The 57,671-nt window shown below is 40.8% G+C and carries 51 protein-coding genes (2 of these 51 running past the window's edge); 35 read left to right on the forward strand and 16 right to left on the reverse strand.

All coding sequences use genetic code 11. The features are described 5' to 3' along the window. The 12 genes from ACPPVU_RS09690 to ACPPVU_RS09745 form a co-directional block, all read left to right on the forward strand. Positions 1-3,015, forward strand: partial view of a glycosyltransferase family 117 protein gene (locus ACPPVU_RS09690; RefSeq protein WP_426671497.1) — the 3' portion only. It extends 12 nt beyond the left edge of the window; only the last 3,015 of its 3,027 coding nucleotides appear in the window; its start codon lies off the left edge, out of view; it ends in the stop codon at positions 3,013-3,015. Between the two features lie 1,033 nt (positions 3,016-4,048). Further along, positions 4,049-7,114: a protein O-mannosyl-transferase family gene (locus ACPPVU_RS09695; RefSeq protein ID WP_426671498.1), complete on the forward strand. Its 3,066-nt coding sequence runs from the start codon at positions 4,049-4,051 to the stop codon at positions 7,112-7,114. A 110-nt stretch (positions 7,115-7,224) separates the two neighbouring features. Then, on the forward strand, positions 7,225-7,686 hold the full coding sequence (locus tag ACPPVU_RS09700) for a GNAT family N-acetyltransferase (RefSeq protein ID WP_426671499.1): 462 nt from the start codon (positions 7,225-7,227) through the stop codon (positions 7,684-7,686). Positions 7,687-7,827: 141 nt separating this feature from the next. Next, a complete protein-coding gene (locus tag ACPPVU_RS09705; RefSeq protein ID WP_426671500.1) occupies positions 7,828-9,555 on the forward strand; it encodes a tetratricopeptide repeat-containing sensor histidine kinase in 1,728 nt (575 codons plus the stop codon). 60 nt (positions 9,556-9,615) lie between these two features. After that, positions 9,616-10,251, forward strand: a complete 636-nt coding sequence (locus ACPPVU_RS09710) for a response regulator (protein WP_426671501.1) — start codon at positions 9,616-9,618, stop codon at positions 10,249-10,251. A gap of 95 nt (positions 10,252-10,346) precedes the next feature. Further along, positions 10,347-10,508 (forward strand): hypothetical protein, encoded by a 162-nt coding sequence (locus ACPPVU_RS09715; protein ID WP_426671502.1) that lies wholly within the window; start codon positions 10,347-10,349, stop codon positions 10,506-10,508. A 25-nt stretch (positions 10,509-10,533) separates the two neighbouring features. After that, complete coding sequence (locus tag ACPPVU_RS09720; RefSeq protein ID WP_426671503.1) at positions 10,534-11,229, forward strand: DUF1579 family protein; 696 nt, start codon at positions 10,534-10,536, stop codon at positions 11,227-11,229. Positions 11,230-11,265: 36 nt separating this feature from the next. After that, on the forward strand, positions 11,266-12,321 hold the full coding sequence (locus tag ACPPVU_RS09725) for a hypothetical protein (protein ID WP_426671504.1): 1,056 nt from the start codon (positions 11,266-11,268) through the stop codon (positions 12,319-12,321). Between the two features lie 16 nt (positions 12,322-12,337). Next, positions 12,338-12,904, forward strand: a complete 567-nt coding sequence (locus tag ACPPVU_RS09730; protein ID WP_426671505.1) for a hypothetical protein — start codon at positions 12,338-12,340, stop codon at positions 12,902-12,904. A 23-nt stretch (positions 12,905-12,927) separates the two neighbouring features. Beyond that, positions 12,928-13,500 (forward strand): hypothetical protein, encoded by a 573-nt coding sequence (locus ACPPVU_RS09735; protein WP_426671506.1) that lies wholly within the window; start codon positions 12,928-12,930, stop codon positions 13,498-13,500. Positions 13,501-13,506: 6 nt separating this feature from the next. Further along, positions 13,507-14,202 (forward strand): hypothetical protein, encoded by a 696-nt coding sequence (locus ACPPVU_RS09740; protein ID WP_426671507.1) that lies wholly within the window; start codon positions 13,507-13,509, stop codon positions 14,200-14,202. 10 nt (positions 14,203-14,212) lie between these two features. Beyond that, on the forward strand, positions 14,213-14,890 hold the full coding sequence (locus ACPPVU_RS09745; protein ID WP_426671508.1) for a hypothetical protein: 678 nt from the start codon (positions 14,213-14,215) through the stop codon (positions 14,888-14,890). Positions 14,891-14,923: 33 nt separating this feature from the next. Here ACPPVU_RS09745 and ACPPVU_RS09750 read toward each other — a convergent pair whose 3' ends face one another. Both ACPPVU_RS09750 and ACPPVU_RS09755 read right to left on the reverse strand, forming a co-directional pair. Beyond that, the gene (locus ACPPVU_RS09750) at positions 14,924-15,352 is read right to left on the reverse strand and encodes a DUF983 domain-containing protein (RefSeq protein ID WP_426671509.1); all 429 of its coding nucleotides are present in this window, start codon (positions 15,350-15,352) and stop codon (positions 14,924-14,926) included. Then, a complete protein-coding gene (locus ACPPVU_RS09755; RefSeq protein ID WP_426671510.1) occupies positions 15,339-16,232 on the reverse strand; it encodes an AraC family transcriptional regulator in 894 nt (297 codons plus the stop codon). The genes ACPPVU_RS09750 and ACPPVU_RS09755 overlap by 14 nt, the downstream gene beginning before the upstream one ends. A 295-nt stretch (positions 16,233-16,527) precedes the next feature. On the opposite strand from ACPPVU_RS09755, the gene ACPPVU_RS09760 reads away from it, so the two are divergent. Further along, positions 16,528-17,160: an HAD family hydrolase gene (locus ACPPVU_RS09760; RefSeq protein ID WP_426671511.1), complete on the forward strand. Its 633-nt coding sequence runs from the start codon at positions 16,528-16,530 to the stop codon at positions 17,158-17,160. A gap of 101 nt (positions 17,161-17,261) precedes the next feature. Here ACPPVU_RS09760 and ACPPVU_RS09765 read toward each other — a convergent pair whose 3' ends face one another. Both ACPPVU_RS09765 and ACPPVU_RS09770 read right to left on the reverse strand, forming a co-directional pair. Further along, positions 17,262-18,770 carry an ATP-binding protein gene (locus ACPPVU_RS09765; RefSeq protein WP_426671512.1) on the reverse strand — a complete coding sequence of 503 codons (1,509 nt, stop codon included), beginning with the start codon at positions 18,768-18,770 and terminating at the stop codon, positions 17,262-17,264. A 155-nt stretch (positions 18,771-18,925) separates the two neighbouring features. Continuing rightward, a complete protein-coding gene (locus ACPPVU_RS09770; RefSeq protein ID WP_426671513.1) occupies positions 18,926-20,416 on the reverse strand; it encodes an ATP-binding protein in 1,491 nt (496 codons plus the stop codon). 372 nt (positions 20,417-20,788) lie between these two features. On the opposite strand from ACPPVU_RS09770, the gene kaiC reads away from it, so the two are divergent. From kaiC to ACPPVU_RS09800, 6 genes are all read left to right on the forward strand, one after another. Next, positions 20,789-22,531 (forward strand): circadian clock protein KaiC, encoded by a 1,743-nt coding sequence (gene kaiC, locus ACPPVU_RS09775; RefSeq protein ID WP_426671514.1) that lies wholly within the window; start codon positions 20,789-20,791, stop codon positions 22,529-22,531. A 9-nt stretch (positions 22,532-22,540) separates the two neighbouring features. Then, positions 22,541-22,825 (forward strand): circadian clock KaiB family protein, encoded by a 285-nt coding sequence (locus tag ACPPVU_RS09780; protein WP_426671515.1) that lies wholly within the window; start codon positions 22,541-22,543, stop codon positions 22,823-22,825. Positions 22,826-22,827: 2 nt separating this feature from the next. Then, on the forward strand, positions 22,828-23,157 hold the full coding sequence (locus ACPPVU_RS09785; RefSeq protein WP_426671516.1) for a circadian clock KaiB family protein: 330 nt from the start codon (positions 22,828-22,830) through the stop codon (positions 23,155-23,157). A gap of 2 nt (positions 23,158-23,159) precedes the next feature. After that, positions 23,160-24,824 carry a PAS domain-containing sensor histidine kinase gene (locus tag ACPPVU_RS09790; protein ID WP_426671517.1) on the forward strand — a complete coding sequence of 555 codons (1,665 nt, stop codon included), beginning with the start codon at positions 23,160-23,162 and terminating at the stop codon, positions 24,822-24,824. A gap of 104 nt (positions 24,825-24,928) precedes the next feature. Further along, positions 24,929-26,341: an FAD-binding protein gene (locus tag ACPPVU_RS09795; RefSeq protein ID WP_426671518.1), complete on the forward strand. Its 1,413-nt coding sequence runs from the start codon at positions 24,929-24,931 to the stop codon at positions 26,339-26,341. A 63-nt stretch (positions 26,342-26,404) separates the two neighbouring features. Then, positions 26,405-27,955 carry a serine hydrolase domain-containing protein gene (locus ACPPVU_RS09800; protein WP_426671519.1) on the forward strand — a complete coding sequence of 517 codons (1,551 nt, stop codon included), beginning with the start codon at positions 26,405-26,407 and terminating at the stop codon, positions 27,953-27,955. Positions 27,956-28,035: 80 nt separating this feature from the next. Here the strand turns inward: ACPPVU_RS09800 and ACPPVU_RS09805 are convergent, their stop codons facing one another. Next, positions 28,036-30,813 (reverse strand): TonB-dependent receptor, encoded by a 2,778-nt coding sequence (locus ACPPVU_RS09805; RefSeq protein WP_426671520.1) that lies wholly within the window; start codon positions 30,811-30,813, stop codon positions 28,036-28,038. Between the two features lie 244 nt (positions 30,814-31,057). On the opposite strand from ACPPVU_RS09805, the gene ACPPVU_RS09810 reads away from it, so the two are divergent. Next, positions 31,058-31,957, forward strand: a complete 900-nt coding sequence (locus tag ACPPVU_RS09810) for a DUF3078 domain-containing protein (protein ID WP_426671521.1) — start codon at positions 31,058-31,060, stop codon at positions 31,955-31,957. 252 nt (positions 31,958-32,209) lie between these two features. After that, positions 32,210-33,130 carry a glycoside hydrolase family 16 protein gene (locus ACPPVU_RS09815; RefSeq protein ID WP_426671522.1) on the forward strand — a complete coding sequence of 307 codons (921 nt, stop codon included), beginning with the start codon at positions 32,210-32,212 and terminating at the stop codon, positions 33,128-33,130. 85 nt (positions 33,131-33,215) lie between these two features. Here the strand turns inward: ACPPVU_RS09815 and ACPPVU_RS09820 are convergent, their stop codons facing one another. After that, positions 33,216-33,857 (reverse strand): DUF2306 domain-containing protein, encoded by a 642-nt coding sequence (locus ACPPVU_RS09820; RefSeq protein WP_426671523.1) that lies wholly within the window; start codon positions 33,855-33,857, stop codon positions 33,216-33,218. Between the two features lie 183 nt (positions 33,858-34,040). On the opposite strand from ACPPVU_RS09820, the gene ACPPVU_RS09825 reads away from it, so the two are divergent. Genes ACPPVU_RS09825 through ACPPVU_RS09835 form a run of 3 tightly spaced genes read left to right on the forward strand, consistent with a single transcriptional unit; the run spans position 34,041 to position 37,016 of the window. Then, positions 34,041-35,267 (forward strand): acyltransferase family protein, encoded by a 1,227-nt coding sequence (locus ACPPVU_RS09825; RefSeq protein ID WP_426671524.1) that lies wholly within the window; start codon positions 34,041-34,043, stop codon positions 35,265-35,267. 17 nt (positions 35,268-35,284) lie between these two features. Beyond that, positions 35,285-36,331, forward strand: coding sequence for a sensor histidine kinase (locus ACPPVU_RS09830; RefSeq protein ID WP_426671525.1), 1,047 nt, complete (start codon positions 35,285-35,287; stop codon positions 36,329-36,331). Beyond that, complete coding sequence (locus ACPPVU_RS09835) at positions 36,321-37,016, forward strand: LytR/AlgR family response regulator transcription factor (RefSeq protein ID WP_426671526.1); 696 nt, start codon at positions 36,321-36,323, stop codon at positions 37,014-37,016. Before ACPPVU_RS09830 ends, ACPPVU_RS09835 begins: the two co-directional genes overlap by 11 nt. Before the next feature lie 259 nt (positions 37,017-37,275). On the opposite strand, the gene ACPPVU_RS09840 is transcribed toward ACPPVU_RS09835, so the two are convergent. Both ACPPVU_RS09840 and ACPPVU_RS09845 read right to left on the reverse strand, forming a co-directional pair. Further along, complete coding sequence (locus ACPPVU_RS09840) at positions 37,276-37,605, reverse strand: MmcQ/YjbR family DNA-binding protein (protein ID WP_426671527.1); 330 nt, start codon at positions 37,603-37,605, stop codon at positions 37,276-37,278. A 72-nt stretch (positions 37,606-37,677) separates the two neighbouring features. Beyond that, positions 37,678-38,028: a response regulator gene (locus ACPPVU_RS09845; protein ID WP_426671528.1), complete on the reverse strand. Its 351-nt coding sequence runs from the start codon at positions 38,026-38,028 to the stop codon at positions 37,678-37,680. A 182-nt stretch (positions 38,029-38,210) separates the two neighbouring features. Here ACPPVU_RS09845 and ACPPVU_RS09850 point away from each other — a divergent pair, with 182 nt between their 5' ends. Both ACPPVU_RS09850 and ACPPVU_RS09855 read left to right on the forward strand, forming a co-directional pair. After that, positions 38,211-38,984, forward strand: a complete 774-nt coding sequence (locus tag ACPPVU_RS09850; protein ID WP_426671529.1) for an enoyl-CoA hydratase/isomerase family protein — start codon at positions 38,211-38,213, stop codon at positions 38,982-38,984. Positions 38,985-39,150: 166 nt separating this feature from the next. Beyond that, the gene (locus ACPPVU_RS09855; RefSeq protein ID WP_426671530.1) at positions 39,151-41,796 is read left to right on the forward strand and encodes a PAS domain S-box protein; all 2,646 of its coding nucleotides are present in this window, start codon (positions 39,151-39,153) and stop codon (positions 41,794-41,796) included. Between the two features lie 100 nt (positions 41,797-41,896). Here ACPPVU_RS09855 and ACPPVU_RS09860 read toward each other — a convergent pair whose 3' ends face one another. From ACPPVU_RS09860 to ACPPVU_RS09870, 3 genes are all read right to left on the reverse strand, one after another. After that, positions 41,897-42,979, reverse strand: a complete 1,083-nt coding sequence (locus ACPPVU_RS09860) for a winged helix DNA-binding domain-containing protein (protein ID WP_426671531.1) — start codon at positions 42,977-42,979, stop codon at positions 41,897-41,899. A 6-nt stretch (positions 42,980-42,985) separates the two neighbouring features. Continuing rightward, the gene (locus tag ACPPVU_RS09865) at positions 42,986-43,282 is read right to left on the reverse strand and encodes a chaperone modulator CbpM (RefSeq protein ID WP_426671532.1); all 297 of its coding nucleotides are present in this window, start codon (positions 43,280-43,282) and stop codon (positions 42,986-42,988) included. 155 nt (positions 43,283-43,437) lie between these two features. Beyond that, entirely contained in the window at positions 43,438-44,358 is a 921-nt protein-coding gene (locus ACPPVU_RS09870; protein WP_426671533.1) for a DnaJ C-terminal domain-containing protein, read from the reverse strand. 181 nt (positions 44,359-44,539) lie between these two features. On the opposite strand from ACPPVU_RS09870, the gene ACPPVU_RS09875 reads away from it, so the two are divergent. Further along, positions 44,540-44,734 (forward strand): hypothetical protein, encoded by a 195-nt coding sequence (locus ACPPVU_RS09875; RefSeq protein WP_426671534.1) that lies wholly within the window; start codon positions 44,540-44,542, stop codon positions 44,732-44,734. 20 nt (positions 44,735-44,754) lie between these two features. Continuing rightward, a complete protein-coding gene (locus ACPPVU_RS09880; protein ID WP_426671535.1) occupies positions 44,755-45,309 on the forward strand; it encodes a PRC-barrel domain-containing protein in 555 nt (184 codons plus the stop codon). Positions 45,310-45,681: 372 nt separating this feature from the next. Here ACPPVU_RS09880 and ACPPVU_RS09885 read toward each other — a convergent pair whose 3' ends face one another. Beyond that, positions 45,682-46,596 (reverse strand): helix-turn-helix domain-containing protein, encoded by a 915-nt coding sequence (locus tag ACPPVU_RS09885; RefSeq protein WP_426671536.1) that lies wholly within the window; start codon positions 46,594-46,596, stop codon positions 45,682-45,684. Between the two features lie 140 nt (positions 46,597-46,736). On the opposite strand from ACPPVU_RS09885, the gene ACPPVU_RS09890 reads away from it, so the two are divergent. The 5 genes from ACPPVU_RS09890 (at position 46,737) to ACPPVU_RS09910 (ending at position 50,039) form a co-directional block, all read left to right on the forward strand. After that, complete coding sequence (locus ACPPVU_RS09890; protein WP_426671537.1) at positions 46,737-48,296, forward strand: DHA2 family efflux MFS transporter permease subunit; 1,560 nt, start codon at positions 46,737-46,739, stop codon at positions 48,294-48,296. A gap of 13 nt (positions 48,297-48,309) precedes the next feature. Beyond that, positions 48,310-48,657: a YciI family protein gene (locus ACPPVU_RS09895; RefSeq protein WP_426671538.1), complete on the forward strand. Its 348-nt coding sequence runs from the start codon at positions 48,310-48,312 to the stop codon at positions 48,655-48,657. A 134-nt stretch (positions 48,658-48,791) separates the two neighbouring features. Then, positions 48,792-48,995: a hypothetical protein gene (locus ACPPVU_RS09900; protein WP_426671539.1), complete on the forward strand. Its 204-nt coding sequence runs from the start codon at positions 48,792-48,794 to the stop codon at positions 48,993-48,995. Continuing rightward, positions 48,992-49,426: a PIN domain-containing protein gene (locus tag ACPPVU_RS09905; protein ID WP_426671540.1), complete on the forward strand. Its 435-nt coding sequence runs from the start codon at positions 48,992-48,994 to the stop codon at positions 49,424-49,426. The genes ACPPVU_RS09900 and ACPPVU_RS09905 overlap by 4 nt, the downstream gene beginning before the upstream one ends. Before the next feature lie 244 nt (positions 49,427-49,670). Continuing rightward, positions 49,671-50,039, forward strand: a complete 369-nt coding sequence (locus ACPPVU_RS09910) for a hypothetical protein (protein WP_426671541.1) — start codon at positions 49,671-49,673, stop codon at positions 50,037-50,039. Between the two features lie 46 nt (positions 50,040-50,085). On the opposite strand, the gene ACPPVU_RS09915 is transcribed toward ACPPVU_RS09910, so the two are convergent. Beyond that, positions 50,086-50,862 (reverse strand): NUDIX hydrolase, encoded by a 777-nt coding sequence (locus ACPPVU_RS09915; RefSeq protein ID WP_426671542.1) that lies wholly within the window; start codon positions 50,860-50,862, stop codon positions 50,086-50,088. Between the two features lie 175 nt (positions 50,863-51,037). Between ACPPVU_RS09915 and ACPPVU_RS09920 the strand changes: the two genes are divergently transcribed. Both ACPPVU_RS09920 and ACPPVU_RS09925 read left to right on the forward strand, forming a co-directional pair. Then, positions 51,038-53,008: a glycoside hydrolase family 3 protein gene (locus tag ACPPVU_RS09920; protein WP_426671543.1), complete on the forward strand. Its 1,971-nt coding sequence runs from the start codon at positions 51,038-51,040 to the stop codon at positions 53,006-53,008. A gap of 19 nt (positions 53,009-53,027) precedes the next feature. After that, complete coding sequence (locus ACPPVU_RS09925; RefSeq protein ID WP_426671544.1) at positions 53,028-53,402, forward strand: hypothetical protein; 375 nt, start codon at positions 53,028-53,030, stop codon at positions 53,400-53,402. Between the two features lie 68 nt (positions 53,403-53,470). On the opposite strand, the gene ACPPVU_RS09930 is transcribed toward ACPPVU_RS09925, so the two are convergent. The 3 genes in view from ACPPVU_RS09930 to ACPPVU_RS09940 are tightly spaced (at most 57 nt apart) and all read right to left on the reverse strand, a layout consistent with a single transcriptional unit that may run on beyond the window. Beyond that, positions 53,471-54,394, reverse strand: coding sequence for an NADP-dependent oxidoreductase (locus ACPPVU_RS09930; protein ID WP_426671545.1), 924 nt, complete (start codon positions 54,392-54,394; stop codon positions 53,471-53,473). Between the two features lie 48 nt (positions 54,395-54,442). Next, positions 54,443-54,943 (reverse strand): cupin domain-containing protein, encoded by a 501-nt coding sequence (locus ACPPVU_RS09935; RefSeq protein ID WP_426671546.1) that lies wholly within the window; start codon positions 54,941-54,943, stop codon positions 54,443-54,445. 57 nt (positions 54,944-55,000) lie between these two features. Continuing rightward, positions 55,001-57,671: the 3' portion of a hypothetical protein gene (locus tag ACPPVU_RS09940; protein ID WP_426671547.1), read on the reverse strand. It continues 1,058 nt past the right edge of the window; only the last 2,671 of its 3,729 coding nucleotides appear in the window; its start codon lies beyond the right edge, outside the window; the stop codon is at positions 55,001-55,003.

Below are 57,671 nucleotides of genomic sequence, written 5' to 3' on the forward strand. Positions count from 1 at the left end.
AAGATCAATAACCTTTTGGGTTGGCTCTGCTTCGTCATAGCCGCTACCACTTACATTTTAACGTTAGAACCTTCAGTAAGCTTTTGGGACTGTGGCGAATTCATTGCCTGTGCTTATCGATTGCAGGTATCGCACCAGCCTGGGTATCCGCTGTTTGCCATGATCTGCAAGGTGTTTTCCCTGTTATCCATGGGCGATGTTACCAAAGTGGCCTATTTTACCAATGTGGCCTGTGCGCTGGCCAGCGGGGCAACTATCATGTTCCTTTTCTGGACGATCACACTGGTGGCCCGTAAAATGATGTTCAAGAATGGGGGAGATGCTGATCGCACAAAACAAATTCTTATACTGGGAGCCGGTTTTGTAGGTGCGATGGCTTTCGCATTTACAGATACCTTCTGGTTTTCGGCTGTGGAGACCATCGTATTTGCCATGGCGGCACTTTGTACAGCAATTGTATTTTGGGCGATATTAAAATGGGATGCTCATTCAGAAGAGCCCGGTGCGGATAAATGGATCATTTTTATTGCTTATGTGATCGGTTTATCAATAGGTATACACCTGCTTAATTTATTGACCATCCCGGCTATTGTACTGGTATATTATTTCCGCAGGTATAAAAATATCAATCTAAAAAGTGGCATCATTGCCTTTATGCTAAGCATAGCAATACTGGCACTGGTTCAATTTGCTATAAGGGGATATACTGTAATGTTTGCTGCCTATTTTGATCTGTTCTTTGTTAATACGTTGGGTATGGGCTTTGGCAGCGGTGCATTGGTTTTCTTTGTGCTGCTCATCGGGGCGTTAGTTTGGGGCATACGGTACAGCATCCGCAAAAGTAAACCCGCTTTAAATCTGGCGTTATTGTGTGTGGCCTTTATCTATTTTGGCTATTGCTCCTTTGCTTATATACCTATTCGCGCGACAGCAAACACCAATCTGAACAACTCGCACCCTGATAATGCCTTTACCATGTATTGGTATCTTAACCGGGGCCAGTATGGGGATACCCCTTTATTAACCGGCCCATATTACGATGCCAAAGTAACTGACCAAACAGATGGCAGCACCAACTATGCAAAAGGGAAAACCAAATACGAACCATCAGGAAAAAATCCGATCACTACCTACGACCATACCACTATTTTACCAAGGATATTTAGTCAGCAACCTCTGGACCCTCAATTTTATAAGCAATGGCTCAATTTATCGGATACCGATGTACCCAGCTTTAATGATAATTTAAAATACATGTTCAGTTGGCAGATATACCAGATGTATGCACGCTATTTTCTTTGGAATTTTGCCGGTAGATATAACCAGCAGGACGGCCAGCAGCAAATGGGCGGATTTCATGGTTATGTTGATGGCGACTGGACAACCGGTATCTTCGATGGCAGCAAGCACCTCCCTAATTCTGTTATCAATAGCAATACTTATACACCATTATATGCACTGCCTTTAATTTTAGGGTTGATAGGCTTGATCTACCATTATAGCCACAGCAAAAGAGATGCTTTGATAGTTGGCCTGCTTTGGTTTTTTACCAGCATCGCTATTGTGATGTATGTGAACCAGGCATTGCAGCCACGTGAGCGTGATTACTCTTATGTTGGCTCATTCTATGCTTTTGCCATTTGGATAGGCTTGGGGGTAATTGGTCTGGCCGAATTGATACGGATGAAAATGAATGCACGTACCGCTGGGTATGTATCCATTGGTTTGTGTTTGCTGATAGCTCCAGTACTGCTGGTAAAACAAGAGTGGAAATCACATGACCGTTCAACAAAACGGACGGCGCATGATATGGCTTATAATTACCTGATGTCATGCCCTAAAAATGCCATACTGTTTACCGGGGCTGATAATGATACCTATTCGCTTTGGTACAACCAGGAGGTAGAAGGTGTAAGGCCGGATGTGCGCCTGGTAATTAATACGCTGTTTGGCAGCGATTGGTACATCCACCAGATGCAGGGAAAAATGAACCAATCGGCCCCATTGCCGATAACGATGGCTTACGATAAATATAAGACCGGCACACGCGATTACATCCCTTACAGCGATTCTAAAATACCTGATTCGGTAGAGCTGAAAGAGATATTTGATTTTGTGACTTCGGATGATCCGCAGACTAAGGTTGACATGCAGGATGGTTCAAAACTGAATTATCTGCCTACAAAAAACTTTAAGCTGACAGTGAATGCTGATGAAGTGGTTAAAAATGGTGTGATCACCCCAGATCAGAAAAATAGAATTGCTGACAGTATGCAATGGAAGTTCCCCGGTAATTTTTTGATGAAGGATAACCTGGCGCTGATAGATATTTTGGTGCACAATGATTGGAAGCGGCCGATATGCTTTACCACCACTATGGGTACCAGTGATCTGAACGGCCTGGAGCCTTATTTATATAAGGAAGGATTTGTTTATCACCTGATACCCTTTAAAAGGGACGAAACAGTAAACAATCAGCCCAAAACAAATACCATGGTGATGTATAATAACATCATGAACAAGTTTAAATGGGGCAATTATAAAACTGCGAAATATCTGGATGAGCAATCGACCTTTTTGTTTTATCCTTTGCTGACGGACACGATTCTTGAACTGACCCAAAACTTAATGCAGGAAGGGCATAATGACCTCGCCCTGAAAGCCCTGCAAAAGTACGATAGCGAAATGCCGGATATTTATCCAAACATGAATATAGCCCGCGGTAAATATTATGTTATTGATACGGCATACAAACTGCATGCTACTGCAATGGGCAATAAGTATGTATCCAGCATGGATAATTATATCACCGACCAGCTGAACTATAATTATAACCTGCTGCAAAGCAGTCCCGCGGATGTAAATACGCAGAGTGTACAACTTGGGGTATCGGTATTAAATGCAATGGCACAGCTGACAAAAGAGAATGCTCAGCTTGCATTGAACACCAAATTGGAAGAACAATTAAATGATTATACGAATAAGTTTTCGGGCATAATTGGCCGCCAGCAATAATCTGACCTGAACGTTTTATAATAAGTAAACATGCATCCGCCGGGATATTTTCCGGCGGATGTTTTTTTTGTGCTATATTATGTCGGTTTCGGAGATTTCATATCCCCCGGTAATTTATTCCGGGGTTGTAAATCTGGACTAACAAGGTAAAGATTATGAAAAAGACAAAAAACTACAGTGAAAAAACATTCGCAAGTCTGATTTTATTTCTATACTTCACGAATGTCTGTCCCCGCCCTTGTTGTGTTGTCAGGAGACTATATACGTGTTAGACCACTCGAACTTACATTTTTTTTCCACGCGACTCGAAGCTTTTTATCTTTTTCAGAAACCAAAATTTGGATAACCGTTTTTAGGCATTCTATTTTGAAATCCCTACAACAGCAATCTATAGAAAAATCATTATTTACAACTCTAACTCGAGGGTGTTGATTGTGAACTTCGCAGACCTGTGATTCCACCACAGATTTTGCATAGGCATACATATCCATGATTTAATGAAATTTTATTACCCATAACAACGAAAGTATTTTTGAGGTTTTATTTTTTTTATCACTAAAACCACCGCCTTGTTGGTGTTGTCACCATAGATGTTCGGAAGATGGCCAAAAGAGAAGATTGTCATTCTGAGCGATAGCGAAGAATCTTCTTCACTAGGACTTCACGGTGGAAAGTATAGCGCATACTTAGTAAACGCAGAAGATTCTTCACTACGTTCAGAATGACAAAATGAATAGTGTTGTATGTTTTTTCGATCTTCCGAACACTTTTAGTGTTGTCACCAACAAAACTACTTATTACATCATGAACCTAAATAAATCCCTGCCGCACAGGCGGGAAACAAAGGCGGGATTAATATAACTCCTTGTGCCACCCGCCACCCCTCATTTCCCAAACCCTCTTTTTATTTCCTTATTTTTTATAATTTCGGTGGCGTTTTGTTAAAAGATGTTAAGGGGCTTGTGATTTATCTGAAAAGATTTATAAAAATACGGATATTAGCCCCCGCGAAAAAAAATACTAATTATAGTCCATGCAATACAATAAGATCAATAATCTTTTAGGCTGGCTTTGTTTTGTCATAGCCTCTGCAACTTATATTTCAACATTAGAGCCCTCAGTAAGCTTTTGGGACTGCGGCGAGTTTATCTCCTGCGCCTATCGTTTACAGGTAGCGCACCAGCCGGGTTACCCGCTTTTTGCTATGCTGGGCAAGTTCTTTTCGCTGTTTTCTATGGGCGACAAAACCAAAGTGCCTTATTTTACCAATATGGGTTCGGCACTGGCCAGCGGCGCAACAATCATGTTCCTGTTCTGGACTATTACCGCCATCGCCAAAAAGATGCTGGTTAAAAAAGGCGAACAGGCTGATAGCAATACCCAATGGATGATATTCGGTGGTGCTTTGGTAGGTGCATTAACCTTTACCTTCACTGATACCTTTTGGTTCTCGGCTGTTGAAACCATCGTATTTGCATTATCATCGCTATGTACTGCTACTGTATTCTGGGCTATACTGAAATGGGATGCCCATTCTGAAGAACCCGGCGCTGATAAATGGATCGTTTTTATCGCTTATATCATCGGTTTATCTATCGGTATCCACCTGTTGAACTTGCTGACTATCCCTGCTATTGTACTGGTATACTATTTCCGCAGGTATAAAAATATTAATAATAAAAGCGCTGTTATTGCCTTCTTCATCAGCATCGTGATACTTGGTTTGGTGCAATACGGCATCAGGGGATACACAGTAATGTTTGCTGCCTATTTCGACCTTTTCTTCGTGAATAACTTAGGTATGGGTTTTGGCAGCGGCGCACTGATATTCTTTGTTATATTGATCGGCCTTATCGTATTTGGTATATGGTGGAGCATCAAGAATAACAAGCCGGCTTTAAACCTGGCATTGTTATGTGTGGCCTTTATTTATTTTGGTTACAGCTCGTTTGCTTATATCCCTATCCGCGCTACCGCTAACACGGACCTGAATAACTCTCATCCTGATAACGCCTTTACTTTATATGGATACCTTAACCGTATTCAGTATGGCGAAACACCATTGCTTAGCGGCCCGTACTTTGACGCCAAGGTTACCGATCAGACAGAAGGCAGTATCATCTACCGTAAAGGAGAAAAAAAATATGAGCAGGCAGGTAAGAAACTAAATACAGTTTATGACCATACTACCATGTTCCCGCGTATGTACAATACCGAAAATTCGGATGGCTCTTATGCACAGGATGCACAGTTTTACAGGCAATGGCTGCACATGGGCGAGAATGATGCACCCACTTTCTCAGATAACATGAGGTGGATGCTTAGCTGGCAGATGTACCAGATGTATTTCAGGTATTTTCTGTGGAACTACGCTGGCAGATACAATCAGCTCGACGGGCAGCAAAGCACCGAAGCTATTGACGGCAACTGGACGACCGGCATATTTGATTCGGGTAAACCACTGCCAAAAACTTTGACGCACCGTGATGCAAATACACCTATTTATGCTACTAATGCCTATACGCCACTATATGCACTGCCTTTGATACTAGGATTGATTGGATTGATCTATCATTTCCAGCGTAATCAAAGGGATGCCCTGATTGTGGCATTGCTGTGGTTCTTTACCGGTTTGGCTATTGTGTTTTATGTAAACCAGCCGAGCGTACAGCCGCGCGAACGAGATTACTCCTACGTGGGTTCGTTCTATGCATTTGCCATATGGATCGGAATTGGTGTGATTGCCATAGCTGATCTTGGTAAGAAATGGTTGAGTCCAAAAACGGCAGCAGCAGGCGCTACTATCATTTGTCTTTTAGTGCCATTTTTGGTGGCCAGTAAAGAATGGGGCACGCATGACCGCTCGACGAAAATGACACCGCATGATATGGCTTACAACTACCTGATATCGTGCCCGCCAAATGCTATTTTATTTACTTATGGCGATAATGATACCTATTCGTTATGGTACGACCAGGAAGTAGAAGGCATAAGGCCGGACGTGCGTATCGTGAACCTGAGCTTATTCAGCGGCGACTGGTATATCCGCCAGATGCAGAAGAAAATGAACGAATCGGAACCATTGCCTATCACCATGTCTTATGATAAATATAAGGAAGGTGTGCGCGATGCGATACAGTTTTTTGATAAGAGCATAGTCGGTTCAACAGATATAAAAGAGGTTTTTGATTTTATCAGTTCTGATGATGACGCCGCAAAAGTTGAGCTGCAGGATGGCACAAAGGTAAATTACCTGCCAACTAAAAACTTTAAGTTAAACATCAATCCTGATGAAATTGTTAAAAATGGTGTGGTAACAGCAGATCAGAAAAGCAGGATCATTGATACAATGAAATGGAAGTATACTTCTAATTTTGTTACTAAGGATAACCTTGCTTTTATGGATATACTGGCGCACAATAACTGGAAAAGACCTATTTGCTTTACCATTACCGTAGGTCAGGAAAATATGGCGGGCTTACAGCCGTATTTATATAAAGAAGGATTTACTTATCATCTGATTCCGTTTAAAACTGATACTGCTGCAGTACACGACCAACTGGGTAAAACCAATACACTGGTTATGTATGATAACATCATGAATAAGTTTAAATGGGGCAATTTTAAACATGCCAAATACCTCGATCCTGAATCGACCACCATGTTTTATCCTGTAATATTATCAACAGTACTCGATCTGACACAAAACCTGATACAGGATGGCCACAAAGATCTGGCAGTAAAAGTGCTGCATAAATACGATGCCGAAATGCCGGATATTTATCCGTTTATTGATATGGCAAGGAGCAAATATTTCCTGGTAGCGACGGCTTATACACTGGGTGACATTCCCTACGGTAATCAATATGCAACCAGCATAGATAATTACCTGGTTGATCAGCTGGATTATAACTATGGCCTGTTACAAAAGGATGCTTCACAGGTTGATCCGCGTGCCGTGCAAATGGGTTTATCAATCATGAATGGCATATCACAAATTGCTAAAGATAATCACCAGGCTGCTATTGCGGGTAAAATAGACAAACAACTAAAAGATTACGAAGGCAAGTTCTCTTCAATTTTAGGAAAACAGCAATAAGCAGCCCCCTCTAAATCTCCCCCTGTAAGGGGAGGCTTTATGAAATTTTCAAGCCCTTGCATCACTGGTGCAGGGGCTATTTTAATCAATAGCCTTTTATCAATATCAACATGGAAATTAAAAGGATCAGTTTAACAGAAGCAAGCCTGGTAACGGGTTTGTTTGACAAGTACCGGGTGTTTTATAAAAAACAATCAGACATTGCGCTTGCTGAGTCATTTATCAAGGATCGGCTTGAGAAAAATGAGTCGATTATTTTTGTTGCGTTGGAAACGGAAAACGGACAAACAGTGCCTGTTGGTTTCACGCAGTTATACCCCCAATATTCATCTGTAAGCGCTACCAAAAACTGGATACTGAACGATCTGTATGTAGATAATAGCCACCGGAAGCAAGGAATCGGCGAGGCATTAATAAAAACTGCTATGGACTTTGCCAAAGCCGAAGGCGCCACCTTTGTACAACTTGAAACCGCCATCGACAACTATATCGCACAAAGCCTGTATAAGGCTATCGGCTTTAAAAAGCAGGAGCCTGAGAGCGGGTATTTAGTGTACAGGGTAAGGGTGTAAATATCGTGCTGATTATGAATTAAATACATTAGCTTTGATAAGGCCATCGTCAAAATGAAGGATTGACTTGTAATTTATAAAAGGTATTTAAAGCCATTTCTTTGTTTGGAAGTATAGACGTGCAGGATTATACATTTATAAATGAAAGCCTCAGCCAAATACATAAGTCTATTCACTATTCTCTTTATGTGCTCATTTGCAGCACGGGCTCAAAACAGTTATGTCGATTCATTAAAAAAAGCAATACCAAAGCAAAAGGCAGACACCAACAGGGTAAAATTGCTTAATAAAATAAGTATGTTTTATATAGTGTATGATGCTGATTCATCCCTGGTTTATGCGCAACAGGCTTTAGCCTTAGCGGAAAAACTAAATTTTGAACCGGGAATTTACTACGCTGAAATGTGCTTAAGTGAGTCTTTTGCAACATCTGGAAATTATCCATTAGGCATAGATCATGGTTTAAAAGCACTTGCCATCTCAAAAAAACACGGCCCCTTAATGTTTAAGATTTGGGGAAATGGTATTCTTGCTGATTGTTACTATTACCTGGGAGACTATAACACCAGCCTGAAATATGATCGCGAAATAGTAAAATTGGCAACAAAATATTATCCCGATAGTCTCGCTTATATATGCAGGGATATATCAAGAGTGTTCGAAGCAATGCACCAGCCTGATTCCGCAATATTTTATGCTAAAAAATGTTACGACGGCCTTAAGGCCTGGCATTACCTTGATTATACCACCACCGTGTACACTGTTATAGGAAATGCTTATGCCAGCAAGGGCCTTAATGATTCGGCACTTTTTTATTACAAAACCGGTGTCCTTGTCGCCATAAAAAACTACTCTGGGACAGATCTGATTGATATTTACAACGGCATTGCAAAGGTATTCAAGGTAAAAGGCCACTTGGATTCCGCTGTTTATTATACTAACAAGGCATTGGCTGTAAAAACAGGGAAAACCTATCCTTACGGTGTTCTTAAAGCAGCAAACCTGCTTGCTGATATTTATCAATTACAAAACAAACCGGATAGCTCATTAAAATACTTGAGAAAAGCAATTGTTTTAAAGGATAGCCTATTTAACCGCGAAAAAACCATAGCTATCCAAAATATCAATTACAAAGAACAGGAAAAGCAGAAAGAGATAGAGACTGCTAAAGCAAAGCTGCAAAACCGGTTTATCCTATATTTTTCGCTGGCTGGCTTAGTGGCGCTATTGATAATAGCAGGGATAGCGTTAAGAAATAAAAGGCTGAACCAGTTGCAAAATATGCGTAACAGTATTGCAGACGATCTTCATGATGATATTGGATCTACCCTGAGCAGTATCAGTATTATGAGTGAATTGGCCAAAGCAAAGTCGCCGGAAGCATCGTCCCTGCTTGCTTCGATAGAAGAACGGACCAGTACCATACAGGAAAGTATGAGCGATATTGTTTGGGCCGTTAATCCCAAAAACGATCGGTTTGAAAATGTACTGCACCGTATGAATGAATTTGCGGCGGAAATACTCGATGCGAAAAATATTGAATTGGATTTTACCAGCGACGCTTCACTTTTCAATTTAAAAATAGCCATGGCGCAGCGCAAAAATTTTTATCTTTTTTTTAAAGAAGTGATCAATAATGCCGCAAAATATTCAGATGCCAAAAAGGTATCTGTATGTATCGCTCAAAAAGACAACCAGGTTGAAATGAATATCAGTGATAACGGCAGAGGGTTTGATACTGACGAAATATTCAGCGGCAATGGGATGGGTACATTAAAGAAGCGTGCAAAGGAGTTATATGCTGATTTCAAAATTCAATCATTGCTGCAACAAGGAACACTTGTAAAACTTAAATTTAAAATCACCTAAACCGGTGATTGACTTTTGTTAATAAAACTCGTCCCTTTATAAACCAGGCATAACCTCCACATGGAAATCAAAGTAGCCGTATTTGAGGACAATAAAATGCTGCGCGAAAGCCTGCAGCAATTAATCAACAATGCTGAGGGTATGGCCTGCACTGGTGCCTTTCCGGATGCCAATAAGCTGCTGCACCATATGCACCTGGCAAACCCGGATGTGGTGATGATGGATATCAATATGCCGGGTATGTCAGGCATAGAAGCGGTGCAGCTGATCAAAGAAAAATTTCCGCAGGTGCATATCCTGATGCAAACTGTGTTTGATGATAATGATAAAATATTTGCCGCCATTTGTGCCGGAGCATCGGGCTATATGCTGAAAAAGACATCACCACAGAAAATGATCGAGGCCATCCACGAAACCTATTTGGGTGGCGCTCCCATGACGGCATCGGTCGCTGTAAAAGTATTACAGATGTTCCGGCTGCAAAAGACTGAAAAAACTGAATTTATTGATCTGTCGGAACGGGAAAAAGAGATTCTGACCCTCTTGGTAAAAGGTAAATCCTATAAAGCTGTCGCAGCGGAATGTTTTATATCCATCGATACGGTGAGTACACATGTACGCCACATATACGAAAAACTTCACGTACACTCCAAAAGTGAAGCGGTGGCTAAAGCCATCAATCAAAAACTGGTATAAATCCTCCGCCTTTAATCTCTCTAAAAATCACCAGTTCAGGTGATTGACCACAGCCGCAACACCGGATAACTTTAGTTAATCAATCAGCTAAAGTTATGATACAACAAATTTCCATATTTAGCAGGAGTCATTCAGTGATGATCATCCTTATGGCCTTTGTGATCACCTTGATCCTGGCGTATTTCTACGCTGAATTTATTTTGACGGTGATCAATTTTTTAACGCTTAAAATGTCGGTACACGGGGTTACACATTAATGATGTAAATTAAAAGAGCTATACCATGATCACAAATATAAAAATGACCGGCTCTGTCGTGTTTATCTATAAGGGACATAGCACCGACTTTCCAAAATGGTTTAAATCAATGCTGATTGTTGTAATTGCACTCATTACAATCCCAGCATTTGCACAGGACAAAAAAGATACATCAGCAAACGGGGATGAGGTCTTTTATTCAAGGCCAGGTAAATATCATCAGATGCTTGGCGAGCTGGTGGGCTCGTGGACTTTTAAAGGCAGCCGTTTCGATTGGGTTGATTCTGTTACAAGCAAAGTCGCAATGGAGTTAAACGGCAGCCTTGTACGAAAACCCTTTGCGGACGGACGTTTCTTTATTGCAGAAATAATCACCCGCGACAAAATACAGCTGCCCATACAGGATGGGAAAATGGTAGAAGGTTATGGCGAATCAATTCAAACTGAAGGTTACGACAATGTGAAAAAGAAATTCCAGATATCTTACATCAACAATCACATTGGCAGCACCCTTAACTTTTGGGAGGGTGTTTATGATTCAACGTCGCGGGCGATCACATTTGACTCTGAAATGGAAAATGCACCTGGCATAAAGATGAAAATTCGTTTCATTTTCATGTTTAACGACAAGGATCATTACAAATGGGAATATTATATCGAGCAAAACGGAAGGTATAGAATAGCGGATGAAATGCATTTTACAAGGGTGAAGGGGGAATAGAAATTCAATTGTCAATTAACGCAAGCAATTTATGCCATGACGACATTTTCAGCTACTCAATCTACTGCTGGTGCCATCGCCAATGATGTGGCAAAAACAAGAGCCGGTTCGCGTAAAGCACGCTATTTTTTTGTAGGGATGGCCATCCTCTTTCCTGTTATTGCTGTGATTGGTTTTACTCCCAGCTATCAGGCCATGAATGCCGGAACATTGACTCCTCATTGGGTTGTCCATATCCACGGCGCATTAATGACCAGCTGGTTGCTGGTTTTTCTCGCGCAGGCTATTTTAGCCGCAAATGGTAACTTTAAATTTCATCGAAAACTCGGCCTTTTGTCGGTTGTTCTGGGTGTGCTCGTTTGGCTGGCCATGGCTACTGTTTCCGCGCATGCACTGATCGCCAATCATCCCCCAAAGGAAGACTTTCTGTTCGACCTTTTGTTGATGGAGTTCTACGCCATGTCATCCTTTGGTTTGTTCTTTACCTGGGGCATTTTTGTAAGAAAAAAAGATAGCGCCGCTCACAAACGCCTTCTTATGTTGGCTACCCTTGTTTTACTGCAAGCCGCGGTTGATCGCATACATTGGTTACCCTTATTGGGAATAGGATATCCGTATGTTTTTTTTCTTTACCTGGATACGCTGCTAATTCCGTTGTTTATTTATGACTTCTTCTCTTTAAGGCGCATTCACAAGATCACGTTGATTGGCAGTGGGGTCATAATCATGTTGCAACTTAGCGTGTCTTTGATTTGGGGCTCACCGGCATGGCATCAATTCTGGTTTAACCGGCTTGCACCATTTGTGGAGAAGGTCATTGAAGTTAAACTTAACGACGCACAAACCGATCCGCTATTGGGTAATTATGGCGACAAGAAATGGCACATGACGGTTAGCGACGATAAGGGCAAACTCTATCTCAAATTACCGGACCAACCGGCATTCGAACTGGGGGCGATCTCCAAAACCGAACTCTTTGTGACCACGATTCTTTGGAAGCTCTATTTTGTAAAAGGAGCGGATGGACGAGTTATTAAAGTAATCAATAAACAAGGCCCCCTAACCTGGGAGGTGCAGCGGCTGAAAAATTAATTAAATTATTACCATCATGAAAAAAATTTGCTTTTTATTCTTATTCACGCTTATCGCTATTCAAATGTTTGCACAAAACAAGGCGGATACTATTAGCGGGCAGTTCCACGATGATCTGCTGGATCACCTCGTTGGCAAATGGAATGTTACCTCAATTGCGCACGGGAGCCCGTTTACGTCGGTTATTGACGCGAAGTGGGTTCTGAACCACCAATACCTGCATGTCCATTTAAAAAGTAATGAAGTTATTCCCTGGTGGCACGTGCAGATGGAATACGATGAATTTATCGGATATAACCACAACAGCAAACGATATGTAGTTCACGGCATGAGTATAGAAGGTGATGAGGACCTTTCCGAAGGCTTTTGCTATGGCTACCGCACAGGTAACGAATTTAAGGTAGTCGCAAAATTTGGCGTCGATTCTCTTGTTGTACAGAGGTTTACATGGGAACCTGCGTCGGTATCGTGGAATATTAAGTCAAACTGGGTGATTGCCGGAAAAGAAGGCGAGGTTTTTCTGGAGATGAAGTTGGTGGCCGCAAAGCCATCATCAAAGAAGAATAAACCTGTAAGCAAATGATAACAAAGTAACCAATTACGATCATGAAGAAGATTTGTCTTTTATTATTATTAGCCCTTTTTACGATTCAAACATTTGCACAAACCAGAGAGGATACAACAGGCTGGCGGTTTCACGATGATCTCCTTGACAACCTTGTAGGCCAATGGTATGGAACCTCAATTGTACATGGGGGCTCGTTTACACTAAATTTTGATGCAAAATGGGTTCTGAATCATCAATACGTGCGGGTTCGTTTTAAAAGTCGTGAAGTTGTTCCCTGGTTAAAAATACCTTTTGAAGAGGATCTCTTTTTAGGCTATAATCACACCACCAAGCGATATGTGGCCCACGAAATGACAGTACATGGTAGTGATGGCCTGTACGAAGGATTTAGCTATGCTTACCGAACCGGTAACGAAATTAAATTGGTTAAAAAAGTGGGAGCTAATCCTGATACTCTTAATTTACAGCGGTTTATATGGGAGCCGGCAACACATGCGTGGCAAATGACATCAGGATTGCTGATAGCCGGGAAAGAAGGTGAGCCTTTCGTTGATATGAAACTGATAGCCGTGAAACCACTATCAAAGAAGAAAAAGTCTTTAAGCAAATAATTAACAATGACATTAGAATCCTTCACCACCCCATCCCCCTATCGTACTGCCGGTCGTGCCGCTATAGCCAGTGGGCTTATTGGTATTATAGCCTTTGCCTGCCTGTTCATGGCTGTTTCAACCCGTACCACAATGATATTGCCCCAATCCGTTTATCTTCTTTTCCGCGCGCACGATATCGGCATTATATTGCAGTTCACTTTGATGATCCTGGTTGTTCTCGCAATTCATCAATTGTCACTGGAGCGCGCCCCGGGACTGAGCTTTTCCAGTCTCGCCATCGGCGTCGGGGCACCCACACTTATTGTTATAATTCTTTTGCTGGTGTTTCCCAAATTGATGCCCGATGACTATTACCTTGTTCCTGAGGGGCTTTTTGGCATTTGGCTGATCATCGCCAATTGGAGAATAAAAAGAATATTTTCGGCTGGCCTTTGCTGGTTCGGCGTTTTCGTGGGTATTGGGTTAACGTTGGTGGGATGTTTTCCACTGGCGTATGCAATTTTTGTAACGCCCACAATTTTCCATATACCACCGGTAGAACAAACTACCTATATCGACACGGTCGCCAACAATTTACTGCATTTGATGCTTGACATAGGAACGCTTATGGGCGTTCTCACACTGCCCATCTGGACCATTTTAACCGGTCGCAAGTTGCTGAAATATAATCACGAAACCATAAATAGCCCACGACTCTAAATATAACCACATGAACACACCTCAACAGGATGCCTTTTCTTTTTCTACCACAGGACGGGCTGCAATCGTCAGCGGTATAACCGGCATTATTGCCATTGGCTTTCTGATCACGTTCCTGGCCACTCGTGATAAGGATCTGCTTAGCTCTATCATCAGGCTGAGGATTCATGATGCAGGTGTTATTATTCAGTTCATACTTTTAATCCCGGTTATAAGCGGCTTATATAAGCTTTTACAAGAAAACCCCAATTATATGAGCCGATTAACACTTAAGGTGGGTGTTTGGGCACTGTCTTTTACAGCATTGCTTTTATTTCTCGGGATAATTAAGGTAGTGTCCGATGGATTATACACAGTGTCTCAGGGTATATTCGGGGTGTGGCTGATCGTCGCCAATTGGAAGCTAAAAGGCATATTTCCAGGCTGGCTCAGATGGTTTGGAATGGTTGTAGGGCTTGGCCTTGCACTTGTTGGTACATTCTGTATAGGATATGCGATCTTTGTAAGTACTCTAATCCTCAAGATACCGGCAGCAACTATTGAGGAGATACAGAAGATTCCTTTCGACACTCCTGCAAACCAAATTTTACATAAGATCATTTGGATAGGTTCGCCGATGGGCGTTCTTACACTGCCGTTCTGGACTCTGTTGCTTGGCCTCAGATTACTTAAAAATAAGAACGCCTGATTGGAAAAAGGATATTAGTTTGTCTTTAAACTTTTACTCTGCATTATAAGGCTTTTCTGCCCTTTTAGGGTCGTAGAACAGATTAGGTGTCAGCCAGTATAATAGAATTATCCTGGAGTATCTGTAATTGAATGGGGATAGTAAAAACGCTGATCCCAATAATATAGCGATATACAGCCATGGCGATTCGGAGCCGGTGAGTATATAAGTGCCTACTGCCAGTGTGACCATCTCGGCTACATTCATGGCATAGCTAACAAACATGGCTACATAAAAGTAACCCGGCTCTACCTCGAACTGAAAATTACAATAAGGGCAATTAGTATAGCTTTTTTGACCTCTAAAACTGTAGGTGCTGTTGGCATACATGTTCCCCTTGCGGCATTTTGGGCATTTAGCATGCAGGGCCGCTTTAAACTCGGATATTGGTTTGTCGGAAATCGTAATGTTATCTGGTGCCATTTTTTGAATGATTTAAAGTTTTCTTTCTGAATTCTTCCGGTGTTGAGCCGGCATATTTTTTAAAAAATTTGGTAAAGTAGGAGTTGTCGCTGAAGTTTAACCTGTACCCGATTTCGGCAACAGACAGATCAAGATTGATCAATAGTCTTTTTGCTTCGAGTAAGATCCGGTTGCGGATAACTTCGCCTGCTGATATGCCCAGCAGGTCATTGCATATCGCATTGAGGTGATTAGGGGTGATATACAGCAATTCGGCATAATCTTTTGGTAATTTTAAAGTAGCGAAGTTTTTCTCTATCAGTTTCTGAAATGTTTTCAGCAGTGTATAATTATAAGTTGGGAGCTGTTTTTCTTTATTATCAGTGCTTGTCCGGTTTAGCAGAATAAATATTTGTAATAACAGGGTCCTGATCATATCCATTCCCATGCGTTCCGGCTTTTCGCTTTCCGTAATGATATTTTCAAACAGGCTGATGATCTCTTGCTGTAACGATGACTCTATCTGGATGACAGCATCATCAATAAGTCCGCTGAAAAAAGGGAACTGATCAAGGTATTCGTTTTTCAACAAAAAAGACTGGAAAAACGGTAGCGTAAAATGAATAACATAACCATCCACATCGCCTTCAAAGTTCCATGAATGTACCTGGCCGGGTATCATAAAATAGATCTGGTACGGGGTTACATCGAAAATTTTAAAGTCGATTGAATGTTTTCCGGCCCCTTTTGTAAATAAAACCAGGTGATAAAAAGTATGTTTGTGCGGGAAATAGAGGTCTTTATGCTTTTGCAGATAAGCACCGAAACGACTGATCAGCAAATCGTCCTGCTGAAAATCAGAAAGCTTGCAAATATCATATATTGGAATAGCGCCTTGCATGACAACAAAAGTAAGTGTTATGTACTATTATAAATGGCAATAATTAGAGGTATAGTGGTGTTTTTTACTGATAGGGTGATGAAATGGAGAAATATAAAAAAGAATCCCCCGCCGGGTGGCAGGGGATAAAAGTGACCTGTCTTACTCGCTAATTCAGGTCAAACCTAAACCTTATCGCCAGCAAAATTGATATATTTTTCTGAATTTTTAATGAAACCAGGGTTAGAATTCCGTTAGAATTAAGTAATATTTTATTTACATATTTACAAATTACACAGCAAGTTACAAGCTCTATATGCAAAAACCCGATAGTATAATATTTGATATGGATGGCACCTTATGGGATGCAGTGGATACCTATGCCGAATCCTGGAACGTGGTTTTCAGGCAGTTAGGTATCGACAAAACCATACACAGGCCCGAGTTGGCTAAAATGGTAGGCTGGGAAGGCAAGAAGGTATGGAAAGCCATAATGCCCGATTATGACGAAGAAAAGCAACAGGAAATTTATGCCAAAGTGAATGAAGTGAGAAAGATACTGCTGCCACAGAACGGTGGTATTTTATATGATGGGGTAAAGGATGGGTTAAAGGAGCTTGCCGGCAAATACCAGCTCTTTATTGTAAGCAATTGTGCCAAAGGTATCATCAAATTGTTTATTGACTGGGCCGGTATTAATGAGCATATTATTGACGAAATAGCATATGGCACCAATTATATGTCCAAGCATTTCAATATTCAACAATTGATAGAGCGCCATAACCTGCAAAGCCCTGTTTATGTAGGCGATACAGAAGGTGATGGGGAACAAAGCCGCCTGGCAGGTATCCCTTTTGTATTTGTAAGCTATGGATTTGGCGCAACTGACGACCACGATATCAGCTTTGATAACTTTACTGATTTTACAAGGTATTTTATGAATTTGTAGTCTGAACCAGAATTTGTCGACTTTCTGAAAATATCAAAATTCTTAGTTTAGGCAATCCTAATTCTGAAAATTCATTAATTCGGTAAATTCAAGTTCAGACATTAGTCCGTGTTTAAAGGCAGGCTAAAGTAAAAGGTTGATCCTTTACCTTCTTCGCTCTTAACCCATATTTCCCCTTTGTGGCGTTGAATGATCTCGCTTGACAGATAAAGTCCTATGCCAAAACCGGTAACATTTCTCATGTCCTCATCTTCGGCACGATAAAAGCGCTGAAATACTTTTTCCCGGTCCTTTAATCTGATACCTATTCCCTCATCTTTCACAGAAACCAGTATATCATTTTCTAATACCTCACAGTGTAAAAATACCTCACTGCCTTTTGCCGAGTATTTTATGGCGTTACTGATAAAATTGCCGATAACCTGGCCTATTTTTTCCCTGTCGGCATTCACACTCAGCTCGTCGGGATTGTCAAAAATTAAAACATGTGTATTACTTAATATCCGGCTTTCGTTAATTATGTCATTGATCAGCTTATTGATATTAAAAATCTCTCTTTTAAGCTGCAGCTTACCCGGCTCAAGTTTTGAGATATCAAGAAAGCTGTGTATCAGGGCCGTCATTTTATTTACCTGGTTGCCGCATTTAACCACCGCAGTTTTTATAAACGGATCACTAAGGCCATTTAATTTGCTTTCTAACAGTTGCAAATAAGCTTTAAGCGAAGTAAGTGGTGTTTTTAATTCGTGGCTGGCCATGGCAATAAAGTCGCTCTTCCTGATCTCATCCCTTTTGCTTTCAGTAATATCCACAATAGTTCCGAGCATCCTTATAGGCTCTTTGTCTTTATTAAATAGTACAGTGCCTTTGGTTCGTATCCAGTGAAGCGAATTATCCGGCCAGTAAATTCTTATTTCATAAAAATAGGTGCCGGTTACTATTGATTCGTAATATGCTTTTATTGCGACATTTTCTAAATCATCAGGATGGACCTGTCCCTGTACATCAGTCAGCGTAACATTGTCCTCTGCCGAATGGCCAAATATGGCAGGGAACTGCGGTGAAAATGTAAAGTTTGTGGCCTTAATATCCAGATCCCATATCGCCATGCCTGTCGCTTCAGCTGCAAGCAGCAAACGATTCTCACTTTCAATGGCAGCTTCTTTGGCTTTTACTTCGGCGGTTACGTCTATAACAGTATTCAGAATAAAATCAACTTTTCCATCATCTAAAATGGGTGTATTGGAACATGACCAATAGCGTATCTGTTTTTGATGTGTTACCGGATCAAGAACATCATAGCGATAAACCGGCACATCCAGTTTCTGGTTAGTCTCAATCACCTTTGTAAATACTTTACGCGCCGTGGTGTCATCATTGGGCTGATCACCGTTTTCCGGAAAAACTTCGAAGAAGCCTTTACCCAATACGTCCCGGCGCTGCACTGATGTTATATTTAAATATGCATCGCTTGCAGCAAGTATCGTAAACCTGGGTGCGTCGGCCTTTATAAGTAATGAACCCGGAGATTTTTCAAAAAGAATCCGAAAAAGGTCGTCGGGTAAATTGGCAGCGGCATCTTCTAACATCAGTGGCAATAAATGGTTCATTTCATAATGATAATTACTGGAAAATTAAATATAATTTTAATTATTACGCAATATAATACAAATGACTTTTGTAAAATGCACTAATTAAGCTAAATATGGCCTGTGAGGGATTGATTTTATAGAGAAATCGATCCGATAAATTCTGACACAGATATTCAGGCTGGACTTAATGGCAGGCTAAAATAAAAGATTGATCCTTTGCCTTCCTCACTTTTAACCCATATTTTTCCCTTATGGCGTTGGATGATCTCGCTTGATAGATAAAGCCCTATTCCAAAGCCCGAAACATTTTTCAGGTTCTCTTCATCAGCACGATAAAAGCGTTGAAATATTTTTTCCTGGTCTTTTGGTTTAATGCCCATTCCCTTATCTTTAACAGATACCTGCACCTGGTCATCTGCTACCTCGCTATGTAAACAAATTTCGCTTCCCTTGGGAGAGTATTTGATGGCATTACTAATAAAATTACTGATTACCTGTCCTGTCTTTTCCCTGTCGGCATTTACATTGATCTGACCTGAATGTTTAAACTGCAGGTGATGGGTGCTGCTCACAGCCCGGCTTTCTGTAACCGATTCTCCGATCAGCTTATTGATATCAAAATTCTGTGTTTTAAGTTGAAGCTTGCCCGGTTCGAGTTTTGAAATATCCAGAAAGCTGTGTATCAGCGCCGTCATTTTATTTACCTGGTTGCCCGATTTAACAACTGCCGTTTTTATAAAAGGGTCGGTGGCGCCATTCAGTTTAGTTTCTAACAATTGCAGGTAAGCTTTTAGCGAGGTAAGCGGTGTTTTCAACTCGTGGCTGGCCATGGCGATAAAATCATTCTTCCTGATCTCATCTCGCTTGCTTTCCGTAACATCTACGGTAGTCCCGAGCATCCTTACAGGCTTATGATCATCGTTAAACAAAACTTTGCCTTGCGTTTTTACCCAGCGGAGCGACCCGTCTGGCCAATGTATACGCACTTCACATAAGTAGTCGCCGGTTTTAAACGATTCTTTGTATGCCCTCATCACTATGTTACGCATGTCATCATGATGTATCTGGTTACGGACACTCTTGAGATCGAGGTGTGTTTCCGGGGTATGGCCAAATAGATCGTTAAGCTGGGGTGTAAAAGAAAAATCATTATTTATAAGATTCAAATCCCATATGGCAAGCCCGGTAGCTTCTGCGGCAAGCAGCAACCTGTTCTCGCTTTCTGCCCTGGCATGCTGGGCATTCACCTCACCGGTAATATCAATGATGGTTTTTAAAATATAGGCTACTTTATTATCTGCGCCTAAAATGGGATTATTAGTACATCTCCAGTAATGTGGTGTAAAAGCATTGGTCTCGTGGTTTAGAACGTCATATCTTAAAAAAGGAATGTATACCCGTTCACCGGTTGTGACAACGTTCATAAACCCGTCATAGGCAGTAGTTTTGCCATGAAGGCCTTGGTTATTCTCCGGAAATGCTTCGAAAAAACCTTTCCCCATCACCTCATTACGGCTTGCCAGGTTGATTTTTAAAAAATCATCACTCACTGCCAGTATAGTGAAACACGGCGGATCGGCTTTTAATAAAACTGAGCCGGGAGATTTCTCAAAAAGTAATTGAAATAAGTTCCCGGGCAAATTGTCAGTGGTATAGGCTGTCATTATTGTGCTGAAACTGCATGTAATATAAACATTTTTAATCAGTAATTAAAAATATTTTAATTATGCCTTTTATTGGCCTTTTGAATATGCCGGTACAGCTAACAGATTTAAAATCAAAATGATACAATATGTTTATTGGCCCTCAAAACGGGCGTTAAGAGGCTGTAAAGATGGCCTTGAATAAGCAATGTCATAAAGTGTATATTTGGTATTCGGGTACATTGGATGTTGATAAATAAATAATCCGGTAAGGGCAGAAACGTCTGATCTGACTAAAACATTTCAACAAATTTCAGGTTGATAATAGGTTTATCAGAGGAAATTTAGTTACAAAATAATCCGTCTAAACATATTTTACAATTGTTACCACCTATGAGTGCGAGTAAAAAACAAAAAAAAGTAAGTAATAATATCCCGGCATTATTAAAAACCCCAACCGGTATTTCAGGATTGGATGAAATTACCGGCGGAGGATTACCTAAAGGGCGTCCCACACTCGTTGCTGGCGACGCTGGATGCGGTAAAACATTGATGTCGTTAGAATTTATTGTAAAAGGTGCATTAAATTATAATGAGCCAGGTGTATTTATGGCATTTGAAGAAAAAGCCGAAGAATTGGCTATCAATGTGGCATCACTTGGGTTTGATCTTGAACAGTTGCAAAAGGACAAGATGATCAGGCTGGATCATGTTCATATCGAAAAAAGTGAAATTGAAGAAACAGGGGAATATGACCTGGACGGACTATTTATAAGATTGGGCTATGCTATTGATAGCATAAAAGCTAAAAGAGTAGTATTGGATACCATCGAAAATTTATTTTCGGGCTTAAACAACCAGGCCGTTTTGCGTGCCGAACTACGTCGCTTGTTCCATTGGCTAAAGGAAAAAGGCGTTACAGCAATTATCACAGCTGAGCGGGGCGAAGGATCATTAACCCGGCAGGGGCTTGAAGAATATGTATCAGATTGCGTGATATTACTTGACCATCGCATCATCAACCAGATATCTACAAGAAGACTCAGAATAGTAAAATACCGTGGCTCAATACATGGTACAAATGAATACCCGTTCCTTATAGATGAAGATGGTATTTCGGTTTTGCCGGTTACTTCCCTAAAACTGGAAAAAGCGGTAACATCCGGGCGAATATCATCGGGTATAAAAGCATTGGATCACATGCTGGGTGGCAATGGTTTTTACAAAGGCAGCAGCGTGCTGGTTTCTGGTACCGCCGGAACAGGCAAAACAAGTTTGGCAGCTTATTTTGCAAACCAGGCCTGTAGTGATGGTAAAAAGTGTATTTATTTTGCATTTGAGGAATCACCTAACCAGATCATCCGTAACATGAAGTCGATCAGTGTAGACCTGGACAAACATGTAAAAAAAGGTTTGCTCAAATTTCATGCGTCCAGACCTACCTTATATGGGCTCGAAATGCATTTGGTTGCCTTATATAAGCTGATCAAAAACTTTAAGCCCGAAGTAGTAATACTTGATCCGATCACCAACCTGATAACCGTTGGCTCGGTAAGCGAAGTAAAATCAATGCTGATACGCCTGATAGACTTTTTGCAGGAAGAACAAATTACAGTAATGTTTACGGCACTCACCTTAAATAATATTGTGAATGAACAAACCGACGAAGGCGTATCATCATTAGTAGATGCCTGGCTGCTGGTAAGGGATATCGAGTTTAACGGCGAGCGTAATCGGGGGATGTATATTATGAAATCACGTGGTATGAAACATTCAAACCAGGTAAGGGAATTTATTATTACAGATAAGGGACTTGACCTGGTAGACGTTTATCTGGGCCCTGACGGCATATTGACAGGATCAGCCCGTGAAGCACAGATGATAAAAGAAGAAACCGGCGTTGCATTACAGGATTATGCAATAATTGCAAAAGACCGCGAGGTGAGCAGGAAACGCAAGGTACTGGAAGCAAAAATATCCAGTTTACACACCGAATTTGAATCGGTAGAAGAAGAGTTAAATAAAATTTATTTACAGGAGGAACTAAAAAAACAGGTGACGGAGAAAACAAGGCAGGAGATCACACGTATTAGAAAGGGAGAGAGCGATGCTAAATCCAGATCCGGGAAGAAATAATTTATGGAAATGGAAAAGAAATGGGAGTTAAGGTTGTATGTTGCCGGGAAAACAGAAAAATCAGTTAAAGCGCTTACAAATCTGAAGAGATATTGTGAAGAACATTTAAAAGGACAGTATAAAATAGAAGTGATTGATTTACTGGAAAAGCCGCAACTGGCTGAAGGTGATCAGATTTTAGCCATACCAACGTTAGTACGTAAAGTACCCGAGCCAATACGTAAAATAATAGGGGACCTATCTAATGAAGAGAAGGTGCTTGTGGGCTTAAATATAAAGCCGCTTAACACATAGATATGACAAAAAAACAAGAAGTGCCCGTACAAAATATCCCAGGGGATCAACCTAAGTCCGATTTTATTTTACGGCTATTTGTAACAGGTGCTTCGCCAAATTCAACACGTGCCATATCAAACCTGAAAAATATTTGCGAAGAGCATTTGAAAGACCGGTATGAACTGGAAATTATTGATGTTTATCAGCAGCCGCTAGTTGCCGAGCGCGAGCAGCTTATTGCTTTACCCCTTTTAATAAAAAAAGCACCGGGAATGGAACGAAGATTGATCGGTGATATGTCAAACAAAGAAAAAGTTCTGAAAGGACTTGGGTTAGAATTTTCAGCTTAATAGTGGAACCATCTAAATCATACGAACAATTACTAAGCGAGAACCAGGAGCTGCAATGGCGCCTGGAAGAAGCGAACGATACTATCGAGGCCATACGCACGGGCCAGGTGGATGCGCTTGTGGTTAAAAATGAAAACAGCCACCAGCTTTATACTTTAAAAAGTTCTGACCACACTTATCGTGTTTTTATTGAAAAAATGAGCGAAGGTGCGGTAACCATTAACAGGGAAGGCTTTATATTATATTGTAATTCGAGTTTTGCGAATTTGGTAAAGTGTTCGCTCGAAAAAGTAATCGGCGTGCCTTTTGAAACCTTTGTGGCTGATGGGTCAAAAAAGAAATATTATAAATTAAACAAAGCAGGCTGGGGGACAGACAATAAGGAAGAATTATTTATAAAGGACAGGTTTGACAAATTAACCTGTTGCCTTTGCTCATTTGCCGCGCTTGAAATGGACGGAGGCGCTGCACTTAGTGTGATAATCACTGATCTCACTATACAAAAAGACAGCCAGATGCTCCTCAAGCTTCAGAATGAAAAGTTAGAAGCAGCACAAAATCTAACAGTGCGGCAAAACGATGAGCTGGAGACAACAGTTAAAGAGCGTACAAAAGATCTTTTGGTTAGCCGGGAGAATTTTAAATTGCTGGCCAATCACATCACTCAAATGTCGTGGACAAACCTGCCAAACGGAGACATTAACTTTTACAACCAACGCTGGTTTGAATACACCGGACTGAGTTACAAAGAGACCAATGGATGGCCGTGGCGGGTTGTATTGCATCCGGATGATGTAGAAGAAACCATTGCCAGGTATATCGAATCATTAAGGACAGGTAAAATATTTGAGATCGAGAACCGCTACCGCCGGGGCAGGGATGGCACGTACAGATGGCACCTGAACAGGGCCGTGCCCCTGAAAAATGAAAAGGGTGAAATTACTTTTTGGGTTGGTACTGCAACTGATATTGAAGATCAAAAAAGAGAACTGGAGCGCAAGGATGAGTTTATTGGTGTCGCCAGTCACGAACTGAAAACGCCTTTAACCAGTCTGAAAGGCTATTTACAGTTGATCTCGATGCATAAAACTGACGAACTGCCCGTCATGATAAAACAATACATCGGCAAAGCAAATATTGCCATTAAGAAATTACAGTTTTTGGTGGATGACCTGCTGGATGTAAGCAAAATAAAGGCGGGGCGTTTAAATTACAATATCGATACGGTTAACTTAAGAACCATAACGGATGCCTGTGTTGAAAACTCTGTACACATGAACCCTTCATATACTTTCGAAGTAGATAATTGCACAGACTACATGGTAAAGGGCAACTCAGAACGCCTTGAACAAGTATTAATGAACCTGATCAATAATGCTATTAAATATTCGCAAGGCAGCAAACGGGTGATCGTAAAGACCCGGAAATACGAGAATTGGGTACGGGTGTCCGTCACCGATTTTGGCATAGGCTTATCTGAGGAACAGCAGTTCAAAATATTTGAACGTTTTTATCGTGTAGAGGATAAAAAGAACATGACCAGCGGGCTGGGTATGGGTCTGTATATTTCATCAGAGATCGTCAATACCCACAATGGTAAATTAGGTGTGGAAAGTAAGCTCGGCGAAGGCTCTACCTTTTATTTTGATTTGCCTTTGGAGGGGTGAATAACTACTTTCGATATCCTTATTCATTTTTTGCTTTAGTCAACAGTTAAATTGCAATTGAAATGATAAATTGCAGTGTCTAAACAAATGTGTCACATTTATAAATGAATAAACTGCTTCACAAAATTGCAATATACTTTATTGTTGCATTTATCAACCTTGCTTCTTTTCAGGCTATTGCGCAGGATAATTCAATAATTGTAAATGACATAACACAATTAAACCCGATAAAGGTAAGTTCCATAATCGCCCCAACAACAAATCAGGAAATAATAGAAGCAGTGAAAACTCATAAAGGGCCAATTTCAATAGGAGGTGGCCGTTACAGTATGGGTGGCCAAACTGCAACAGAGAACGCTTTGCAAATTGATATGCGTAAATTCAATCAGGTATTAGCTTTTTCAAAGGCTGAAAAGGAAATTACCGTGCAAACAGGCATTACCTGGAGAAAAATACAAGAATATATAGACACTTGTAATTTATCGGTTAAAATTATGCAGACCTATGCTAATTTCACTGTCGGCGGGTCGCTTAGTGTAAATGTCCATGGCAGGTATGTCGGACAAGGGCCACTGATTCTGTCGGTTAAACAAATAAAAGTTGTATTGGCAAATGGTGATATGCTTGTTGCAAGTCCGGTTGTAAATAAAGATTTATTTTATGGGGCTATTGGAGGTTATGGTGGTTTAGGTGTTATTGTTGAAGCCACGCTTTCACTTACTGATGATTGCAAGGTATTGAGAAAAGATTCTGTAATGTCAGTTACAGAATATAAGGCTTATTTTTTTAACCGTATACACAATGATACAACTGTTATCTTTCACAATGCAGATTTTTATCCCAATAGCTATAAAAAGGTAAGGGCTGTCTCCTATATCAAAACCGATAAAGCTGCAACAGTCCCGTACAGACTTAAGCCAATAAATAATAGCTATGGTTTTGACAAATTCGCATATCAATTTATTTCAGAACACCCATCAGGTAAATGGATAAGGCAACATATTCTCGACCCGGTAATATATCGAAACAACCCGGTAGAGTGGCGAAATTATGAAGCTAGTTATGATGTTTATGAATTAGAACCCAAGTCGAGAAAGAAATCGACTTATGTGTTACAAGAGTATTTTGTTCCGGTTGATAACTTTGATCAGTTTTATCCTTTAATGACTGGAGTATTAAAACAAAACAAAGTCAACGTTATCAATATATCTATCAGGCACGCCAATAAAGACCCCGGGTCAACTCTTGCGTGGGCAAGGACAGAAGTATTTGCATTTGTTTTATACTATAAACAAGGAACATCCGAACGAGATAGAGATAAGGTTAAAAGTTGGACACAGCAATTAACAGGTGCAGTGCTGACTTGTAATGGTACTTATTATTTGCCCTATCAGATATATGCTACAAGAGACCAGTTTATGAAAGCTTATCCGGATTATAACGAGTTTTTTAAATTAAAGAAGAAGCTTGATCCGGATAATAAATTCAGGAATAAGCTATGGGATGCTTATTATTAATGAGATGGTTAGATATCTGATATTGCGAAATTTTAGTAAATATGTAATACTCACAGTCCATTTATGAAGCAAAGTTCAATTTTTATCAGGTCGATCGGCATTGCCTTTCTTTCTCTTTATTCATCAATCCTATTCGCTCAAACCTACAAACCACCGGTTTTTACCGATTCGGCCAGGCTGAAAAGGATCGAAGCCACTTACCCTGTTATCGATAAGATATATAAGGATTATGCTGAACAAAATCATTTTCCGGGGCTGGTATATGGGATTGTGGTAGATGGTAAACTGATACATAGCGGCAGCGTAGGATATACTGATCTGAAGGATAAAACTTTGGCCACTTCGCAATCTGATTTCCGTATAGCATCTATGAGTAAAAGCTTTACCGCAATGGCGATACTGAAGCTGCGCGATGAAGGAAAACTGAAATTGGATGACCCGGCGTATTTGTATATCCCAGAGATGAAAGAGATAAAATATTTGACCAAAGATGCTTCGCCAATCACCATACGCAATTTGCTTACGCACTCGGCAGGTTTCCCGGAAGATAATCCATGGGGCGACAGGCAATTGGCCAATACTGATCAGGAACTGATTGACCTGTATAAAAAGGGAGTGTCATTTTCCAATGATCCGGGTTTGGGTTATGAGTACAGCAATCTGGGGTTTGCTACGTTGGGCTATATCATCAAAAAGGTATCAGGTAAATCATACCAGGAATACATCACTGAAAATATTTTGAAGCCTTTGGGTATGACACATACTTACTATGAGTATGATAAAGTCCCCAAAGAACTGCTGGCGCATGGCTACCGCTGGATAGATAACCAATGGGTGGAGCAACCTATGCTGCATGATGGCTCATATGGTGCTATGGGCGGGATGATCACAACGATAGAAGATTTTAGCAAATATGTAGCGCTCCATTTATCTGCATGGCCGCCACGCGATGATGCTGAAACCGGGCCGGTAAAAAGAAGCTCTATCCGCGAGATGCAATATCCCTGGGATGTAAATGGGTTTAGTCCGAACAATAAAACGACAACGGGCAGGCCTTATCCTTTTGCATCGGCCTATTGTTACGGCCTGCGCTGGAGGAGATATGTGGACGGCATGACAGCAATAGGGCATACAGGAGGTTTGCCCGGCTTTGGCAGTGAATGGACGATCTATCCAGAATATGGTATCGGTGTGATCAGCTTTGCTAACCTCACCTATTCTAATGCCGGAACAGTAAACATTCAGGTTGCTGATACCCTCCTTAGGCTCTCAGGCGTAAAGCCACGCCAATTGCCACCATCAGCTATTCTGCTACAACGCCGGGATGAATTGTTAAAACTATTGCCCGATTGGAATAATGCGCAAGCAAGCGGCATATTTGCACAGAATTTTTTTATGGATTACTTTCCGGATAAGTTAAAGGCTGAAGCTGCAGAAATATTCGCCAAAGCCGGTGTGCCAATTAGGCCTGTTGGTGATGTAGTACCGGAAAATCAATTGCGTGGTTATTTTATGATTTATGGCGAAAAGGCAAATATCAAAATTAGCTTTACGCTCACTCCCGAAAACCCTGCGCTGATACAGGCGTATCATATTGAGCTGGTTGCAAAGTAAGCGGAATCAAAATATGATCAATGAAAAAGCCGCCCCGGTGCATACCAGGGCGGCTTTCATTATAATAATTTTAGGTATAGTTAGAAAGTAAACCCGGCACGCACAAAAAAGCGCCTGCCATTATTGCCCATTTGTACGGCATCGGCAGGGCCACCGGTTTCATTGTTGTAGGACCAGCCACCTTTTGCAGCCAAAACAACGCCAAGATTAGGATGAACATTAAATATATTGTCGCATCCTAATGAGAAGTGTACTGTTTTGTTCACTTTATAGCCGAAATAAATATCGCTTACTACTTTGCCGCTGTAGATATATTCATCAGGTACTGTAGTATTCGGATCGGCATCCAAAGGTACCACAGGATGTATGCCATCACCGTTTTCGCCATAGCCCAGCAGGTCTATCTTGCCAAAATAAGTGAACCTTGTGCCGACAGAGAATTTTTTATGTCCATACTCAGGATTAAGGGTTAGTTTTTCCGGAGGGGCGGATGCAAGGATGAACTTTTGTTCACGGTCGCTCAGGAAGGTTTGCCTCAATTGGTCAGTTGCGCTCAATTTCGGTGGATAGTTGATCTGGTCAATCGTCATGTGCTGAAAGTTGCCTGCGAATAACAATTTGTAATGATTATCGCCCACGGTTTTATTATACTCTATCACCACATCTACACCCATGTTAGTAGTATTTGCCGCATTAGCGAAAAACTGTGCCTGGCCTACTTTCAACGCATTTAATGTGTCTATAAATGCAGGGTCAAGGTCAGTATTTTTTGGACTGAACTGACCCGACAGTACTACGCGGTCGGTCACCTTTATAATATATCCGTCAACAGTGAAACTTAACTCAGATACAGGCCTGAAGGTGAATCCCAGCCCGTAGTTTTTTGATTTTTCCTGTTTCAGGGTGGGAATACCCGCCGCCTTTGTTATCGGGCTGTAATTAGGAGCTATTTTAACTTCGGTTATCAAAGTGCCTTGCACATTGGTGTATGACGAGCTGTAATTGATCTGTTGCAATGATGGTGCACGGTAGCCTGTTCCTATTGAACCGCGGATATTAAAATTGTCGGTAATTTTATAGCGGGTAGCTAATTTGGTACTTAAATTATAGCCAAAATCGCTGTAATGCTCCAGGCGGTTTGCAAAATCTACCAGCCATTCTTTGGTTATGTCAGCTTCCAGGTCAAGGTAAATACCCACAACATTGCGATGAGCTGTCGTAGCATCATTTGGTTGATAGCCCGGGAAACCTTGTGAGCCGGTAGCTTTCAACGTATCATAGTTCATATAAGAACCAGGTTCACCCGGTTTTATCTGGTAACGCTCGTAGCGATACTCGGCACCTGCACCTACGTTAAAGCCGGCCATGATATCTTTATAGTGCTTGTTAAAGTTCAGGTCGGTAGTATTTTGCAGGAACTGCGGGCCGCCGTCATAAAAATGAGTTTGCGTAGCGCCTAATGAAGCATTAAAGGTTTTTTCGCCATAAAAATGGAAGGTGTTGTTACCCAGTGTATTACTCAGGTCCCAATCTACATCCTTCCCTAAAGTGCCTTTTAAGCCCAATGCAAGAGATGCATCCGTATTGTGTGTTTCTATGATGGGGTTGTAATAGCTGTCACCATCAGGAGTGTTAAAGATGATGCCTGAAACAGGTATCAGGTTGCCGCCCGCATCGGTAGGGAAACGACCGGGTGCGCCCGAAAAATTACGGCTAAAGGCATAATCATCAGATAATTTATAGCTGTAGCCGCCAAAACTATAAAAAGTTGTGCGTGTGCCGGCAAGTGGTATTTCGGAGTTGAAGAAAGCATTGATACTTTGAGCAGAACCGTCACCATTGGCGCGTCTCACCGTATTTAGCGGTAAAGCATTTGGATTGGAGTAGGCTGTATCATGTGTTTGCCTGAAAGTTTTTCCATTGGCATCGTAGTTAACGGTGAAATTGATGAAGCCATTATTTTTACCTATAGCGATACCATAGTTAGCATCTATTGTGATCGCTTTGCCGTCAATTGCGCCGCCGTGCGGGTACTGGCCTTGTGCAACAGCATCGCGACTGTTGTAAGCAGGATCATCATAACCCGATGCACCCACATTCACAGTTAACTGGTTAACGTTTTTCTTTAGAATGATGTTAATAACCCCCGCTATTGCATCCGAACCGTATTGGGCAGATGCACCATCGCGAAGAATTTCGACCCTGTCAATGGACGAAACCGGGATAGAGCTTAGGTCGACGCCTGAGTTACCACGGCCACGTGTGCCAAATACAGAAACAAATGCAGTGGAATGCCTGCGTTTGCCATTGATCAGCACCAGGGTTTGATCGGGGCCGAGACCTCTTAATGTACCCAGCTCAACGTGGTCGGCGCCGTCCGATCCTGATTGTTTATTGTAATTAAAGGATGGGGCGGCGTAATTCAGGATGTCGGTAAGATCCAAACGGCCTGTAGTGGTTGCATTTTTGGCTACGTTCACCACGTCAACGGGTACCGGAGTTTCAAGCTTTACTCTGCCAGCAGACCTTGTACCGACCAATACAACTTCATTTAGTTGGTTCACGTCATTTTCCAATTGAATGGTTAAGCTGGTTTGACTGGCTACAGGTACTTCAAGCTTTTTATACCCGGTGTAGTTGACAACCAAAATGGCGTTTGGTGAAGCAGAAATGGAAAACTGGCCGTTAGCGTCGGTAGCGGTGCCCTGGCTGGTGCCCTTTACCAAAACAGTTACGCCAATTAGCTTCTCTTTGGTTGCGGCATCGGTAATGGTGCCTTTTACAGTTATGTTTTGCGCAAATACAAATTTGCTGCTACATAAGAGAATGGTAATAAATAAGAGTAAATATTTCTTCATAAAAAATAATTTGGGGTGAAACGGATGTTAAATTAATTTTAATGTAAGATACTATTTATTGTGTAATTCCAAAAGAAAGCCAATTATTATTTTGATAATGGCAATGTATTTTTCTTAATTATAATATTTTTTCTATTAAAACAGATTTTGTGCTTCAATCGTTTGTTCACTAGTTAAAATTCACAACTTTGTGTTTATCATTTACTTAATTAAAATAACCTAGTTCACCTAAAAAAATTACCCTATGAAAAACGCTTTACTTTTTTTGATGCTTTTATGTGGAAGCATCGCCGGCTATGCACAGGCGCCGGCCACCCCTGCAAAAGATACTACCAGGATCTGGACCATCCACGGAGAGAATACTTTGCTGCTCAACCAAAGTTCTTTTACGCATTGGGCAGCAGGTGGTACAAATGCCTTTGCCGGCAATATCAACCTGAATTATGATTTTAATTATAAAAGAGATAAATGGAGTTGGGACAACAAGGCAATATTAGGTTATGGCCTTAGTGAACAGAATAATACCGGCTGGCGTAAGAACGATGACCGTATTATACTCAACAGCTTATTGGGTTATAAGGCAGCCAAATACTGGCTGTATACGTTTTATGGAAACTTCCAATCACAGTTTACCAAAGGGTATACTTACAATGATGATGGCAGCCGTACACTGATATCAGCTCCGTTTGCACCGGCTTACCTCACCTTTGGGCCTGGTTTTGCTTATAAAAAGAATGATAGCCTGAGGGTGAATTTTTCGCCTGCAGCGGCACGTTTTACATTTATGCATAATGATTCATTATCCGCCATTGGATCATACGGCGTATTGCCGGGCCACAAGAGCCTGTTTGAGTTTGGTTCTTCATTAGATGCATACTATAAGTTTAGTGTAGCCAAAAATATATCGCTTGAAAATATATTGAAATTGTACGAAAACTACCTGAAAAACCCGACTAATGTTTATATGGATTACACATTGAACCTGTTTATGCGGGTAAACAAGATAGTTACTGTAAATGCCGGAGTTGAAATGATCAACGATCCGAATGCGCAGATACCTGTAACAACAAATGGCGTACAGACGTATCATTCACTTTTCCAGGTGAAGCAGATATTTGGAGCGGGGGTGACGTATAAGTTTTAACTTCATCACCAGTTAAAGGAGTAGTCTACTCAATCTTTCGTATACTCCTAATTATAAATTCTGTCTAATGGGGCAGTTGTGTGTGAAAATTTTGGGAAAAATTGCCACACTTCAAAATGTTGGCGGAATGTGGCACGGCGCCTGCCAGGCCCCGCAGCCAGATCGTTAACGATAATGGCGTTGTGGCATGATTCTTAGATATGTGTAGCCGTACAACTCGATTGTGTATTTAAAAAATTAAATAAATTTACCATGTCAGTCCAAACTAAACTTTATTTCGTTATAGCTATCACAGGGTTGGTAGCTTTAGGCAGTTGCAGTAAGCCGGGTATCGGGAATACCGGTAAGAATAATGATAACGTACCCGTTAACACCATGAAAATAAACCCGCATACAACAGCAGCGACTTGTGATTTTGATGTTAGCGACACTACCCTAACTAATCACGGCTGGAAAAAAGCCTTCGATGATGAATTTACAGGAGATCTTTCAAACTGGCACGTCCTGAATGGCGGGATGCACGGTGCATTACAGTGTAATGAACCGGCAAACGCACAAATAGTGAATGGGGCTTTGCAAATCACAGCAAAGCGTGAGACGGTTACCGGGCCAAAGACAATAGGTAATGATACTACTGCAACGTTTGATTTTACTTCGGCGTGGCTTACCTCAAAGCAATCTTTTTCAGCTAATAGTACGACGCCAAGGGTTCGCCTGGTTGCAAGGATAAAAATAGCCACGGGCTATGGGGTTACTTCGTGGTTCTGGACCTACGGTACCGGGGTATGGCCTACAACCGGCGAAATCGATTGCGTCGAAGCACAAGGCAACACTACCAACATGTATTCAACTGACTATTCATATGGTACAACGCCTGGTAAAAGTTTGGTTACTGGTAGTCTTTTATATAATCCTGCTACAGTGGACCTCTCGGCTTGTTACCATGTGTACACTATGGAGTGGACGCAAAATTCACTTAATTCCTACCTTGACGGAAATTTGGTTGAAATGAAAACCACAGACAACCACGTAAGTAATCTTTTTGGTACATCACAGATTCTTTCGTTAACTGTACCTGTTGGGGGCTGGTTTTATGGGACCCTGAATCCAGCTAGTATACAATCCGGGACAATGTATGTTGACTATGTGAAGGTGTTTACTTCAAACCAATAAACCGGCCCGACTAAGTGTACCACTTGGCCGGATAACGAGAAGCCTGTTTGAAATACATAGCCAAGCCAGAGAGTGCTTGGCTTTGTTATTTAACGGGCGACGGCACAAGTGTTTGCACTCTTTTCCTGATAATAAGTTCAGCAATGAGCAGGTTTGGCACCCATGACAGCCAGGATATAATACGATAACCCGGGAGGAAATCGCCGTGAAATACCCCGAACTGCAATAAAGGCATGTATATGCGTAGGGTAACTGCTGCAAAGGTGAGGGCATAGTTGCGTATCATCCAGTTTTCGTGCTGTTTGATGTCTCTTTTAAGTATGCTGGTATAGGCTCTCATAATGGTATAAAACCAAATAACAGCTAGCGTGCCGAAGCCCAGGGTACAAGCAATGCCACCGGTGGCGAACAGGGCGATATAAAAACCGGCTATACTGCTCAGCATTACAGAGCCAACATAGATCTTTCCTATCGTGCGGTGCGTATTCAGGTACCGGTTGCGCAAATTCTTGCTAAACTGTGTCCACCCGGTTAACAGTGCTATACCGCCAAAAGTGATATGGATATAAAATGCAGTATGCCATACCACGTTTTCCAATAATTCTTTGGTTTTGCTCGACCATAATCCCTTGCCATGCATATCTGTAAAATAATACACAAGCGGGTATAAACCTATCGCGATAGCAAAAAAAGCAAATGGTATCCAGGGCAAGTTTTTTAGTTTCATATACCTTAAGGTTTGGAAATCAGTACTATTTGTAAATCAGACTATGCGGACTCAAAAAATGTTACAATAATAAGGAGTAAAAAAGTATAGTTATCTGTCCATAGGTCAACGGAAATCGTCCGGTGGTCAAAAGATTTTTTCCAATCGGGGTATCGGTGGTTCCTTTACATAAAAATCACAACAATGGAAACCTCACAACGACAAACTTACCTGGATTGGTTAAGAATAATATCCATACTGGGTGTGCTATTTTTTCATTCGGCAATGCCCTATGTGGCCGAGGATGGCTGGCATATCAAGAACCACGAGACCAGCAACCTGATGATGGAATCGAACCATTTTTTGCACCTTTTTCGCATGCCGCTGCTCTTTTTCATTTCGGGTACAGTAAGCTTTTACATGATGCAGCGGCGATCTACTTTAAGCTTCATCGGTTTACGCTTCCGCAGGCTGTTCATACCGCTTTTGGTGGGCATATTCATTATTGTTCCGCCGCAGATCTATATGGAAAGATTGGCGCATGGATACCAAGGCAGCTTTTTAGACTGGTATCCAAGTGTATTTAAATTTGTCCCATATCCAAAGGGCGGCAGTTTTAGCTGGCATCACCTTTGGTTCATCGCTTACCTGTTTATTTACGATTTGATATTTGCACCAATGTTTGCGTGGCTGATATCGCCTAAAAGTGACGGATTTAAAGAGAAACTTGCTGCATTAGCCAAAGGCAAATGGGTTTATCTGCTGATGTTGCCCGGAATTATCTGGTTTGCTTTGCTGAGCCAGGACTTGCCCGAAACCAATGACCTGATACATGACGGCTGCTACTTCGTTTACTGGTTATTATTCCTATTGGCAGGATTTATCTTTATACTGCAACCTAAGCTAATGGACAGCCTGGAACGCAACCGTCGTTTTGCATTGACCATCGGTTTTTTAAGCCTGATGATGTGGGAATATATGCGTTGGAATAAGGTTGAACCCGGGTATATTAATTGGCCATTTCACGATGGCGTATTCAACTATTTGTTTATAGCATTAAGGCCAACAATTGCCTGGGGATGGGTACTGGCATTAGTGGGATATGGCAAACATTACCTGAACCGCACGCATAAGATTTTGAATTACCTCAACCAGGCTGTATATCCATTCTATATCCTGCATCAAACGGTGATCGTGCTGATAGTTTATTATATCGTTCAGGTGCCTAATGAGAGTATTTTATCCAAGTATATTTATACCGTTGGGATCACCTTCTTTGTAAGTGTGCTGATTTATCATTTGTTGATACGACCTTATGCATTAACCCGGTTTTTATTTGGGATGAAGCCTAAGGATAAGCCTAAACCTAAACCAGTGATGAAAGTAGAGAATGAGGATGAAGTGAAACCTGTTATAGTGCTTTCGGCATAAAATAGTAATTTAACGATATGAAATTCTTTCAGAAATATATATTCCCTGCTGTGTACGGCCTGTTGGTATACGCTACCATCAGGCTGCTACACGATACGGACGTTGGCGAGCATTTTTGGGAAAGGCATTTTTATATCAATGCGGTCGAAGTGGCTTGCACTATAATAGTAGGATATATAGCGATATCGCTTTTTGAATGGCTTTTTAAATATTACGACAGGCGCTGGCCGGTACAGTTAAGCTACCGGGGCGTGGTAAGGGAACTTTCGATATTGATAGGTGCAAATCTAGTATTGGTAAATATAGTGTTCGTTCCGATGGATATGTCGCTGCACCTGGACTGGAAACCATGGTACATATCCTGGGCTGATGTGGCTGACATTAATATGATCCCGACTTTATATGCAATTGTTTATTATGGCATAGCCCGGAGCAGTTCGTGGTTAAGGGCTTATGTAGATAATAAAGTTCAGCTGGAAAAAGTAACCAACGAGCATTTGGAAACGGAGCTGAAATTTTTGAAGGCGCAGTATCATCCGCATTTTTTGTTTAACGCGCTTAATACTATTTATTTCCAGATGGATGAAGATAAAGAAGGCGCAAAACGGAGTATAGAGAAATTTTCAGAGCTGTTGCGTTATCAGCTATATGATCAGCAAAAACAAGTGCCTGTGATGCAGGAGATAGAATACCTTCAAAGCTTTATCGAACTGCAAAAGATACGCAGTACCGATAAGCTAAAACTAAAGGTCGACTTTGACAAGCAATTGAATGGCCAACTGGTTTATCCTTTACTTCTTTTGCCGTTGGTTGAGAACGCCTTTAAGTTTGTTGGCGGCGATTATGAAATGCTGGTTGCGGCCAAGGTTGAAAATGGGCACATCGAGTTTAAGGTCGAAAACTCAGTGCCCCAAATAAAGCAGACTGAACCAAAAGCCGGAGGCATCGGACTTGAAAACCTGAAGCGCAGGCTCGACTTGCTTTATCCCGGCAAGCATTCATTAAATTTAGAGAACTGCGGCAATCATTTTAAAGCAGAATTAACCCTAGAATATGAGCGATAAGATCAGTTGCATTATTACTGACGATGAGCCTTTTGCACGAAAAGGTTTGCAGGGTTATGTAGAGAAGATCGAGTTTCTTGATCTGAAAGGTACTTGCGAAGATGCATTGCAATTGAGTAATATGCTGCAACAGCAGCCGGTCGATCTGCTTTTCCTCGATATACAAATGCCGCACATCACAGGTGTTGAATTTTTAAGAGCTTTGCGTAATCCACCTAAAGTAATATTTACCACTGCATTTGAGCATTACGCTATACAAGGGTTCGAGCTGGATGTGATGGATTATTTGTTGAAGCCGATATCCTATGATCGCTTCCTGAAAGCTGCATGGAAAGCCAGGGATTATTTCGCGATCAGGGAACAGCCAAATAACATCGCCCCTTATATTTTTGTGAAAGCAAATGGCAAACTTGAAAAGATCACTTTTGCCGATATCTTATTTATTGAAGGTATGGAAAACTACGTGGCCATTTATCTCGAAAATAAAAAGATCATCACCCATGCTACCATCAAGTCGCTGCTTGAGAAGCTGCCGGGAAACCAGTTTATCCAAAGTCATAAATCTTATGTAGTGGCAAAGGATAAGATCGACTCCATCGAGGGTAATACACTCCATGTGCAAAGCTACCAGGTGCCGGTGAGTAAGTATTTAAGGGAAGAGGTTTTGGGAAAGATTGTGAAGTAGGTTGCGATGCAATCGCTAAACCATATTAAGCACTCGTCACAGACAAACCGTGTACCCATATCTATATTTCTCCAGAAAAGCTGCTCCCCTTGGAGCTAAATGTTGGTAGAAGAATAGTAAAATGATTTTTGCGCCTTAGGTGCAATACGTGAATATTCATTTTGAATAAATATGGCTAAAAATATATTGCACCTTGCCCTCACTGGAAAATTAAATAAGCAGGGCTATAGTGGTTGTATAACGTAGATATATTTAATCTTTAACTTTTTGAAGTTTTTACAGATGCATTTTGCCAGGCTGTATGTATGGCATCCTGCAGCATATCCGGGCGTACTTTGGAGAGTTCGATGAAAGTGGCGCCCTTAAGTCCCCATTTATTGGGAACAGGGTAAAATATAGCAGGATCAAAAGAATTGAACACCGACTGATCAATGAGTGACAGTTGAACCATCATGCGTTGCTCAGAAGGCCATAAAGAAGCAAAGGTTCTTTTATCTTTTATTTTGAATGCATTACGACCAAAATGATCATACTCTTCCGTCTCGGGTAAGGATAAAGCAATTTGCCGCGCGGTTTCAATATCAACCATATTTTTATAATTGGTATTCAGTTCTTTAAAAAGTAAAAATAGCTAAGAAATTCTGAAAAGAATCGCAGTTTACTATTTGGCAAAACGTTTAATAATTTCGATCAGGCTATCAATATTGAAAGGCTTTTCGAGATAGGCATCTGCATTGCATTTTATTGCAGTATTTGGCAGATCGGGCATAGCTGAGGTTAATATTACCGGGATGCCTTTTGTGGCGTCGTTGTTTTTTAACTGCAGACAAAGTGCACTTCCTCTTACTTCAGCCAATTTATCGTCCATTAATATAACATCAGGTTTTATCGTATCAAGTAAATCTAATGAACTTCCATCCGGGCAGGATACCACCTCGTGCCCGTCATCTTTCAAAATGAAGTCCATGATTTCTTCTATGTCGCGATTATCTTCAATGACTAGTAATTTCAAATCTATAGTTTTAGTTAATTAATTATATTATTACAATAATAGCAAGTAATTATGAAATTTAGATGAATTAACTGTGTATCAATATATTTTATTAATAAATATGCTCTTAAGGATATGACTGTTGTATGATTGCTGAAATCTGTCGATATTGGCAGTATTATCCTAAATGATCCAATTTTATTATGCCTGAAAATTCTAATGGAAATGTAAAGTCGAGCCTGAAAGATGGCGTTAATACGATCAGTTTCTATCATCCCGCACAAAACTCATTACCGGCACAGCTTTTAGACCAGCTTTGTGTTGAGATAGAAAAGGCAGGAAATAATACGAATACAAGTATAATCGTATTAAAAAGTGAAGGAGACCGTACGTTTTGCGCCGGGGCAAGTTTTGATGAATTGGTGCAAATAAAAGATAAAGCAGCCGGTGCCGAATTTTTTTTTGGCTTTGCAAAGGTGATCAATGCTTGCCGTAAATCGCCGAAGATCATTATTGCACGTATACAAGGGAAAGCCGTTGGAGGCGGGGTAGGGCTTGCAGCAGCAGCGGATTATTGCCTGACGACAGAAGCGGCATCCATAAAACTGAGCGAGTTGGCTATTGGTATTGGTCCCTTTGTGATATCACCCGCTGTAATACGCAAAATAGGCCTGCCCGCATTTTCTCAGCTCACTATCCGTGCTATAGATTTTCAAACCGCTGCATGGGCTAAAGAAAAAGGACTTTATAACGAAGTATATCCAGATATCATCAGCATGGATGCTGCCCTTGATCAGCTTTCGCAAAAGCTTGCTTCTTATCATCCCGAAGCATTGCATGGCTTAAAGCAAATATTATGGGAGGGAACAGAAGACTGGGATACCTTGCTTGCAGAACGTGCTGCTATCAGCGGCGAACTGGTACTGTCGGAATTTACCCAACAGGCCCTGAAAGACTTTATGGAAGGCAAAAGATAATCTAACATTCTCATACCTATGACATTATGTCCAGCTATTTAGCTTCTGTTATATTATTTGTCTATTTAATTCTAACTTTAACCCCAATTTTAGTTATAATTAAATAAGGCATTGAAATCTAGATCAAATATTATCGTTATTATACAATTTTCAAGTTTATTTTTTTATGACTGATCGGCAAAAAGATAGGTTTATTGCAGTGATCTGCTGCATAGCTATAGCCGTAGGGACTATTGTTATGCTTGGCTGGGTATTTAACATGCCTGGCCTGAAGCAAATCGTGCCCGGGTTTGAATCGATGGTGTTTAACATGGCTTTTTGTTTCGTCCTGTTCGGAACATCATTATTGCTCATACTGCATCGAACCAAATTTAAAACTATCATTTTTTTTATCCTTTCGCTCTCTTGTACTCTGATCGGTCTGATCTCCCTGTTCCAGTTTCTTTTTCATTTTAATAGTGGCCTTGACCAGCTATTTGTAAAAGACAATACAAAAATATCCAGCATTCACCTGTTTCCTGGTCGTATGGCCTATAACGCAGCCGTTAATGTTTCCCTGCTTGGTCTGGGTTTTTTAATGCTTACTGTTAAGAACAGGGTAATGAATTTAATAGCCCAATACTTGTTGCACGCAGTTACAATTTTATCAACTGTCGCATTGATCGGCTACATGTACGGAGTGTCATTATTTAATTCGCTGTTTTATGTGAGTTCAATGGCGGCACATACAGCAATTCTTTTTTTTATTTTATCAATTGCTGCTTCCATTTATAATTCTATGATGGGTGTTCCGTATTTGTTGACCGGAACCCGGATAGGCAACCTGGTGGCCAAACGGCTTTTTATCCTGATGCTCATTATGGTGATCTTGTTCGGGCTTATAAGGATACAAATACAGCATTATCAGCAATTTAATTTAAATACAAGCATATCGTTACTGGCCATTTGTTTTTTATTGGTAAGTATGATCATTATATGGAGTACGGCCAGCTGGCTGAACAGAATAGATGAAAGGCGATCGGCTGCTGAAGAAGAAGTAAAATTAATGAATGCTGAACTTGAGAAAAGAGTAAAAGAGCGGTCGGCCGAGTACCAGAAAAGCGAGGAGAAATACCGTTCGCTGATCGAACAAGCGTCAGATGCTATTTACATGATTAACATTGACGGGAGTTTTACCGATGTGAATGCCAGCATGTGTAAAATGATGGGCTATACACGCGATGAATTGCTTCAATTAAACGTTAGGCAGATCGTTGATCCGGAAGAGTTAAAGTATGATCCATTGCCGACAGTCATACAAAATCCTGACCGGTCCGAATTTCGGGAAAGAAGATTTATGCGTAAAGATAAGCATGTATTCCCGGTCGAGATCAACGTAAAAATGTTTTCGGGCAATATGATATTAGTAATTGCGCGTGATATCACCTATCGTAAAAAAATGGAAACGGAGCTTCGGGATGCAGAGCTAAAATTCAGGACTATGGCCGAAAAATCAATGGTAGGTGTTTACATTGTTAAAAACGGCAAATTTATTTATGTAAACCCCAGGTTTGCAGAAGTTTTTGGTTACGCACCTGAAGAATTAACGGATACTGTGCCGATAGAAACAATTATTCATGAAAGCTACCGCCATATTACAACAGAGAATGTGCGGAAACGTATAACTGGCGAGGTGGAAAGTGTTCATTATGAGGCGATGGGCCAAAAGAAGGATGGCACAACTAATTGGGTTGAATTTTTCGGGAGCAGGGCGATAATTGATAATGAGCCTACCATTATAGGTTCGATGATAGATATTACTAAACGTAGAAAAGCGGAAGAAGAGCTAAGATCATCTGAACAGAAATATAAATTGCTTTTTGACAGTAACCCGCTTCCGCTATGGATGATATCCAAAGACGACCTGTCTATTATTGCGGCAAATGATGCTGCTGCCAGCTTATATGGCTATACTAAGGAAGAATTGCTGCATATGAATGCCAGGACATTTAGAACCGCAGAAGACAGAGAAAAGCAATTAGAGGGCTATAAAGAGAACTTGAACACCACCACGGACTCACGTACTATAAGACATATAAAAAAGGATGGCACGGTGATGGTTGTTCAGATCATTGCTAATGATATTATACTTGAAGGCAGATCGGTAAGGCTTTCATTAACGAACGACATTACGGAGAAACTTAAAGCTGAAGAATCGCTTCAAAAATCAGAGGCTAATTTGCAAACGATCCTTAAATCAACTGATACAGCCTACGCTTTATTTGACCTGGACTTAAAAGCGCTTGCATTTAATCAGAAAGCTATTGAATTTGTTGAAGAGCAATATCAACGCACTCCGCAAAAAGGCGATAGTCTCGCTGATTTTTTTCCGGCCGAAAGATTCTCCCAGTTTCTCAATTTTATTAAAAATGTGATAGCCGGGAAGCATATCAGCTATGAAGTGGATTATCTAAAAAATGACGGGTCGACAAGTTGGTACGATGTAAGATTATCACCCATTACCAGCGATAATCATAAAGAGACATTAGGTATGCTGATGGCCTTTTACGATATAACCGAAAGGAAAAATGCAGAGCAAAGCCTCAAAAGTGCATATGAAAGTATACAAGACCATATCAACAGTATAAAGGAAATGGCATGGAAACAATCGCACCTTATCCGCAGTCCTTTAGCCAACCTGAAAGCTCTTTCTGAAATGCTTAAAGCTTATCCTGGCGATGCTGAAGTGCTCAAGCATTTTCAAGCAGAACTGAACCGTTTGGATAATATCATTCATGAAATGGCCGAGGAAGCATCAGGGCACGACGATTAGGAAAAACCTTACGAAGATTTTAAGAACTCATATGGTTTTCCTGTAATAAAATCTCTAGTGTCAAGTCAACAGTCTTTAGTCGTAAACGAGGTATTTGCGTTTAACGAATATGTAATTTTACGTCCTTCACCCCTGAAAACTTCGCATAGCGTTTTGCTGCCGATGTTATTGCAGCCTGGTTTACTTTACTCAATGGCTTGAAGGGAATAACCTCAATATCGACTTTATTTGTTCCGATCGTACGTTTCCAAATAGCACAAATACGGCCGTTGATAATGATGGTGTGGTTAAAGATAGTACCCCGCGGATCGGCTTTGTTTATATCGGATGATTCTATAGACGCGCTGCGGTCTTTGTAGCTCACGATGTATTCGTCGTAATTTGGCAACAGAAAGGTGGTTGGGGTTTTATTTTCAGGGGCATCCAAACGTTCAGTAAACCAATAGGCATTACCATCTATTGTTTCGCTTGATAATTTATGCTTTACCATTTCGAGTCCCGTTTTGGCATCTACAACTGTTAGCCCACTCCACCAAACATAATCCTGCAAAGTGGCCGGACCGTGAGATGTAAAATAGCGTTCAGTAAGTGCAGCCAAAGCATCCTGGCGGTCTATCACTTTAGTAGAAGGTACACGTTCATCAAATAAAGTATAGGTGAATTGCTTACCCTGTCTGCCGCCGCTGCAAACCAGGCCGATAAGTTCCATTTGCATCATAATGTGGATGAAACGTAGTTCGTTTGTGGCTATCCCGGCTTGTTGCAAGACATCAGCTACCTCATCCCGCATTAACTGCTTGCTACCCTGTAATGCTAGTGCTATAGCCTTTTCGCTGTCCGAAAAAACTTTGTGATCTAATTGATGCTGTTTATAATAGGTACTTGCAGTTGCCTGCACCCTTGCTGATGTCAATTGCAGCATCCAGCGTATATCTTCAGGATGAACAAAATGCCAGGTGGGGCGCATTACATGGGTGCGGATGATGTCCCCATCGGTAAATGCTTTTTCGATCAGGGCATCAGTGGCACCCTGCAAACGCTGTGCTATGGCCCATTTAGCGCCCGAATAATCCTGCGCCTGTATGGCGCCCATATAGTATACAATATCAGCTGGATTGGTAAAAATAGGCGAGGCGAGGTGCTGGTTGAGCAAACGCTGTTCCCTGATGTCAGCAACTGTCATTTGCTATCAGTCTCCCTCATAAAGCCTTAGCTTGTTTTTTAATGTGCGCATATCCTCCTGGATGGATTCAAGCCTGTCCAGCAAATGAGTAATGGCTTCAATCCCGGCAATATTGATATCCAGATCATGGTGCATCCTAATCATTTTCTCCAGTTTTTGCAATTGCGTTTCGGGGATATATTCCGTCTTGTCGACAATAGTGATTTCCACCAGCCCGGCTTCGCGCAGCGAAGTGATAAAAGTATATTCCACCTGGTGCCAGGTACAAAAATCATTGGTTGATATGAGGGTTGCTGTGGTCATGGTTTTTAAAATTCTAAATGCTATTTTTTTAAATTCTAAGCTCTAATTTCTAAATCCTAAATTCTAATTTCTAAACTCTAAATTATGATATGATTGGGGATTCTATAATTAAAGTTAACTCAATCAACCTAATCAACCCAATCCAACTTAATCAACTAACTTTCAGCTAATTGGGTAAACAACTCTTTCTGCTTGTCGGTAAGGTTGGTGGGTATCTGTACATCGTAAGTAAGATACAGATCGCCAAACTGATCAGGTTTTTTATAAACCGGGAAGCCTTTTCCTTTTAGTTTTACTTTGGTGCCGTTTTGTGTGCCGGGGGCGACTTTTAGTTTTACCTTGCCTGTTAGCGTATCTACCGTTATTTCGCCGCCAAGTACAGCGGTATATAAGTCGAGCTTTACGTTGGCATATAGATCGGCACCTGTTCTTTTAAAATTAGGGTCATTGGCTATAACGAAAGCAATATACAAATCACCAGCCGGCCCGCCGTTACTACCCGGACCGCCATGCCCGGCTATCTTTATCGTCTGCCCATTCTCAACACCTGCCGGGATGGTAATACGTATTTGCTTGCCATTTACAGTAAGCGTTTGTTTATGCGTTTCGGCTGCTTCTCTAAAGCCCAGGTGCAATTCGGCATTAAAATCCTGTCCGCGGTATTTTGCCTGGGCGCGACTGCGTCCGCCGCCGCCACTTCCGCCAAACATCTGCTGGAAAAAATCTGAGAAATCCCCGCCATCACCAAATCCCTCAAAACTTTCGAAACCCTGGCCTTGACCACCGCCAAAACCACTGTATTGCTGGCCGCGTTGCTGTTGTTGCCGGGCGTATTGTTCGTGCTCCTCGCCGTGCTGCCAGTTTTCGCCGTACTTGTCGTATTTCTTGCGTTTTTCCGGGTCGCTTAACACCTCGTTAGCCTCGTTTATCTGTTGGAACTTTTTATTTGCTTCAGTATCATTTGGGTTCAGGTCGGGATGAAACTTGCGGGCCAGCTTGCGGTAAGCCGCTTTTATATCTTTTTCGGTAGCGTTTTTATCAACGCCGAGTATCTTGTAATAATCAATAAAGGCCATATCCGGGTATGTGTACTACCTAAACCCCTAACCAGCGGTTTAAGTTTTTGTAAGTATAAAAATAGCACTAATTACGGCAAGGAAAATATGATAATGAGCCGATTGTAAATTATCTTGTTTAAAAAAAATACAAAACTTATTGCCTCTCACTTGTTTATAAGATACATCATCTATTAAAAACATGGCACATTTAGAAGTGAAACCCAGGAACCGCAGCAACTGGTGGCTTTGGCTGATCATCGTGATCGTAATCGTCGCGGCAGCTTATTATTTTTGGAGCAGTTATAGCGGTAGCGGTAAGATAGCCGTGACAAGCACCGACTCTACCAAAACTGTAACCACCACAGATTCTACGGCGACGCATCCTGCTAAATAAACCTATAACATCGAAAAATTATGGCACCGGAAGAAAAAATTGACCACCGCCTCGAAGAATTGCATCGTAGTGGTTACAAAATAGTAGACGGGCAGCCGGATATTACAGGCTGGAACATAAAAGCCCGCAGCGGTAAAAAAATAGGCAAAGTAGACGACCTGCTTTTTGACCCGCATTCGCACAAGGTAAGGTACCTTGTTGTCGACCTGGATAATAATGAATTGGGACTGAATGAGGACCGGAGGGTACTTGTCCCGATTGGAATTGCTGAATTGTATACTAAGGCTGATAGTAAGGAACCCCGCGAAAGGGACCTCGATCCTGCTTATAGCGCTTATGATCCGGCAGAAGGCGGCAATGTGGTTTACATACCATCGGTTAGCGCCCAGCAGTTGGATGAATTACCGTTATATGAAAAAGGCAGGCTTTCGCGGCACGTGGAGATGGCTATCCGCAGGATTTTAGAGCCGCAACGTCATAGTGCATACGACGAAGACGAGTTTTATCGTCATGAACATTTTGATGATGATAGGTTTTATGAACCTCACCGCCATCACCATAGTAAAAACAGGTAATGTTAATTTGACTAATATGAAGCGGATGACGGGAGTTGTCCGCTTTTTTTGTAGCAATGCGATTCTTCATATCATATATAGTTTCCCGTCTCTGTTGGGTTTAAGTTAACCCATAAAATTTTAAGGTATATAATTGCACCCGGGAGCAATTTCGATATCACCAAACGTTCCTATGGAACGTAAAAACGGCTTACTTGACTAATTTCTACCAACCAAGCGTCCCTACAGGACGCTTTCTTATACTCTTCGGCCCATCGGGGTGTTTGGTTGGTAGAAAAAATGGACACATGCAAGTGCGTTCCATAGGAACGCTTGGTGTGATCCCGATTTTATGGGTTAACTTAAACTGTTGGGAGACCCTGCGGTAATAAACTATTTTTGAACACTTGCCAGCCGGGACATCACGGGAGATAAACCGGTGTATTTTTTAAAGAAGTTGGCGAAGTAAGCCGGTTCTTCAAAGCCAAGGCCGTTGGCTATCTGGGCGATGCTCCAGTCGGTATGCTTCAATAAAGCGTAGGCCTCTATTAAAACACGTTCGGAGATATGCTGGGTAGTGGTTTTTCCGGTGATTTCTTTGATCGACCTGTTCAAGTGGTTGGTATGCACCGCAAGGCTTTGCGCATAATTATTGGCTGTTTTTAGTTTAAGAAATTGCTCGGGCGAATCAATCGGGAACTGCCTTTCCAATAGCTCCAAAAATAAGGTGGTGATCCTTGCCGCGGCACTTGTATTGGTTTCATAGGTGGTCACCGGCGCTATCTTTAAAGCCTCGTGCATGAGGATATACAGATAGTTTCGCAGCAGGTCGTATTTGTAGACATAATCTGAATCCATTTCTTCCATCATTTTCCCAAGCGTTGCCGACAGAAATGCTAACTGGGCTTCATTTAAAAACACGATGTGGCTGCCGCCCACCTGAAACAGCGGAAAATCCTGCAGTGCACCTTTATACTCGTGTGATTCGATAAAAGCTTGTGTAAATAAGCAGAACCAGCCTGTTTGCGGGCCGGGCCCTGGTTCCCAGAACGAGGGTACCGAAGGACTGGAAAACACCAGTGCGGGCCGGTCTATAGTTACCCATTTATCCGCGTAATGCATTTTTCCATTGCCAATGACCAGCGCTATTTTATAAAAATCGCGCCGGCTGAAAGACCATCTGTTATCGCAGGCCATTCGCAAAAACACGTTAAAATGACCCTGACCCGTATTGTTCTCGGCAAATACTTTTTGATTCGGGACGGGGTAGCGTTGGTAAAATTCTTCGAGTGTTTCCGTGATTAACATGGTATAAAGGTATAAATATTTGATTATTATAACCAAATGTGACTTTTTGATGATTGAAAAATATACAAATGTTTGAAAATTATAAATATCTGCTTGAATACTATAAATAGAAAACAAATAGCCGCTTCTACTTTTGCATCATGGAAACCGGTTTTAGAAAATGGATAATTGTTGTCACTATCATTACTTCTACAATTATCGAGCTGATTGATACTACAATAGTAAATGTATCTATTAATACAATGAGCGGGAATTTAGGTGCATCATTAGAAGATACTGCCTGGGTTATTACTTCTTATGCCATAGCCAACGTAATAATTATCCCGATGACCAGCTTTTTAGCAGAAAAGATTGGTCGGAAGCAGTATTATATAGGGTCTATTATTTTATTTACACTTGCCTCTGCCATGTGCGGATTTTCTCATAATTTATGGGAATTAGTAGGATTTCGTTTTATACAGGGCATTGGTGGTGGTGCTTTATTATCTACATCACAATCTATTCTGTTTGAAACCTTCCCGGTTAAAGAACGTGGAACAGCAAGCGGGATATTTAGCTTAGGTATTATTATTGGTCCATCTATAGGTCCTGTGTTGGGCGGATACATCGTGGATAATTTATCATGGCAATGGATATTTTACGTAAATATCCCTATAGGATTAATGGCTGCAATATTATCTTATGCATATCTCAGACCTTCTACAAGATCCACTGATGGGCGAAGTATCGATTGGTTGGGGATTTTCCTGTTGGCAATTGGTATTGGTTCATTGCAGATCGTTTTAGAAAGGGGCGAAACCGATGATTGGTTCTCCGCAACCTATATACTTGTTTTGAGCATCATCGCCGGTATTGCATTGTTAATACTGATATGGTGGGAACTGCGCATCAAATACCCTGTTATCAATTTGAGGGTTTTAAAAAGCACTACTTTGTCAATTTCGGCCATTATGACCTTTGTACTTGGATTCGGGCTTTTTAGCGCGGTCTTTGTTTTTCCACTATATGCCCAACGTGTCATCGGTTATTCTGCATTTCAAACCGGTACGATGCTTTTACCGGGGACATTAATGGCTGCAATGATCTCGCCATTCCTGGGAAAAATGTTACAAAGTGGGCTCCGTCCGCAATACCTGATCATTACAGGATTTGGTTTGTCCGCTATTTTTGGATACCTGATGTCCGGCTCAAATTTGGAGACAGGTTCTGCCAGCTTTTTCATTCCATTGTTATTCAGAGGTGTAGGTGCCGCATTACTGATTGTTCCCCTTACTGCATTAGCAGTATCAGAGCTTAAGCCTGCAGATATCCCGCAGGGAGCAGCCCTTAATAATATGATGCGCCAAATGGGCGGTTCCTTTGGAATAGCCATGATAAACACCTATATCGCGCATAGGGCCGCTGCCAACAGGACGGCTTTAGTCACCCATATTACTTCGTCTGACCCGGCTACTCACGAAAGAATACAACTGGGAATAAGGAATTTTATGGCACATGGGGCCAACTATATGAGGGCTGTCCAGCAAGCTCTGGGTGCTTTGGAAGCCACTGTGGCTAAACAAACATTTTTGTTGAGTTATATGAACGCCTTTTTGTTACTGGCTATCATGAATGCTGCTTGTATTCCTTTGGTTATCATAACAATAAAAAAGAAAACCGCTCAAAAATCGGACGTTAAAATGACGATACCAGACCATTAAATCATTAAAGTACATGACTGACAACATTAATCACTATAACGGACCTCATTATGTTCAGTTAACCCTTGAAAAAAATAGAAAGGTTAAACATGCCTGCTCGTCCTCAATCGACTTAAGCCATCTTCAATATTATCAGCGGCTGCAAAAAAAAGGGAAAGTAATATGCTATGGGGCGGCTATGAACCAGCCGGCAGCTTGTATTATACTTTTTGTCTCTTCAGCAGATGATTTTGAACAGATCATATTGAACGATCCTGCATTAAAATCCGGTGCATTTAAAATCCAAAGTGTAATGCCCTTTATAAACAATAGGGCTGTAAGTATACCCGTTAAGGCGCTACACGAAATGTCCGAATTATAAAAACCAATGGTCGTTGTAAAGCTTCAATTATAAATTGCCTTGATTATTCAATATTAGCATGTTAGAATAAGCATTAACCTTTCAGCTTATAAATACTGTGATTTCCGTATTAATAATTTTAGTATTTTTGTTATATGGTAATTGAACGAACAAATAACGAGATCATATTCCGCTTACCTGCCGATATTGATATTGCCGGATTGCAACGGATAGTTAATTACCTCAAATATAAAGAAGCCATCAGAAAAAGCGAAGGTACAGAGGAACAGGCTAATAAACTGGCAGATGAATCCAAAAAGCGTTGGTGGGCCGAAAATAAAGGCAGGTTTATAAAGTGAAATTAATAGTTGATACTAATATAGTATTTAGTACGCTGTTAAATCCCCATTCTGCGATTGGGGAAATTTTGATGAACATCCAGGATGACTTTACATTCTTCGCACCTGAACTTCTTAAAGAAGAATTAAAAAGATACGCTCTGAAAATAGCGGCTTATTCCAAACTTGATCAAAAAGCTTTATTTGATATTGAAGCCCTAGTTTTATCAACTATAAATTTTGTTTCAGAAGAATTAATCAGTGAGCAATCATGGATTCAGGCTTTTGCTTTGACAAAAGATATTGATGAAGACGATACCCCATTTATAGCGCTCGGGATTGAACTTAACGCTAAATTATGGACAGGCGATAAAATACTCTCCAAAGGTTTAGCTAAAAAAGGTGTAGAGATTATCATTACAACTGCCGATTTGAAGAAAATTGTTAAATAAAGGCTTCCTGGGCATTATCACAAAGTTGTTTTTTTGGGTAGATTATTCGAAAGGCCCTGCGCCAGTTCAAGCGTCTGCGCTTGAACTAAAACAATTTAAGCGTCCACGCTTAAATAACATAAGCGTGAATTAGTCGCAAGCGAACTTGAATGGGCGTGGGAAAAAGCTCTGAGTGAAAACTCGGTTTTTTTTGCTTCCTCGTAACGTGTATTCAAATTTATGCGTCTTATAAAAAACTCAAAATATGAAAAGAAAAATATTCATTACGGCAACGCTGATAGCTTGTTTTGCCGTTTGCCTGGCAGCTGTTGCCGGCCTTGCGGGTAAATGGAAAGGTTCGTTAAAAGATCAAGATGGCAACGATCACCAGTTCCATCTTGTTCTTAATACTAACGGGGAAAAGCTCATGGGTACAGCCCAGGCGGAGGGCGAGCCTTTAGCGATCAATGACGGCAAAATCAGCGGGGATAATTTTTCGTTTAATGTTAAGGACAATGATGGGAATGTTATACCGGTTGATGGGAAATATATTGCAGCCGGCGACTCTATTTCCCTCAATTTTACAGAAAACGCCATGAAACATCATGTCACTTTTGTCAGGGACGGTCAATAAAAAGGCAATACTTTTTATAATAATATGCTGTTTGCGTTGACCTAGGTCACGCCAAAACCAATCCCTCTTTCAACGCCTGGTCGTAAACTTCTGTGTTGAACCTGTAAAAGGTGGGGGAACGGTGGGCGCCTATGTTTTTTTTCTCGTCTAATTTTTCCAGTAAGCCCAATGCGATCAGTTTATTGGGGAAATTGCTCGGGTTTAATTTTTTACCGATCATGGTTTCATAGAACGCATGGATATCCTTCAAGGTGAATTTTTCTGGCAGCATATTTTTCCCTATCGGGAAATGGTACAAGTGCACCCTCATGGTAAGTAATGCCTCTTTAACCATTGCATCATGGTCAAATGCTAACTCTGGTAAATTATCGATTGGGAACCAGGCGCATTCGCTGGAAAACACGTCCGCTTCAGGCGATGCGTTTGAAATATCAGTGATAGCATAAAACCCTATTGAAACGGTATGGTCCATCAGCCAATGATCCTCCTGTATCTCTATTCCGGTTAAGTCGGCGAATTTTTGTTTATCAAACTTTTCATACAAATTTCTTCCCGGGTCGCCAAAGGTTTTAAATTGTTTCAGGAATAAGTTTTTGATGCCTGTGCGTTCCTGCGTGATCCGTCCGGCGGCTTCATCTAACTTTTCTCCCCTTTTAACAAACCCTCCCGGCAGGCACCAATCGATAATGATCTTATTTTTTACAAGCAGCAATTTCAATTGCTGGTCGTGATAACCAAAAATTGCACAGTCGATGGTTAAGAAAGGCAGATAGTGTTTATATCCGTCTTTGAAAAAATCCTGTAGTTCTGTAAGGCTTTTCATTTTAACCGTGTAAAAATATATTTATTAAATTTTAATAAATGTACGAAAAAAGATTTTACCTTTATTTATTAAATTTTAATAAATGACATTGGCTAAGGTCGGAAACCGACCATTAGTAACTGTAAAACAAGCAGTAACAATATTAAAAGCCTGATTAAACTAAATTATTTAACGCATGAGAATTAACAAACCAATTTCGTACGCAGCAGGGGCAGGGGCCCTGTTAGCGGTACTTGCTTTCGCCAAAGGCCGGGTCGAAAACAAACTTTCCCCTGAAGTAATTGCTGAGTCCAGCCTGGTCCGGACGGATGGGAACATTACCTATCGCGATCTGGACAAAAATGGTAAGCTGGATGTTTATGAAGATGCGCGTCAGCCTATTGAAGACCGCGTGCAGGATCTGCTTAAAAAAATGACCCTCGAGGAAAAAGCAGGCATGATGTTTTATTCGCCTGTAAGAGTTAATGCTGATGGGACGATTGAAGATAAACCAGCTACGGGTTTGTTAGCAAGTCTTTCACCAGTTGGGGTTAATGAGATAGACAAGCGCCATATTACACACTTTAACCTGTTTGTTGTGCCAGCGCCTGATACTTTGGCCATGTGGTATAACAAGATACAGAAATACGAAGAAAAAACGCGTTTAGGTATTCCGCTTACTATCGCTTCCGATCCGCGTAATCAAAACAGCGCGGGTATTTTTGCGATGTCGGCTAAAACTTTTTCTATGTGGCCTGATCCCCTGGGATTAGCCGCTATTGGTGATGAAAAGGAGACGGAACATTTTGCTGATATTTCGCGCCAGGAGTATTTGGCCACTGGTATCAGGCAGGGTTTGCACCCACAGATTGATTTATCAACCGAACCACGCTGGCCGCGCATAGCAGGCACATTTGGAGAAGATGCAGCGCTATCATCACGTATGACTGCTGCCTACATAAAAGGCTACCAGGGCGAAAAGCTGGGTGCTAACAGCGTTGCCATGATGACGAAGCATTTTCCCGGTGGCGGTCCTCAAAAGAACGGACTTGATCCACACTTTGATTTTCAGAAGGGTGAGGTTTATCCGGGTAATAATTTCAATTATCATTTAATTCCGTTCGAAGCTGCTTTCAAAGCAGGCACGGCGGCTATTATGCCTTACTACGGTGTTCCGATGGGACAAAAAGATGTACCGGAAGTAGGTTTCTCTTACAACAAAGCCATTATCACTGAACTTTTACGCAAGAAATATCATTATGACGGCGTGGTTTGTACGGATTGGGGTTTGGTGACCGACTCGAAGCTAGGTACAATCAATTTTCCGGCAAGGGCATGGGGTGTTGAGAACCTAAATACTGAAGAACGTGTGCAAAAAATTATCGATGCCGGTGTTGATCAGCTTGGGGGTGAAAACCTGCCTGATGTAATTATAAAACTGGTGAAAGACGGTAAAGTGAGTGAAAAACGCATTGACGAGTCGATCGTTAGGTTATTGCGTTTGAAATTTGAGCTTGGCCTTTTTGATAATCCTTTTGTTGACGAGAAAAAGGCGGCAGCAATAGTGGGCAGTCCGGAATTTATGAAGGCCGGTGAAGATGCTCAACGCAGATCGCTTACCTTATTAAAGAATGATGGACATGTATTGCCATTGGCGCCAAATAAGCTGAAAATCTATATCAAAAACATCAACCCAAAAATTGCGGCTGAGTACGGGACTGTTGTAAGTGATCCGAAACAGGCAGATATTGCCATTATCAGGTTGCAAACACCAAACTACCCAATACCTGAAGCTAAAGGCAACTTTATAGCACAGATGTTCCATTGGGGCGATCTGGACTTTAAAGGTCAGGCATTGCAGGATATTCTTGACCTGGAAAAAACTGTGCCTACCGTAGTGGATATTTATTTAGACCGCCCTGCGGTGATACCCGAGATCAGCAAAAATGCCAAGGCACTTTTCGCCAACTTCGGTTCAAATGACCGTGCGTTTCTTGATGTGGTTTTTGGTAAGTATAAACCGGGAGGCCATTTGCCTATAGAAATGCCATCGTCAATGGAAGCAGTACGCAATCAGAAAGAAGATATGCCTTATGATTCCAAAGATCCGCTATACAAATTTGGATATGGCCTGAGCTACAAAATAACAGATACAAATCAATTATAAATATCAAATCAAATTAAAAATGAAAAAACTGACCTTAATTTTAACAGTAGTTGTTGCACTATTTCTTTCGGTAAAAGCAAGTGCCCAAACAAAAGATTATTTCCCTGGTAAATGGGATGTAGTTGTAGCTGGTACGCCTAATGGCGATGCTAAGATGACTTTCGTATTGGAACGGAAAGATGGTAAGTTAGGAGGTGCCGTACAGGATTCGACCGGCAAAGAGTTGACCAAGATCACTCAAATTGACGAAAAAGATAAAAGCATAACAGCAGCTTTCACTATCCAAAGCTATGACGTAAGCCTTACGCTTGACCCTGTTGATGATGACCACGTTAAAGGCAGCCTGATGGGCATGTTTGATGCGAAGGGTGTACGTGTAAAAGATGGTAAGTAATTAACAACCCCACACATTAATTTATTTACCGCATCCGGCATTGCCGGATGCGGTTTTTTGTTAAATGCTTATTCGCTAACTACCAGCACTACTTTGCCATTTAGGCCTCCGGCGGAAACCAGGTCTTGTGCTTTGGCGGCTTCTTCCAGCTTCATTACTTTGGCTATCTGGATTTTAATTTTGCCTTCTTCTACCAGTTCAGCGCCGAATTCGAGCTTTTTATGGGAGGGTTCTGATGACATGAACTTGGCGGTAATATGGTACTGATTAGCCATGTCCTCAGACGGTGGCATAACCGCACTTAATAGTTTGCCACCTTTTTTAACTACCTGGAAGGATTTGGTTTGTGTTTCGCCACCGGCCAGGTCTATAACGAGATCTACGTCTTTTACTAGGCTGGTAAAATCCTGTTTTTTGTGGTCGATCACGTCATCTGCGCCTAACGATTTTGCCAGTGCAACACCATCACCTGATGCTGTGCCGATAACATAAGCGCCCAATGCCTTGGCCATTTGAACCATTATACTACCCACACCGCCTGCTGCACCATGTATCAATACTTTTTGCCCGGCTTTTAGCTCGCCCCCCTGTACTAAAAATGTATAGGAGGTAACTAATGGAATGACCAGTGATGCTGCTTCATTCAGGTTCATATTTTTTGGGATCAAAGCCGTATTATCTTCTTTAACAGCTACGTACTCGGCGTAAGTGCCGCCAGAATTGCCGGCAAATACTTTGTCACCAACTTTTAAACGGGAAACGCCGCTGCCTATAGACTCAACAGTGCCGGAAGCATCTGACCCGGGTACATAGGGCATATTTATAAGTATCTGTCCTTTAAACATCCCCGAGCGTAATTTCATATCGAAGGGGTTAACGGTTGTGGCTGCTACCTTAATTAAGATCTCATTTTCTTTTGGCTGGGGTTTATCAACCTGGTTTAAATGGATAACACTGGAATCCCCATAATCGGAATATTGTATGGCTTTCATTGTTCGTTTGTTTAAATGTTTAAACCTGTGATTGGCGGGAATGTTCTCTCAATCAAGATAATCAGGCGGAAAAGCTTTTTGACCGTATTTTTCAAGTACTGCGATCAGTTTTTTCATGGATTCAGGGTACATGGGAGGGGGTGGCAGAAATTCGCCTACAGCAACGGGCTGGCCTAATTCCATGAACATTTCTTCCAGTCCGGCAGGAACAACCGTGCAAAGCAGATGAGCCATTTGATCAGTCTTATTTTTAAAGGCGTGTACAATTCCACCTTTGGGAATAACTATATATGATCCTTTTTTGGCGATGTAAGTGCCGGCTTCTGATTTAACTTCAACTTCCCCGTCTACCACGTAAAAGGTTTCCTGGATATCGGGGTGCGCATGCGGACCGGGGCCGCCGCCCGGTGGAACCATCATATCAATGGTAGCAAATGCGTTACCGGTTTGTTTCCCGGTAGCCAATATGCGGTAAGTATTACCTGCTACAGATACAGTTTTTCCTTCTTGTGTCCCTACTGCGATAGGTGGCTGTTTTTGATCTTCCATAGTTGATGAACAGTGTTGAAGGTAGGAAGTTTTTAAATGTAATTGGAGTACTCGATATTAAGAAAGTATATTGTACACTCTAATAATATCTTTCTCTATTTTAGTTTTGCGACGAACATAATTTTTATCTTCTAATTGCTTAATTATTGATTGGTTTGTATTAGTCAATGGTAATTTAGTTTGTTTACCATGAATATTTAATCGGCTATACGGATGACCCATCTGCTCGATAAGCTCTTTAATCTGTATATGAGACCAATCGCGTAAATACTTTTCAAATAAAATTATTTGGTTTTTCAATGTGGCTGATTTGAATATCTCATTAAAAAACTCCCAATTCAGAGATTGATAGGGAAGATTGGCATAAAAATCACCTATTAATATTGCTAATTCATTATTCTTTGCTAAATGCTCATGGGTCAGCTCTGTAATTAGTTGTTTTTTTTGTTCTGTGGATAAATTTGAGGATTTAAGTAAATAATTAAATTCATCTAGTTCCAACAGGAATTCCCCTGATTTTTTTTGATAATCAACTATATTGACTTCCACAAGTTCCTTTATCTGATTTGAGAAATTTTTTCTCAACAGCTCGAACATTTCTTTATTGAGCCTAATTATTCTATGTTTTATCAATCCGGACAACTTAATCTCAGATAGATTTTCAACGGACAATTTTCCAGGATAATGGTATGGATTGGAATCTAATAAATTTAAGTACGCTGCGTCGTTGATTCCATTTGTAGTTAGGAGCTGTTGTGAGAATTTATGATAGATATCTATCGACTTATTTGTTCCTATAGTGAATTTTATTCTTTTCAATATATGATAAACATTGTATTGACTTAAATATGCAATTAGTATTTCATCCAATAAACCTGTTTTTTCAAAATAAGAAATCACATTATACCAGCTAATAAAAATCTTATTCTCTTCAAGTAAATTGGCCCAAATGTCCTTGTCTGAAACGGAAGTAATTAATTTGACATAAGCTTTTTGTTGTCTAATGATACTTAGCTTTTGATCATGAGAAATTATAGTTGTGACTTTATTGAGTATCCATATAATAGTTTCCTCTGACTCTTCTGTGTTTTCTGGCGACATTATCAATATAGAATTGACATAGTCATCTAAATTTTCCTCTATATAATTTAATAACTCTGGAACATCTGAAGAACGAATGGTGGTGAGATTTGCTTTGTCAATTTGATAATTAGAGATTTCTCTTGTTGATTTTTGTCGCAATATCAAAGTAATCATATCTCTATTAATCTTATAACAATTGTTTTTATATATGTAATCAAATAATGGCTGATTCGCTTCTGCTTCTTCAATTTTAACAAATTTGATATTTAGACTTTTAATGAGATTTTCAGCAATTGTCAATTCGCTATTCTCTTTAAAATAAATCATAAAATCAGCAGATGAAGCAACAAAGTTTGAAATGCAATTATTTATATTAAACCGATTTAAATCTTCTGATGTACCAAATCGGCTAATAAATCTAAGATGCTCAATAACTCTTTCTTTTGTATAACCAGAGTCCTTAACAATGTATTCACCTAATCTATTCCAACTTTTAAATATGCTTCTGATGAAGGGTGCGCTGGTGACAAAGCGGTCGATATAGACATCATAGAAATTCATTGCCCGCTTGATTTCATTATTAAATTGACCCATTAAATTTTCTAAATGAATCTTATATTTAGTAGGGTGTTCTGCAATATAATTTGCGAGCTGAAAATTTAAAATTACTTCTTCTTTGAAATCTTCAGGTGTTAATCTCTCCAAAAGTTTTGCTATTTTGGTTAACTCAAGATCAAATGCTTGGTTTTCACGATTTGCAACACTCAATGCAAAATTTGCGTCATTGATACTTAAACTCCCTGGATAGAAGTAAGATATTAAATACAAATAGTTTTCATTGATATAGCCATTTCTAACTAAATAAACCAAAAGATTTTCTTTCGAAAAATCATTGTCGAATTCATTGAGTGCTGAAGCCTCTTTATTTAAGAGTTTACTAACCGTAAGACCTCGAATTTCATGAATTTCTCTCTTTAAGGTCGAAATTTTTTCCTCAATCTTCTTTGTGCCATTAGCAATATGCTCTTTTAAATCAGCCTCTCGTTCTAAATAAGTAAACTCTGGATTAACCTTTTTCTGAATATCATTAAAAGATTTTCCTGTATTTGTGTTTTGGTTTCTACTGTAAATGTTATTAAAATAATAATAACTAATATCGGTTTGATTGGTTAACCAAAGAAAATCTTGATCGTCATCCCGTATAACTGGAAGCGCTTTTTGCTGGCCATCCACAACCAAACCCAAAGCAGTGGGATGACCGCTAAGCATTTCAACAAGGTAACTAGATCTTAATTCGTTGATAGTCAAGTGACATGACTTTTCAATATCAATTAATTTGCGCTTTTCATTATCAAGCTCTGAATTTTTTCTTGCTATGAATTTCTCTTTAACTCGCCCTATGTCATTAAAAACGTTATACAAAATGCCATCATGGTGATGTAATTTCGCGAAATCATTCGGGTACATGTTTTTATAGACTATCATTGCAAACAATTGATCGTCTTTTAATTTGATATTGTTTAATGTTGACCTATAAAGCATAAACTCATTATAGATATTCTTTAAGGCTCTCATATCATCGATATATAAAGTAACGTTACTCAAAAAATTTTCCTTTATATCGATTTTCGAGCCTTCATGAAAA

Origin of the sequence: Mucilaginibacter sp. McL0603, from assembly GCF_049992945.1 — a bacterium.
GTDB lineage: Bacteria > Bacteroidota > Bacteroidia > Sphingobacteriales > Sphingobacteriaceae > Mucilaginibacter.

What these genes read in the sequence shown, in the direction of transcription:
- ACPPVU_RS09695 (WP_426671498.1), top strand. Translation starts at nt 4,049, where the DNA reads ATGCAATACAATAAGATCAATAATCTTTTAGGCTGGCTTTGTTTTGTC.
- ACPPVU_RS09700 (WP_426671499.1), top strand. Translation starts at nt 7,225, where the DNA reads ATGGAAATTAAAAGGATCAGTTTAACAGAAGCAAGCCTGGTAACGGGT.
- ACPPVU_RS09705 (WP_426671500.1), top strand. Translation starts at nt 7,828, where the DNA reads ATGAAAGCCTCAGCCAAATACATAAGTCTATTCACTATTCTCTTTATG.
- ACPPVU_RS09710 (WP_426671501.1), top strand. Translation starts at nt 9,616, where the DNA reads ATGGAAATCAAAGTAGCCGTATTTGAGGACAATAAAATGCTGCGCGAA.
- ACPPVU_RS09715 (WP_426671502.1), top strand. Translation starts at nt 10,347, where the DNA reads ATGATACAACAAATTTCCATATTTAGCAGGAGTCATTCAGTGATGATC.
- ACPPVU_RS09720 (WP_426671503.1), top strand. Translation starts at nt 10,534, where the DNA reads ATGATCACAAATATAAAAATGACCGGCTCTGTCGTGTTTATCTATAAG.
- ACPPVU_RS09725 (WP_426671504.1), top strand. Translation starts at nt 11,266, where the DNA reads ATGACGACATTTTCAGCTACTCAATCTACTGCTGGTGCCATCGCCAAT.
- ACPPVU_RS09730 (WP_426671505.1), top strand. Translation starts at nt 12,338, where the DNA reads ATGAAAAAAATTTGCTTTTTATTCTTATTCACGCTTATCGCTATTCAA.
- ACPPVU_RS09735 (WP_426671506.1), top strand. Translation starts at nt 12,928, where the DNA reads ATGAAGAAGATTTGTCTTTTATTATTATTAGCCCTTTTTACGATTCAA.
- ACPPVU_RS09740 (WP_426671507.1), top strand. Translation starts at nt 13,507, where the DNA reads ATGACATTAGAATCCTTCACCACCCCATCCCCCTATCGTACTGCCGGT.
- ACPPVU_RS09745 (WP_426671508.1), top strand. Translation starts at nt 14,213, where the DNA reads ATGAACACACCTCAACAGGATGCCTTTTCTTTTTCTACCACAGGACGG.
- ACPPVU_RS09750 (WP_426671509.1), bottom strand. Translation starts at nt 15,352, where the DNA reads ATGGCACCAGATAACATTACGATTTCCGACAAACCAATATCCGAGTTT.
- ACPPVU_RS09755 (WP_426671510.1), bottom strand. Translation starts at nt 16,232, where the DNA reads ATGCAAGGCGCTATTCCAATATATGATATTTGCAAGCTTTCTGATTTT.
- ACPPVU_RS09760 (WP_426671511.1), top strand. Translation starts at nt 16,528, where the DNA reads ATGCAAAAACCCGATAGTATAATATTTGATATGGATGGCACCTTATGG.
- ACPPVU_RS09765 (WP_426671512.1), bottom strand. Translation starts at nt 18,770, where the DNA reads ATGAACCATTTATTGCCACTGATGTTAGAAGATGCCGCTGCCAATTTA.
- ACPPVU_RS09770 (WP_426671513.1), bottom strand. Translation starts at nt 20,416, where the DNA reads ATGACAGCCTATACCACTGACAATTTGCCCGGGAACTTATTTCAATTA.
- kaiC (WP_426671514.1), top strand. Translation starts at nt 20,789, where the DNA reads ATGAGTGCGAGTAAAAAACAAAAAAAAGTAAGTAATAATATCCCGGCA.
- ACPPVU_RS09780 (WP_426671515.1), top strand. Translation starts at nt 22,541, where the DNA reads ATGGAAAAGAAATGGGAGTTAAGGTTGTATGTTGCCGGGAAAACAGAA.
- ACPPVU_RS09785 (WP_426671516.1), top strand. Translation starts at nt 22,828, where the DNA reads ATGACAAAAAAACAAGAAGTGCCCGTACAAAATATCCCAGGGGATCAA.
- ACPPVU_RS09795 (WP_426671518.1), top strand. Translation starts at nt 24,929, where the DNA reads ATGAATAAACTGCTTCACAAAATTGCAATATACTTTATTGTTGCATTT.
- ACPPVU_RS09800 (WP_426671519.1), top strand. Translation starts at nt 26,405, where the DNA reads ATGAAGCAAAGTTCAATTTTTATCAGGTCGATCGGCATTGCCTTTCTT.
- ACPPVU_RS09805 (WP_426671520.1), bottom strand. Translation starts at nt 30,813, where the DNA reads ATGAAGAAATATTTACTCTTATTTATTACCATTCTCTTATGTAGCAGC.
- ACPPVU_RS09810 (WP_426671521.1), top strand. Translation starts at nt 31,058, where the DNA reads ATGAAAAACGCTTTACTTTTTTTGATGCTTTTATGTGGAAGCATCGCC.
- ACPPVU_RS09815 (WP_426671522.1), top strand. Translation starts at nt 32,210, where the DNA reads ATGTCAGTCCAAACTAAACTTTATTTCGTTATAGCTATCACAGGGTTG.
- ACPPVU_RS09820 (WP_426671523.1), bottom strand. Translation starts at nt 33,857, where the DNA reads ATGAAACTAAAAAACTTGCCCTGGATACCATTTGCTTTTTTTGCTATC.
- ACPPVU_RS09825 (WP_426671524.1), top strand. Translation starts at nt 34,041, where the DNA reads ATGGAAACCTCACAACGACAAACTTACCTGGATTGGTTAAGAATAATA.
- ACPPVU_RS09830 (WP_426671525.1), top strand. Translation starts at nt 35,285, where the DNA reads ATGAAATTCTTTCAGAAATATATATTCCCTGCTGTGTACGGCCTGTTG.
- ACPPVU_RS09835 (WP_426671526.1), top strand. Translation starts at nt 36,321, where the DNA reads ATGAGCGATAAGATCAGTTGCATTATTACTGACGATGAGCCTTTTGCA.
- ACPPVU_RS09840 (WP_426671527.1), bottom strand. Translation starts at nt 37,605, where the DNA reads ATGGTTGATATTGAAACCGCGCGGCAAATTGCTTTATCCTTACCCGAG.
- ACPPVU_RS09850 (WP_426671529.1), top strand. Translation starts at nt 38,211, where the DNA reads ATGCCTGAAAATTCTAATGGAAATGTAAAGTCGAGCCTGAAAGATGGC.
- ACPPVU_RS09855 (WP_426671530.1), top strand. Translation starts at nt 39,151, where the DNA reads ATGACTGATCGGCAAAAAGATAGGTTTATTGCAGTGATCTGCTGCATA.
- ACPPVU_RS09860 (WP_426671531.1), bottom strand. Translation starts at nt 42,979, where the DNA reads ATGACAGTTGCTGACATCAGGGAACAGCGTTTGCTCAACCAGCACCTC.
- ACPPVU_RS09865 (WP_426671532.1), bottom strand. Translation starts at nt 43,282, where the DNA reads ATGACCACAGCAACCCTCATATCAACCAATGATTTTTGTACCTGGCAC.
- ACPPVU_RS09870 (WP_426671533.1), bottom strand. Translation starts at nt 44,358, where the DNA reads ATGGCCTTTATTGATTATTACAAGATACTCGGCGTTGATAAAAACGCT.
- ACPPVU_RS09875 (WP_426671534.1), top strand. Translation starts at nt 44,540, where the DNA reads ATGGCACATTTAGAAGTGAAACCCAGGAACCGCAGCAACTGGTGGCTT.
- ACPPVU_RS09880 (WP_426671535.1), top strand. Translation starts at nt 44,755, where the DNA reads ATGGCACCGGAAGAAAAAATTGACCACCGCCTCGAAGAATTGCATCGT.
- ACPPVU_RS09885 (WP_426671536.1), bottom strand. Translation starts at nt 46,596, where the DNA reads ATGTTAATCACGGAAACACTCGAAGAATTTTACCAACGCTACCCCGTC.
- ACPPVU_RS09890 (WP_426671537.1), top strand. Translation starts at nt 46,737, where the DNA reads ATGGAAACCGGTTTTAGAAAATGGATAATTGTTGTCACTATCATTACT.
- ACPPVU_RS09895 (WP_426671538.1), top strand. Translation starts at nt 48,310, where the DNA reads ATGACTGACAACATTAATCACTATAACGGACCTCATTATGTTCAGTTA.
- ACPPVU_RS09900 (WP_426671539.1), top strand. Translation starts at nt 48,792, where the DNA reads ATGGTAATTGAACGAACAAATAACGAGATCATATTCCGCTTACCTGCC.
- ACPPVU_RS09910 (WP_426671541.1), top strand. Translation starts at nt 49,671, where the DNA reads ATGAAAAGAAAAATATTCATTACGGCAACGCTGATAGCTTGTTTTGCC.
- ACPPVU_RS09915 (WP_426671542.1), bottom strand. Translation starts at nt 50,862, where the DNA reads ATGAAAAGCCTTACAGAACTACAGGATTTTTTCAAAGACGGATATAAA.
- ACPPVU_RS09920 (WP_426671543.1), top strand. Translation starts at nt 51,038, where the DNA reads ATGAGAATTAACAAACCAATTTCGTACGCAGCAGGGGCAGGGGCCCTG.
- ACPPVU_RS09925 (WP_426671544.1), top strand. Translation starts at nt 53,028, where the DNA reads ATGAAAAAACTGACCTTAATTTTAACAGTAGTTGTTGCACTATTTCTT.
- ACPPVU_RS09930 (WP_426671545.1), bottom strand. Translation starts at nt 54,394, where the DNA reads ATGAAAGCCATACAATATTCCGATTATGGGGATTCCAGTGTTATCCAT.
- ACPPVU_RS09935 (WP_426671546.1), bottom strand. Translation starts at nt 54,943, where the DNA reads ATGGAAGATCAAAAACAGCCACCTATCGCAGTAGGGACACAAGAAGGA.